Source organism: Ruegeria profundi, assembly GCF_020171505.1.
In the GTDB taxonomy this organism is placed as follows: domain Bacteria; phylum Pseudomonadota; class Alphaproteobacteria; order Rhodobacterales; family Rhodobacteraceae; genus Ruegeria; species Ruegeria profundi.
Window position 1 is genome coordinate 171,833 of the sequence record NZ_JAIUZS010000003.1, and the last position, 57,671, is coordinate 229,503.

46 protein-coding genes (2 of these 46 running past the window's edge) are annotated in these 57,671 nt (G+C 56.2%); 19 read left to right on the forward strand and 27 right to left on the reverse strand.

Features of this window, described 5'->3' with window-relative positions; all coding sequences use genetic code 11:
- Positions 1–377 carry the 5' portion of a CBS domain-containing protein gene (locus LCM21_RS07025; RefSeq protein WP_224889958.1) on the reverse strand. Its footprint begins 148 nt before the window's first position, so only the first 377 of its 525 coding nucleotides appear in the window; the start codon lies at positions 375–377; its stop codon lies beyond the left edge, outside the window.
- A gap of 373 nt (positions 378–750) precedes the next feature.
- Here LCM21_RS07025 and LCM21_RS07030 point away from each other — a divergent pair, with 373 nt between their 5' ends.
- The 6 genes from LCM21_RS07030 (at position 751) to LCM21_RS07055 (ending at position 7,867) form a co-directional block, all read left to right on the forward strand.
- Complete coding sequence (locus tag LCM21_RS07030) at positions 751–1,776, forward strand: FAD:protein FMN transferase (RefSeq protein ID WP_224889959.1); 1,026 nt, start codon at positions 751–753, stop codon at positions 1,774–1,776.
- Between the two features lie 15 nt (positions 1,777–1,791).
- Positions 1,792–2,028, forward strand: a complete 237-nt coding sequence (gene nqrM, locus LCM21_RS07035) for a (Na+)-NQR maturation NqrM (RefSeq protein WP_068333000.1) — start codon at positions 1,792–1,794, stop codon at positions 2,026–2,028.
- Between the two features lie 70 nt (positions 2,029–2,098).
- On the forward strand, positions 2,099–3,787 hold the full coding sequence (locus LCM21_RS07040) for a sulfatase-like hydrolase/transferase (protein ID WP_224889960.1): 1,689 nt from the start codon (positions 2,099–2,101) through the stop codon (positions 3,785–3,787).
- Positions 3,788–3,875: 88 nt separating this feature from the next.
- The gene (gpmI, locus tag LCM21_RS07045; protein ID WP_224889961.1) at positions 3,876–5,393 is read left to right on the forward strand and encodes a 2,3-bisphosphoglycerate-independent phosphoglycerate mutase; all 1,518 of its coding nucleotides are present in this window, start codon (positions 3,876–3,878) and stop codon (positions 5,391–5,393) included.
- Positions 5,390–6,520, forward strand: a complete 1,131-nt coding sequence (locus tag LCM21_RS07050; RefSeq protein WP_224889962.1) for a murein hydrolase activator EnvC family protein — start codon at positions 5,390–5,392, stop codon at positions 6,518–6,520. Before gpmI ends, LCM21_RS07050 begins: the two co-directional genes overlap by 4 nt.
- A 6-nt stretch (positions 6,521–6,526) precedes the next feature.
- The gene (locus LCM21_RS07055) at positions 6,527–7,867 is read left to right on the forward strand and encodes a S41 family peptidase (RefSeq protein WP_224889963.1); all 1,341 of its coding nucleotides are present in this window, start codon (positions 6,527–6,529) and stop codon (positions 7,865–7,867) included.
- 45 nt (positions 7,868–7,912) lie between these two features.
- Here the strand turns inward: LCM21_RS07055 and LCM21_RS07060 are convergent, their stop codons facing one another.
- The 3 genes from LCM21_RS07060 to LCM21_RS07070 all read right to left on the reverse strand — a co-directional run bounded on the left by LCM21_RS07060 (position 7,913) and on the right by LCM21_RS07070 (position 10,648).
- Positions 7,913–9,439, reverse strand: coding sequence for an MFS transporter (locus LCM21_RS07060; protein WP_224889964.1), 1,527 nt, complete (start codon positions 9,437–9,439; stop codon positions 7,913–7,915).
- Between the two features lie 77 nt (positions 9,440–9,516).
- The gene (locus tag LCM21_RS07065; RefSeq protein WP_224889965.1) at positions 9,517–9,876 is read right to left on the reverse strand and encodes a hypothetical protein; all 360 of its coding nucleotides are present in this window, start codon (positions 9,874–9,876) and stop codon (positions 9,517–9,519) included.
- Between the two features lie 10 nt (positions 9,877–9,886).
- The gene (locus LCM21_RS07070; RefSeq protein WP_224889966.1) at positions 9,887–10,648 is read right to left on the reverse strand and encodes a DUF6478 family protein; all 762 of its coding nucleotides are present in this window, start codon (positions 10,646–10,648) and stop codon (positions 9,887–9,889) included.
- 241 nt (positions 10,649–10,889) lie between these two features.
- On the opposite strand from LCM21_RS07070, the gene LCM21_RS07075 reads away from it, so the two are divergent.
- The 4 genes from LCM21_RS07075 to LCM21_RS07090 are packed head-to-tail and all read left to right on the forward strand — an operon-like array spanning position 10,890 to position 17,136.
- Positions 10,890–13,991 (forward strand): ABC transporter transmembrane domain-containing protein, encoded by a 3,102-nt coding sequence (locus tag LCM21_RS07075; RefSeq protein WP_224889967.1) that lies wholly within the window; start codon positions 10,890–10,892, stop codon positions 13,989–13,991.
- A complete protein-coding gene (locus LCM21_RS07080; protein ID WP_224889968.1) occupies positions 13,984–14,874 on the forward strand; it encodes a CPBP family intramembrane glutamic endopeptidase in 891 nt (296 codons plus the stop codon). Before LCM21_RS07075 ends, LCM21_RS07080 begins: the two co-directional genes overlap by 8 nt.
- A gap of 58 nt (positions 14,875–14,932) precedes the next feature.
- On the forward strand, positions 14,933–15,865 hold the full coding sequence (gene accD / locus LCM21_RS07085) for an acetyl-CoA carboxylase, carboxyltransferase subunit beta (protein WP_224889969.1): 933 nt from the start codon (positions 14,933–14,935) through the stop codon (positions 15,863–15,865).
- Positions 15,862–17,136, forward strand: a complete 1,275-nt coding sequence (locus tag LCM21_RS07090) for a bifunctional folylpolyglutamate synthase/dihydrofolate synthase (protein ID WP_224889970.1) — start codon at positions 15,862–15,864, stop codon at positions 17,134–17,136. Before accD ends, LCM21_RS07090 begins: the two co-directional genes overlap by 4 nt.
- A gap of 30 nt (positions 17,137–17,166) precedes the next feature.
- On the opposite strand, the gene zapE is transcribed toward LCM21_RS07090, so the two are convergent.
- A complete protein-coding gene (zapE, locus tag LCM21_RS07095) occupies positions 17,167–18,225 on the reverse strand; it encodes a cell division protein ZapE (protein WP_224889971.1) in 1,059 nt (352 codons plus the stop codon).
- Positions 18,226–18,374: 149 nt separating this feature from the next.
- Between zapE and LCM21_RS07100 the strand changes: the two genes are divergently transcribed.
- Positions 18,375–19,613, forward strand: a complete 1,239-nt coding sequence (locus LCM21_RS07100) for an MFS transporter (RefSeq protein ID WP_224889972.1) — start codon at positions 18,375–18,377, stop codon at positions 19,611–19,613.
- A gap of 1 nt (position 19,614) precedes the next feature.
- Here LCM21_RS07100 and LCM21_RS07105 read toward each other — a convergent pair whose 3' ends face one another.
- The 5 genes from LCM21_RS07105 to LCM21_RS07125 all read right to left on the reverse strand — a co-directional run bounded on the left by LCM21_RS07105 (position 19,615) and on the right by LCM21_RS07125 (position 24,157).
- Entirely contained in the window at positions 19,615–20,235 is a 621-nt protein-coding gene (locus LCM21_RS07105; RefSeq protein WP_224889973.1) for an HAD family hydrolase, read from the reverse strand.
- 143 nt (positions 20,236–20,378) lie between these two features.
- A complete protein-coding gene (locus LCM21_RS07110) occupies positions 20,379–20,834 on the reverse strand; it encodes a YaiI/YqxD family protein (RefSeq protein WP_224889974.1) in 456 nt (151 codons plus the stop codon).
- Positions 20,831–22,288, reverse strand: a complete 1,458-nt coding sequence (sthA, locus tag LCM21_RS07115; RefSeq protein ID WP_224889975.1) for a Si-specific NAD(P)(+) transhydrogenase — start codon at positions 22,286–22,288, stop codon at positions 20,831–20,833. Before sthA ends, LCM21_RS07110 begins: the two co-directional genes overlap by 4 nt.
- 3 nt (positions 22,289–22,291) lie before the next feature.
- Positions 22,292–23,125 (reverse strand): S-formylglutathione hydrolase, encoded by an 834-nt coding sequence (gene fghA / locus LCM21_RS07120; RefSeq protein ID WP_224889976.1) that lies wholly within the window; start codon positions 23,123–23,125, stop codon positions 22,292–22,294.
- Between the two features lie 102 nt (positions 23,126–23,227).
- Positions 23,228–24,157 carry an AEC family transporter gene (locus LCM21_RS07125; protein WP_224889977.1) on the reverse strand — a complete coding sequence of 310 codons (930 nt, stop codon included), beginning with the start codon at positions 24,155–24,157 and terminating at the stop codon, positions 23,228–23,230.
- A gap of 170 nt (positions 24,158–24,327) precedes the next feature.
- Between LCM21_RS07125 and LCM21_RS07130 the strand changes: the two genes are divergently transcribed.
- Entirely contained in the window at positions 24,328–24,945 is a 618-nt protein-coding gene (locus LCM21_RS07130; RefSeq protein ID WP_224889978.1) for a TetR/AcrR family transcriptional regulator, read from the forward strand.
- A 134-nt stretch (positions 24,946–25,079) separates the two neighbouring features.
- The gene (locus LCM21_RS07135; protein ID WP_263618936.1) at positions 25,080–26,825 is read left to right on the forward strand and encodes a sugar phosphorylase; all 1,746 of its coding nucleotides are present in this window, start codon (positions 25,080–25,082) and stop codon (positions 26,823–26,825) included.
- Here the strand turns inward: LCM21_RS07135 and LCM21_RS07140 are convergent.
- The 5 genes from LCM21_RS07140 to LCM21_RS07160 form a co-directional block, all read right to left on the reverse strand.
- Entirely contained in the window at positions 26,809–28,038 is a 1,230-nt protein-coding gene (locus tag LCM21_RS07140) for a glycosyltransferase family protein (protein WP_224889979.1), read from the reverse strand. The two genes, LCM21_RS07135 and LCM21_RS07140, sit on opposite strands and share 17 nt — an antisense overlap.
- 18 nt (positions 28,039–28,056) lie before the next feature.
- Complete coding sequence (locus LCM21_RS07145) at positions 28,057–28,830, reverse strand: HAD-IIB family hydrolase (RefSeq protein ID WP_224889980.1); 774 nt, start codon at positions 28,828–28,830, stop codon at positions 28,057–28,059.
- A 118-nt stretch (positions 28,831–28,948) separates the two neighbouring features.
- The gene (locus LCM21_RS07150) at positions 28,949–29,554 is read right to left on the reverse strand and encodes a DNA-3-methyladenine glycosylase I (protein WP_224889981.1); all 606 of its coding nucleotides are present in this window, start codon (positions 29,552–29,554) and stop codon (positions 28,949–28,951) included.
- Positions 29,551–29,847, reverse strand: a complete 297-nt coding sequence (locus tag LCM21_RS07155; protein WP_224889982.1) for a YciI family protein — start codon at positions 29,845–29,847, stop codon at positions 29,551–29,553. The genes LCM21_RS07150 and LCM21_RS07155 overlap by 4 nt, the downstream gene beginning before the upstream one ends.
- 11 nt (positions 29,848–29,858) lie before the next feature.
- A complete protein-coding gene (locus tag LCM21_RS07160) occupies positions 29,859–30,443 on the reverse strand; it encodes a TetR/AcrR family transcriptional regulator (protein ID WP_224889983.1) in 585 nt (194 codons plus the stop codon).
- Positions 30,444–30,622: 179 nt separating this feature from the next.
- On the opposite strand from LCM21_RS07160, the gene LCM21_RS07165 reads away from it, so the two are divergent.
- Positions 30,623–31,732: an alkene reductase gene (locus tag LCM21_RS07165; RefSeq protein WP_224889984.1), complete on the forward strand. Its 1,110-nt coding sequence runs from the start codon at positions 30,623–30,625 to the stop codon at positions 31,730–31,732.
- A 137-nt stretch (positions 31,733–31,869) separates the two neighbouring features.
- On the opposite strand, the gene LCM21_RS07170 is transcribed toward LCM21_RS07165, so the two are convergent.
- The 4 genes from LCM21_RS07170 to LCM21_RS07185 are packed head-to-tail and all read right to left on the reverse strand — an operon-like array spanning position 31,870 to position 35,768.
- Entirely contained in the window at positions 31,870–32,520 is a 651-nt protein-coding gene (locus tag LCM21_RS07170) for an ABC-type transport auxiliary lipoprotein family protein (protein ID WP_068333074.1), read from the reverse strand.
- The gene (locus LCM21_RS07175) at positions 32,517–33,833 is read right to left on the reverse strand and encodes an MlaD family protein (RefSeq protein WP_224889985.1); all 1,317 of its coding nucleotides are present in this window, start codon (positions 33,831–33,833) and stop codon (positions 32,517–32,519) included. The genes LCM21_RS07170 and LCM21_RS07175 overlap by 4 nt, the downstream gene beginning before the upstream one ends.
- Positions 33,834–33,838: 5 nt before the next feature.
- Positions 33,839–34,654: an ABC transporter ATP-binding protein gene (locus tag LCM21_RS07180; protein ID WP_068333080.1), complete on the reverse strand. Its 816-nt coding sequence runs from the start codon at positions 34,652–34,654 to the stop codon at positions 33,839–33,841.
- Position 34,655: 1 nt separating this feature from the next.
- Positions 34,656–35,768, reverse strand: coding sequence for an ABC transporter permease (locus LCM21_RS07185; RefSeq protein WP_224889986.1), 1,113 nt, complete (start codon positions 35,766–35,768; stop codon positions 34,656–34,658).
- A 271-nt stretch (positions 35,769–36,039) separates the two neighbouring features.
- Between LCM21_RS07185 and LCM21_RS07190 the strand changes: the two genes are divergently transcribed.
- From LCM21_RS07190 to LCM21_RS07205, 4 genes are all read left to right on the forward strand, one after another.
- Positions 36,040–37,572, forward strand: a complete 1,533-nt coding sequence (locus LCM21_RS07190; RefSeq protein WP_224889987.1) for an alkaline phosphatase family protein — start codon at positions 36,040–36,042, stop codon at positions 37,570–37,572.
- A 105-nt stretch (positions 37,573–37,677) separates the two neighbouring features.
- Complete coding sequence (locus LCM21_RS07195; RefSeq protein WP_224889988.1) at positions 37,678–39,546, forward strand: PAS-domain containing protein; 1,869 nt, start codon at positions 37,678–37,680, stop codon at positions 39,544–39,546.
- Complete coding sequence (locus tag LCM21_RS07200) at positions 39,543–40,244, forward strand: response regulator transcription factor (RefSeq protein WP_224889989.1); 702 nt, start codon at positions 39,543–39,545, stop codon at positions 40,242–40,244. The genes LCM21_RS07195 and LCM21_RS07200 overlap by 4 nt, the downstream gene beginning before the upstream one ends.
- 272 nt (positions 40,245–40,516) lie before the next feature.
- A complete protein-coding gene (locus LCM21_RS07205; protein ID WP_224889990.1) occupies positions 40,517–42,283 on the forward strand; it encodes an ABC transporter ATP-binding protein in 1,767 nt (588 codons plus the stop codon).
- A gap of 69 nt (positions 42,284–42,352) precedes the next feature.
- Here LCM21_RS07205 and LCM21_RS07210 read toward each other — a convergent pair whose 3' ends face one another.
- The 5 genes from LCM21_RS07210 to LCM21_RS07230 all read right to left on the reverse strand — a co-directional run bounded on the left by LCM21_RS07210 (position 42,353) and on the right by LCM21_RS07230 (position 51,854).
- Positions 42,353–43,663 carry an HlyD family type I secretion periplasmic adaptor subunit gene (locus LCM21_RS07210; RefSeq protein ID WP_224889991.1) on the reverse strand — a complete coding sequence of 437 codons (1,311 nt, stop codon included), beginning with the start codon at positions 43,661–43,663 and terminating at the stop codon, positions 42,353–42,355.
- The gene (locus LCM21_RS07215; protein ID WP_224889992.1) at positions 43,647–45,794 is read right to left on the reverse strand and encodes a type I secretion system permease/ATPase; all 2,148 of its coding nucleotides are present in this window, start codon (positions 45,792–45,794) and stop codon (positions 43,647–43,649) included. The genes LCM21_RS07210 and LCM21_RS07215 overlap by 17 nt, the downstream gene beginning before the upstream one ends.
- Positions 45,791–47,038, reverse strand: a complete 1,248-nt coding sequence (locus LCM21_RS07220) for a TolC family protein (RefSeq protein WP_224889993.1) — start codon at positions 47,036–47,038, stop codon at positions 45,791–45,793. The genes LCM21_RS07215 and LCM21_RS07220 overlap by 4 nt, the downstream gene beginning before the upstream one ends.
- A 106-nt stretch (positions 47,039–47,144) precedes the next feature.
- Positions 47,145–47,975, reverse strand: a complete 831-nt coding sequence (locus LCM21_RS07225) for a SapC family protein (RefSeq protein ID WP_319003906.1) — start codon at positions 47,973–47,975, stop codon at positions 47,145–47,147.
- Positions 47,976–48,023: 48 nt separating this feature from the next.
- Complete coding sequence (locus LCM21_RS07230) at positions 48,024–51,854, reverse strand: Ig-like domain-containing protein (RefSeq protein WP_224889995.1); 3,831 nt, start codon at positions 51,852–51,854, stop codon at positions 48,024–48,026.
- A gap of 208 nt (positions 51,855–52,062) precedes the next feature.
- Here LCM21_RS07230 and LCM21_RS07235 point away from each other — a divergent pair, with 208 nt between their 5' ends.
- Positions 52,063–54,102 (forward strand): dockerin type I domain-containing protein, encoded by a 2,040-nt coding sequence (locus LCM21_RS07235; RefSeq protein ID WP_224889996.1) that lies wholly within the window; start codon positions 52,063–52,065, stop codon positions 54,100–54,102.
- A gap of 14 nt (positions 54,103–54,116) precedes the next feature.
- Here the strand turns inward: LCM21_RS07235 and LCM21_RS07240 are convergent, their stop codons facing one another.
- The 3 genes from LCM21_RS07240 to LCM21_RS07250 all read right to left on the reverse strand — a co-directional run.
- Complete coding sequence (locus tag LCM21_RS07240; RefSeq protein ID WP_224889997.1) at positions 54,117–55,433, reverse strand: HlyD family type I secretion periplasmic adaptor subunit; 1,317 nt, start codon at positions 55,431–55,433, stop codon at positions 54,117–54,119.
- Positions 55,423–57,153, reverse strand: coding sequence for a type I secretion system permease/ATPase (locus LCM21_RS07245; protein ID WP_224889998.1), 1,731 nt, complete (start codon positions 57,151–57,153; stop codon positions 55,423–55,425). The genes LCM21_RS07240 and LCM21_RS07245 overlap by 11 nt, the downstream gene beginning before the upstream one ends.
- A 314-nt stretch (positions 57,154–57,467) precedes the next feature.
- Positions 57,468–57,671, reverse strand: the end of a protein-coding gene (locus LCM21_RS07250; protein ID WP_224889999.1) for an FAD-binding oxidoreductase. The gene runs 1,212 nt beyond the window's last position; only the last 204 of its 1,416 coding nucleotides appear in the window; its start codon lies beyond the right edge, outside the window; the stop codon is at positions 57,468–57,470.

Genomic DNA, 57,671 nt, shown 5'->3' on the forward strand with positions numbered 1-57,671 from the left:
TTCAGAACATCGTTCAACAGGTCGTCCGGCGTGCAGGTCTTTACCTCGCGTGTCATCAGGTCTTCGACCGCTTGCGGCAAGGTCTGGCCGGGCGTATCCGCCATCCGCCGGACGATGTCACGTTCGGACAGAATACCGTGCAGGGCACCGTTCTGATCAGTCACCAGAACTGCACCGATACGCTTTTCTTTAAGCGTGTTGACCACGGAATGGATCGTTTCGTTGGGCCGCACGGAAAACACTGCGTCGCCTTTGCCTTCCAGCAGTTTTGCCACGGTCGTTTGTGAGTGCGACAGGTTTGACTCCGTCGACTGGCTGTACGTGGTTTTGTCTTCCTTGTCGCCGCGCATCGGAGCCTGGTAAGAGCTTGGAGCCATAGGCAATCTCCTTTTGGTCTTGCAATGCCTTTCCCTTTCACCTTAGCGCAGCTAAACGACCTGTATAGGGTGCAATTGCGTTGATAGGCAGAATCCCGGACCTGGACAGGAGGCACAAGCCTTTGAACGATCTGTATCTCACCCCACCTGTGGCTGCCCTCATTTTTTTCCTAGTGGTTGTCTGTGGCCACAATTTCCGCATGCTGTGGAAACAACAGCCGGCAGGGTGGCGGAAACGGGCGTGGCTGTTCGGTCTTCCTGCCGGGATCGGCCTATTGGTGCTGGGCTTTTTGCCGCTGAAACTATGATGTCGGTTTGACTCTGGCCGGGGTGGCTGGCATATGCCGGACACCGTTTTTCAGGAGACCGCCCCATGCGTCTTGTGCCTGTTCTGGCCGTTTGCACAATTCTGTCTGGCTGCCTGTTCGACACGGAGCCAGAGGTGGTTCGACTGTCTGGCGAGACGATGGGAACAACCTTCAACATCACGGCAATCGGCGAGGATTTGGATCAGGACGCTTTGGCCACCGCTGTCGAAGAGACCTTGGCGGAGGTCAACGCCAAAATGTCCAACTGGGATCCGAATTCCGAAGTCTCAACCTTCTCAGCCGCGACCAGCACGGACCCTATGCCAGTCTCCGCCGAATTTGCTTATGTCATGGCCGCCGCGAATTTGGTGCATGAAAAGACCGGCGGCGCATTCGATGTTACGCTAGGCCCGCTGATCGAACTGTGGGGCTTTGGACCGCGCACGCCCGAAGACCCGGTGCCTTCGGATGCCGAAATCCGGGCAGCATTGAACAATGTGGGACAGAACCGTTTGCTGACCCTCGACACCGCCGCCGGGACGCTGGCGAAATCCGATCCCGATGTCGGCATCAACCTGTCTGCCATTGCCAAAGGCTATGGTATTGACGCGGTGGCTGAAACTCTGCGTACAGCAGGTATCGAGGACTATCTGGTCGAGATCGGCGGCGATCTGGTCACAAGCGGCCAGAATGATCAGGGTGAAGCTTGGCAGATCGGCATCGAAAAACCGCAGGTCGGTGCACAGTCGCCGCAATTGATCGTATCGGTAAGCGATCAGGGCATGGCAAGCTCCGGTGACTACAAGAATTTCTTTGAACAGGATGGTGTGCGCTATTCGCATATCATCGACCCGACAACCGGGCGTCCAATCACGCACCGTACAACCTCTGTCACTGTTTTGGCCGAAAACGCGATGATGGCAGATGCCTGGGCGACCGCGATGCTGGCCTTGGGGCAGGAAAAGGGTTTGGAACTGGCCGAGGAGCATAAACTTGCCGTGTACTTCATCTCTAGGGATGTGACAGGCGGCGAAGATGCGTATATCACAGTACAAAGCACCGCGTTCAAAGATGCGCTTGAACCCAACTGATCGGTAGGAATCACAATGAGTACCTTTATTCTGGCCTTTGTCTTGCTGGCCCTGGTGATGGTGGGCATGTCTCTGGGTGTCATGCTGATGGGCAAAACCATCAAAGGCAGTTGTGGCGGCCTCAATGCGATCTCGGGTGCGGACAAGTGTTTGGTGTGCCACAAGGACGTTGACCCCGACAGCCCACTGCGCGATCAGCTACAGTGCAAGCGCGCCAAAAAGATGCTGGAACAGATGGAGCGTCAGGCCTGAGCGCAGAATATGCTTCGCTGATCGCCCGGAATTGGCTAACTAGGTCCCTGACAATATCGGGGGCGTAACCTTGGCCAAAGCCAAAAACATCCTGTTTATCATGTTCGACCAGCTACGATGGGATTACCTGAGTTGCTATGGTCACCCACATCTGCACACCCCCAACATTGACCGCCTTGCCGCGCGCGGTGTGCGGTTTAACCGGGCTTATATCCAGTCCCCGATTTGCGGCAGTTCACGCATGTCGACCTATACCGGGCGCTACGTGCATTCGCATGGTGCATCCTGGAACGGTATCCCCCTGAAAGTGGGTGAGGTGACGATGGGCGATCACCTGCGCAAGGCCGGAATGGGATGTTGGTTGGTCGGTAAAACCCACATGCGCGCCGATGCCGAAGGGATGGCGCGGTTGGGTCTGGAGCCCGACAGTCTGATCGGCGCTCGTGTGGCGGAGTGCGGGTTTGACGTCTTTGAACGCGACGATGGTATGCGCCCAGAAGGTCCAGACGGATTTTATGACCCGGACGGAGCGAAGGAATACAACAAATACCTGACCGAGAAGGGGTATGAAAGTGACAATCCCTGGCACGACTTCGCCAATTCTGGATTGGACGCGGACGGGAACGTGCTATCCGGATGGTTTCTGAAAAACGCCCACGAAGCCGCAAATATTGCCGAAGAAGACAGCGAAACCCCGTATCTGACCGGTCGTGGTATTGAGTTCATGGAAAGGCATGAAGGCCCGTGGTGCTGCCACCTGAGCTTTATCAAGCCGCATTGGCCCTACATCGTGCCAGAACCTTATGCCTCAATGTATGGACCAGAGCATGTGTTGCCTGTCGTGCGATCCGAGGTTGAACGCCAGAATGCGCACCCGGTATTGCGTGCGTTTATGGAAACGAAAGTCGGGCAGGCATTTTCACGTCAGGATGTGCGCGAGGCGGTGATCCCCGCCTATATGGGTCTGATCAAACAGGCCGACGACCAAATGGGACGTCTGTTTGACTGGATGGAAGAAACCGGACGCATGAAAGATACGATGATCGTGCTGACCTCGGATCATGGTGATTTTCTTGGGGATCACTGGATGGGCGAGAAAACCTTTTTCCACGACGCCTCGACCAAGGTTCCGCTGATTATCTACGATCCTTCACCTGAAGCTGACGCGACCCGAGGTACAGTCAGTGACGCGCTGGTCGAATCCATCGACCTCGCTCCGACCTTCGTCGAGGTGGCCGGGGCTGAGGTGGCCTCGCACATTCTCGAAGGGCATTCCCTGTTGCCGATATTGCATGGGCAAAAGGATGAGACACCCCGCGAGGTGGTGATCTGCGAGTATGACTATTCCGCCTCACCCATTGCCGATGCGCTGAATGCGTCGGTACGGGATGCGGTGATGTTCATGGTTGCCGACACGCGTTGGAAGCTGATCCATTGTGAAGGCGACCACCGCCCCCTGCTGTTCGACCTGGAAAACGACCCGGACGAATTGCGTGATCTGGGGGAGAGTGACACGCATGCTAACGTCATCGCCCGAATGTACGACCACCTCTTTGCATGGGCCCGACGCCCGTCGCAGCGCACGACACGTTCGGAACAGCAATTGATCGAGATGCGGACCAAAAGCCGGGGTAGGGGTGTAGTAGTCGGTGTATATGACGAAAACGATGCACCTCTTGAGCTGACGGTTAAATACCGGGGACGGAAAGCCCGCCCTTTTGCCCACTACATAGGCAAGGATAAGCCTTCCCGTCATTAAATCTGGCATCACGAGGCCGAAAGGCGGTTCACCCGCCGTGGGTCAGGCGATAAAAGACCGTCCAAGAGCAGAAACCCGGAGTTCAAAAATGACCGTCCCGAAACCCGTCGTCCTTTGCATTCTTGATGGTTGGGGACTGTCAAACGAAACCAAGGCCAACGCGCCTTACCTGGCCAATACGCCCACTTTTGATGCAATGATGGCCAACGGGCCGCATGCCACTCTGATCACCCACGGACCAGATGTTGGCTTGCCCAGCGGACAGATGGGCAATTCCGAGGTCGGCCATACAAATATTGGCGCAGGGCGCGTTGTCGCAATGGATCTGGGTCAGATCGACCTGGCAATCGAAGACGGCACATTTTTTGAAAATGATGCTTTGCAGGATTTCATTGCCCGGGTGAAAGCCGCTGGCGGGACGGCCCATATGATGGGCTTGGTGTCGGATGGCGGCGTGCATGGACATCTGAACCACATCGTTGCTGCGGCCAAAGCGATTACCGATGCGGATGTGCCTGTCGCGCTTCATGCGGTGACCGATGGCCGCGATGTGGCCCCGAAGTCGGCCTTGAGCTTTGTCGCCGAGCTTGAAGACCGTCTGCCCTCAGGCGCGCAGATCGTGACGGTCAGTGGGCGATATTTCGCGATGGACCGTGACAATCGGTGGGAGCGTGTAGCTAAAGCCTACAAAGCGATGATCGACGGTAAGGGCCGGGTCGCTTCATCTGCAAAGGAGGCAATCGAACAGGCCTACAACAAGTCGGAAACCGATGAGTTTATCGAACCCACGGTTCTGGATGGCTTTGACGGTGTCGCGGATGGCGACGGGTTCTTCTGTCTCAACTTCCGGGCTGACCGCGCGCGCGAAATTCTGCGCGCGATTGGCGAGCCCAGTTTCGCCGAGTTTGATACTGGTCCCCGCCCACAGTTGTCGGCATTGATTGGAATGGTGGAATACTCGGACGGGCACAACGCGTATATGACCACCGTGTTTCCCAAACGGGACATCGTGAACACGCTGGGCGAATGGGTTGCCAAACAGGGACTGCGCCAGTTCCGTCTGGCCGAAACCGAAAAATACCCGCATGTCACGTTCTTCCTGAACGGCGGCAAGGAAACGCCCGAGGCGGGCGAAGATCGCTACATGCCGAAATCCCCGAACGTGGCAACTTACGATCTTCAGCCCGAGATGTCCTCGGCCGAGGTAACGGAGAAATTTGTTGAGGCGATTGAGGCCGGGTATGATTTGATCGTCACAAACTATGCCAACCCGGATATGGTTGGGCATACCGGAGATTTGCAAGCCGCAATCAAGGCTTGTGAGGCTGTGGATCAAGGGCTGGCGCAGGTTATGGCTGCGCTGAAAAAGGTCGGGGGCGCAATGATCGTCACTGCTGACCATGGCAATTGTGAGGTGATGGTAGACCCTGAAACCGGCGGGCCGCATACCGCGCATACACTGAACCCCGTACCTGTGGTTCTGGTCGGAGGGCCCGAGGGTGCCGTGCTGCGCGACGGCCGTTTGTCTGATCTTGCCCCTACCTTGTTACAATTGATGGGCTTGGAACAACCGCCTGAGATGACGGGCAAGAGCCTGCTCTCATGACCCTGCGCGCGTTTCTGTTTGCCGCGTTGTTCGCAATGCCCGCCGAGGCCCAGACTGACCCGTCCAAAGCCGCCCTTGATGCGGTGCAAATGCTGGAAGAGGCCTCGATCGCGCTAAACAACGCCGAAAACGCTCGCGACAGGGTGCGCGCTCTGACAGAAACAATCCAAGCCTACGAGGCCGGTCTGGCCGCCATGCGCGAGGGGTTGCGCCGCGCCGCCACGCGCGAGGCGCAGTTAAACGCAGAATTGCGCAGCAGCGAAGATGAAATCGCGCAGCTTCTGGGTGTGTTGCAAACCATCGAAACGACCGCGCCATCCGTTTTGATGTTGCACCCATCTGGTCCGCTTGGCACAGCCAGGGCCGGCATGATGCTATCCGAGGTCACGCCCGGCCTGAACGCCCATGCACAGGCTCTGGCCCATGACCTGCAAGAGGTTCAGACCCTCAGGCAGCTTCAGCAAAGCGCCGCGGAAACCCTGACCGAAGGCTTGACTGGCGTTCAATCCGCCCGCACTCAACTCAGCACCGCCATTGCTGATCGAACCGACCTGCCGGTGCGGTTTGTCGAAGACCCGGTGCGTACGGCGATCCTGATCTCGTCAACAGAAACGCTGGACGGGTTCGCGCGCGGTTTGACAGAAATTGCCAACGGGGAAATTGCGGCAACGAATGCGGATGTGTCCAGCCGCAAAGGCAAGATCGCCCTGCCTGTACAGGGTATCCTGCTTCATCGCGCCGGCGAAACCGATGCAGCGGGCGTCAAACGTCCCGGAATGGTGCTGGGTACCCGGCCACGCGCGATTGTTACATCGCCAACGGCAGCCACGATCCGGTATCGCGGTCCACTGCTGGATCTTGGGAATCTGGTCATCCTTGAACCTCAACCCGGGCTTTTATTCGTGTTTTCGGGCCTTCAAGAGGTGTATGGAAACATAGGACAAGTCATTCCCGAAGGTACGCCTGTTGGATTAATGCCGGGTGAAACTCCGGGAATCGGCGCTATTTTGTCAACAAGCGGTGATGGCACTGGAACTGATCGGTCAGAAACGCTCTATATAGAGGTAAGACAAGACAACAGCCCCGTGGACCCGGAATCTTGGTTTCGGACCGGCAAGGATGGATAAGAACATATGAAGAAATTTGTGATGGCCGCTTTGGCCGGAACCGTGGCAGGTGTAATAACAACGACTCAGATCGCAGGCCCATTGCTCGCCCAAGAGGCCGCGAACAAGGCCAGCGTATATGAACAACTTGATCTTTTTGGCGACATTTTCGAACGCATTCGCGCGCAATATGTCGAAGAGGTTGAGCCCGAAGAGCTGATCGAAGCTGCCATTGACGGCATGCTGACTTCGCTGGACCCGCATTCCAGCTATTTGTCACCCGACGATGCGGAACAAATGCGCGTGCAAACGCGGGGAGAGTTCGGTGGACTGGGCATCGAGGTGACACAGGAAGAGGGTTTTGTAAAAGTTGTTTCACCCATCGATGACACCCCGGCAGATGCTGCGGGTATCGAGGCTGGCGATTTTATTACCCACGTCGATGGTGAAAGCATTCTGGGCCTGACACTGGACAAGGCAGTCGAATTGATGCGCGGTCCGGTCGGGTCTGAGATTGTGATTACCGTCGTTCGTGAAGGTGAAGCAGACCCGTTCGATGTCACCATCATTCGTGACACGATCAAGCTGACGGCCGTGCGCGTCCGGACCGAAGGACCCAGCGTCGTGCTGCGTGTCACCACATTTAACGATCAGACCTTCCCCAACCTTCAAGAGGGGATGAGAGAACAGATTGAACAGGCTGGTGGCATCGACAAGATCAACGGATTTGTTCTGGACCTGCGCAACAATCCCGGTGGTCTGCTGACGCAAGCCATCAAAGTGTCCGACGCGTTTCTGAACGAAGGCGAGATCGTCTCGACCCGTGGCCGCAATCCGGGCGAGGGTGAGCGCTTTAACGCCACAGCCGGAGATCTGGCCGAAGGCAAGCCGATTGTGGTGTTGATCAATGGTGGTTCTGCCTCGGCGTCAGAAATCGTGGCGGGCGCTCTGCAAGATCACCGCCGGGCCATCGTGGTCGGCACCAAAAGCTTTGGCAAAGGCTCGGTGCAAACAGTGATGCCGCTGCGTGGGGATGGTGCGATGCGCCTGACCACATCGCGCTATTACACGCCGTCGGGCCGCTCGATTCAGGCGCTTGGCGTCAGTCCCGACATCATTGTGCAACAACCCCGTCCGACGCCCGCCGCAGATGATGAGGAAACGGACGCTCGGACTCGGTCAGAGGCTGACCTGCGCGGAAGTCTGAACAATGACAGCCTGAGCGAGGACGAAATCCGCCAGATCGAGGAAGACCGCGCACGTGCGGCAGCCACGGCCGAACTTCGCGAAGAGGATTATCAACTGGCTTATGCGATCGACATCCTCAAAGGTCTGTCCGCCTTCAATCCAAGCGGACCGTCGCAGTAAAATAAAAGGGCCGTCCCAATGGGCGGCCCTGTTTTTATGTCGCGATCAGTTCTCGACTTTGTGCAGTTTGTCTTCGTCCAGCAACATGGCCAGCACAATCCCTACTGAAACGGACAGGGTCGCAAAGATAAACGCCATGTTCATTCCTGTATCAAAGGCAGAGGCGATTGCGTCTTTGACCTTTTCAACCTCTGGCCCGGTCAGTTTTTGCATGACCTCATGGGCTGTCGCGGTGGTCAGAGTGCCGCCATTGATAGCCCGCTGATCAGCATCAGACATATCAATCCCTGCGGCGGTAAGCTGCTCACCCAGACTGCGCAGGCTGACCAGGAACATGATTGCCGTCGCGCAGGCAACCGAAACGGCACCGTAGACCAGATGGGTCATGAAACTAAGCCCGCCGACCAAGCCAGCACGCTCTGGCTTTACGGCGCAGACGGCAGCAGTGCCCGAGGGCCCAACTGTCAGCGTGGCCCCCAAGCCGATCATGGCCATACCGGGCAATATCTGCCAGTACCCTAATGTTGCCGGCATCGCGACGACGCTGGCCGCGCCAATGGTGGCGCAGAGATACCCCCAGAACAACAACCGCTTGGGGCCGAAATCATTGTATAGCTTGCCGGATACGATTGAGCCTACAGCCAGCAACACCGTCAAAGGCGCCAAACCAAAAGCTGATTGCAGGGTCGACCACCCTAGAACCTTTTGCATGTATTGGGGGAAATACATCAATCCCACAAAAGCGGCGGACACGTTGAACATGTTCAGGCCCAGCGTGATACGAAACTCTCGGTTTGCCATCATCTGCGGCAGAAGCAGGGGCTCTTTCACGCGTTTTTCCACCTTGGGGAACAGAAAGAAAAGCCCGGCGCTGAGCAAAAACAACATCAGCAATGGGGGTGAGCTCCAACCCCAGTCCGCGCCAACATCCAACGCATAGAGCAACAGCAAGACGGCAAAAGACAGAATGCCCATACCCGCGAAATCGATATGTTCACCCTGTTTGTGTTGGGTTTCACGTTGCATCAGCAGCAACGCCGTGACCATCGAGATGGTGGAGAACACGACGTTTGCAAGGAAGAACAACCGCCAATCCCCAAGGTTGACAACTGTACCGCTTATCAGCGGACCAAAGACATTGCCGCAGGTCACACCTGCCAGAATCAGACCCATGATCATGGCCCGATGTTCCGGGCGTGAAACCTTGGTTGCACCGAAGGCCAGCGTGCATGGCCAGACACACCCTGCGCCAATTCCTTGCAGCGCGCGGGCGACAATGAGGAAATCCAAAGTTGGCGATACGAAGCACATGATGGAAGAGAACAAGAAGATCGAAAGCCCGATCAGCATCATCTTGCGATGCCCATACATGTCGCCCAGACGACCTCCGGCGACCATGGTCATGGCGAAAAACAGGGCATAGATGTTAAGGACCCACTGTGTGCTGGTAATATCGGTGTCGAAACTGTTTTCGATTGCCGGAACAAGGATTAGTGCGCCGGTGAAGTCGATCCCGATCCCGAACCCTGTCACCATCAGCGCAATGATTTTGATGATACTGCTGCGGTCCATGAGCTTGTCCAGATTATTTTGGATCGCTCAATGATGCACGGAAACGGCGTAAAAGATAGGAATTTGCCGCGCGCAGATCATTCGCTTGCGTTCTGCGACCGTCGAAATGCCCGCTTTAGCATGTCCAGTTCGGCGCGCAGCAACTCGACCTCGGCGCGTAGATCATCCGCTGCTGGTAAGCCCGCGATAACCGTGAAATCCCCCAGTTTTTCTGATGTTTCGGCGTTCTTGATCACAAAGCAATGCACCCCATCGGACAGGGCCGCCTGTGGTACAGGAATTTCCACGGACCATCCGCCATCTGAGGGCGTAACGCGTACATCCGCGAGGGGTTTGCCCAGATACTGTACGTGAACCCTCGGCTCGGCTTCTGCCTCTATGTGCCCGAGCCAAAGGCCGTTTTCAAAGCGGACGGGTGTCAGTGTTGGTGACGTCATGCCAAAATTCTCACAAATCAGCGCGGTGGTGGCGGCAGAAGGTCAGATCACGTAACGAAACGCAGTTCATCTGTGGATTCTCAAAAATCAGGTCCAGCCATATCTTTTCAATCCGGGCCTCGTTCAGGGGTAAGTGCGCCAGGTCGAAATCGACCGAGTGGGACTGCGCAGAAGGATCCAGCGTGCGCAAAACCTGATCGGTGTTTGGGCCATGAAGAATGTTGAGGCGCGCAAACAGCTCAACCGGCAGTTCTGCGTCAATCAGAACGTCCACACGTATCAAATGCTGTTTGGTCAGGTCTTTCGCGGCTTCAGTGGGCAGATCGACTGACAAGGACAGGAATGAACCGGCAAAGCCGAACACCTCAACCTGCAGGCCAAAAGCGGCTAAATCCTGATCTTGGCTGTTTCGGGTTTGCCGCATGCCGATCTCAGTCAGAGAGCAGTCGTGGAACAATGTGACCTGCCGATCTATCTGCGCCCTGCGCGGGGCCGAGGCCACACCCGGGCGTGCCAATGGACCGCGCCACAAGTCGGGCCGCCAACACCAGTCCGCCCCCAAAGGCTTGGGGATTTGGTTAGAGCCTATCCTGGGGCGGGCAAGCCGTGTTTCGGCCTCATGTAGTAACATATCCAGATATAAGCGTAGCTTTCGCGCTTGGTCGCGTTGACGGCGTAGCAACGGTTCGGGCGAGTCTGACGCGCCGCGCACGGCCTTGCGCCAACGCTCAACGACCTTGCGGTGGATATAGCGATCCAGAAGCCTGCCCATGTCCCCATCACTTGGATTGTGCTTCTGTTTAGTCAAAAACCGCAGAGGTTTTAAAGACAAATAACCGAAACCTCGGGTCAAAAATCGCTAATTCGTGAAGGCAAATACGGATGGGCAAACCCGGCGAAACCTGCTAGCTGCGCCATTCTTGCAATCACGCGGGTCAGTGCGTACCGTCTGCACCTGGTCGCAAGGGGTTATTCGACAAACGCATCCACTTAATTTGAGACAAGGCCGGGGCATGGAACCCACTCTTTTTGCTTTCATCTGGAAATACTCAAAAAAACAACAGCTTGTGTTGTTGCTGTTGACGGTTTTGTCATTTCCGTTCCTATACGCTTCGCTTGAATTGCCTAAGCAGATCATCAACGGGGCCATCGGTGCCCCCAGTGATACGGTGACAACTTTTGGCGTTACTGTGACACAGGTGCAGTATCTTATGATCCTGTGTTTTGCGTTTCTGGCCACAGTTATTGCCAGCGGGCTGATGAAGATGCGCATCAACACGATGAAGGGCATTTTGGCCGAACGCATGCTGCGCCGTTTGCGGTTCACAATGATTGAACGCACCATGCGCTTTCCGAAATCTTATTTCGCCACAACCAGCCAAGGTGAGCTGGTGTCGATGATCACTTCTGAGGCTGAGCCAATGGGCGGGCTGATGGGCGATGCGATTGCGCAGCCTGTGTTCCAGTTCGGGCAGATGATGACCATCGTCACGTTCCTGTTTATGCAAAGCGTTTGGTTCGGCCTCGCCAGCATTGCGCTGATCCCGTTACAGGCCTGGCTGATCCCTAAACTGCAGCGCCAGATCAACCTGCTGAACAAAGAGCGTATTCAAGAAGTCCGCAACCTCAGTTCCGAGATTGGTGAAAGCGCGGCGGGCATTAGCGATCTGCGCACCAATGGCGGTTGGCGCTACAGGCTGGCGCAGTTCAGTCACCGGTTGGGGCTTTTGTTCGATATCCGGTTCAAGATTTACAACAAGAAATTCTTTATGAAGTTTCTGAACAACCTGATTACGCAGATGACACCGTTTCTTTTCTATTCGGTCGGTGGCTATCTGGCGATTACGGGTGAGGTGACGGTCGGTGCGCTTGTCGCGGCGCTTGGTGCCTATAAGGACCTGAGCGGCCCGTGGAAGGACCTGTTGACCTACTACAATCAGGTTCAGGATATGTCGCTGCGGTGGGAGGTGGTGACCGAACGCTTTGCGCCCTCGAACATGATCCCGGAAGAGTTGTTTGAAGGTGAACCCGAGGTGATCCCGCATCTGACCGGTGAGATCGAGCTGCGCAACGTGACGGTGCGCGACGATGACGGGAAGACCATACTTGAGGATATCGACTTAAAAATCCCCAAGGGCGCGCGGGTGGCGATCAAGTCCACCAATGCGTCGGAACGCAACGCATTGGCGCAAGTGTTGACCCGTGAAGTCTTGCCAGCCCAGGGCGAAGTGATAATGGCCGGGCACAACCTGAATGATCTGCATCAGGCGGTAATCGCTGCGCGGATCGGCTATGCCTATTCCCGGCCCTATCTGTTCAGCGGTACGTTGGGCAGCAATCTTATGATGCCGCTGCGCACCCACCCGCAGCAAGGGGCAGAGGCTGATCCAACCCGGTGGCAGATCGAAGCCGCCCGCGCGGGCAACTCGACTGATATGCTGAGCGAGGAGTGGATTGATCCAGGAATAGCCGGGCTTGAGGATATTGATGATATTCGCGCGTGGTGGTTCCAACTGGTCGAAGCGATGGGAATCGACGAATTCATGCTGCGGCGCACCTTGCGGACGCGCTTTGATCCTGATCTGCACCCCTCGCTGGCGGACGATATCGTCAAGCTGCGCGACACCGTTGCCGAGCGACTAAAGGAACGCGGGTTGGACCGGCATGTTTACCGCTTTGACCCTGAGCGTTTTAACCCGGCTGTTCCGCTTGGCGGCAACCTGCTGTTTGCTGCACCGTCGCGGGATATTAACCCGGAATCTTTGGCCGATGATGCCCGTTTTAAAAAAATGTTCGGGATGTATGATCTGGCCAACGACGCAATGGCGATGGCCAACGCGGTTGTGGAAACGCTGGATCAAGCCTTTGGCCGCGACGGGACCGATCACCCCCTGTTTCTGCGTTTGGGCATGTCGAAAGAGATGTTTCATCGCCTTTTGGACATCAAGGATCGCCGCAAGTCGAAGGGTGAGGGTGGGATAAGTGAGGCAGAACGCGCCTTATTGCTGACGATTCCGTTCTTGCTGACGGCCGAACAAATCGGACCGGATTTCCCGGAAGAATATAAGGAAAAGATCCTCACCATCCGTAAAGAGCAGGCTGAAAGGCTGCGCGGGGCGCTTGAGGGCATGTTTGTGCCCTTGTCGCAAGATAGCTATATTCCAAGACTCACGGTTATGGAGAACGCGCTTTATGGCCGGGTTTCGCTGATGGCGGGCGCCCACGCAGACGAGATCGAGGATGTTGTTGCCGAGGCGATGAACGAGGCCGGTCTGCGCCGCAGGGCTGCGTCCACCATGTTCGATCTGCCAACCGGGCTGGGCGGAAACAACTTACCGACTGTGTTTCAGGAACGTGCGGCGTTTTCCCGTGCTGGTATCAAGCGTCCGGATATTCTGATCCTCGACAAGGCGTTGGCCAGCCACGATTCCGAAAGCCGCCTGCGCACGCGTCTGCGGTTGCGAGAATTGTTGCCCGATTCAATAATGATTTTCATGGAAGATCATTTTGCACATCCAGAAGCTTATGATCTGTTTGTCGAAATCAAGGAAGGCCGCATTGATGGCGTTTCACGTACGCGGACCCAGCCGGAAGTCAGCACGACGGCTGACCTGAGCAACAAACTGCGGATCATCTCATCGACCGAGTTGTTTTCCGGTATCGACGCACGCAACCAGCGGCTTCTGGCGTTCTCGGCACAATGGTACGAAGTCGCGGAAGGCCAGATGATCTTTTCTCGTGGGCAGGCGCCAGATGCTGCCTACCTGTGTATAAAAGGGAATGCCAAGCTGGAGTGGTCGGATGAAGACGGACGAAATCGCGTAATCTCCACAATTGAACCCGGTCGTCTTATTGGCGACCTTTCGATTATCACGGGCGAGTTGCGTCAACTGGACCTTACTGCAACCACGGACTGTATCTTTCTGCGCATTGGCGCCGAAGAATTGCGCGCCGTGATCGAAAGCGATGTTTCGGTCGCGGTTCAATTGCTGCAAACTGTGGCCGGATATTTTTCAAAACTGTCCAACAGGATCAACACGGCCCAGAACCCTTCGGACCTTTTCCCAGAGGCACCGCAATCCATCCAAGGTGAGAGCACAGGCAATAATGCGTGACACCAGCGCCTACTCTGCCCACGAACAGCTTGTTCGCGACGCCCGCGCGCGGCCCGAACTGTGGCGCCTTGCGGTCGGATTGGCCGTAGTCGTTGTACTTTATGTGGCGCTCAATTCTATCCTGTTTGCGGTCATCGGCAACATGTTGCAACCGAGTCAGGCCGAGACCCTGCTGCGCGGCTCCTCAAGCCTTGCAACCCTGGTTCTGCTGCTGAGTTTCGGGTTCCTGACGCTGGGCGTCGGATTAGCGGCGCGCCAAATACAAAAAAGGTCATTGATCGGGATTTTAGGCCCGCGCGATCTGTGCCTTCAACAGTTCTGGCGCGTTCTCAGGGCCTTGGTGATTCTTGGGTTGGTGTTGATGGCCCTGCCACCCTATGGGATGGGTGAGCCGCTGACGCAAAACCTGTCCTTTTCAAAATGGCTCTTGTTGCTACCGCTATCGCTGTTTGCGGTGCTGATACAGACCAGTGCCGAAGAAATACTGTTTCGCGGCTATCTACAGCAATCCCTTGCGGCGCGGTTTAGGTCTCCGGTGATTTGGATAGGTATCCCTTCGGTTTTGTTTGCCGCGGGGCATTATGCGCCAGGTGTGAGTGGTGAAAATGCGCTGCTGGTCGCGCTCTGGGCGTGTGTTTTTGGCGTTCTGGCAGCAGACCTGACTGCAAGGGCAGGGACGCTCGGACCCGCTATCGCGATGCATTTCCTGAATAATACCGTCGCGCTGGTGTTTATCTCGTTGCCCGAAACCCTCAGTGGCCTGGCCCTGTACCTGTTGCCCTACGATATGTCCGGTTCCGGCATGCTACGCCAATGGCTGATGGTGGATTTTGTTGTGATGATTGTAAGTTGGCTGACTGCGCGTCTTGCGCTCAGGCGTTGATTGCAATTCCTTCCCCAGCGTTTTATTTGACGTCAATGCCGCATAACAAGGTTCCGACATGAACTGGATCACAAACTACGTCCGCCCCCGGATCAACTCGATCTTCTCGCGCCGCGAAGTGCCCGAAAACCTATGGCACAAGTGCGACGAGTGCGGCACGATGCTGTTCCACCGCGAGTTGGCGGAAAATCAGAATGTCTGCACGCAGTGCGGTCACCATATGGCGATCACACCGCGCGAGCGGTTCAGGCACCTGTTTGACGGCGGTATTTTCACCGAGGTCAACGTTCCTGCGCCGACGGCCGATCCGCTGCAGTTCCGGGATCAAAAGAAATACCCGGATCGCATGCGAGCCGCCCAGAAAAAGACCGGCGAGAAAGAAGCGATGCTTGTAGCCACTGGTGAAATCGGGCGCACCCCGATTGTAGCTGCTGCGCAGGATTTTTCGTTCATGGGCGGATCTATGGGCATGTATGTCGGCAACGCGATCATCGCCGCCGCGCAAGAGGCGGTAAAGCTCAAGCGCCCGCTGATCCTGTTCTCAGCCGCAGGTGGTGCGCGGATGCAGGAAGGTATCCTCAGCCTGATGCAGATGCCCCGCACGACTGTGGCCGTTGAGATGCTGAAAGAGGCGAATCTGCCCTACATCGTCGTCCTGACCCACCCAACCACAGGCGGCGTTACCGCGTCTTATGCGATGCTGGGCGACGTACATATCTCGGAACCCAACGCGCTGATTTGCTTCGCCGGACCCCGTGTGATCGAGCAGACCATTCGCGAAAAACTGCCTGAAGGATTCCAGCGCGCCGAATACCTTCTGGATCATGGCATGCTGGACCGCGTAACCAAACGGACCGAGATGCGCGATGAGTTGATCACAATCACGCGCATGCTGCTCAAACAACCGCCTGCAGTCAAAGGCGATTTGCCTGCCCCGGCACCCGAAGACACCAAGGTCGAGGCGCCGGCCGAAGACGCAGCCGAAAAATGACAAGCCAGACATCTGACCTCATCCTCGAAAGGATGATGGCGCTGCACCCAAAGATCATTGATCTGACCCTGGATCGTGTCTGGCGTTTGCTTACGGCCCTTCACAATCCGCAGGACAGTCTGCCGCCCGTGATTCACATTGCCGGGACCAACGGCAAGGGTTCGACCCTGGCAATGATCCGCGCCGGGATTGAGGGGGCAGGGCTGTCGGCTCATGCCTATACTTCGCCCCATCTTGCGCGGTTCCATGAACGCATCCGATTGGCGGGAAAGCTGATCTCAGAACCCGCTCTGACCGCCGTTCTGGATGAGTGCTACGCTGCCAATGATGGTGAGAAAATCACCTATTTTGAGATTACAACCTGTGCGGCCCTGCTGGCCTTTGCTCGGGAGCAGGCGGATTACACGTTGCTTGAGGTCGGTCTTGGCGGGCGCCTGGACGCAACCAACGTCGTTCCTCAACCTGCTGTGACGGTAATTACCCCGGTCTCGATCGATCACGAGCAGTTTCTTGGCAACTCTCTGGGAAAAATCGCAGCAGAAAAGGCGGGTATCATCAAACCCGGCGTTACCTGTATCGTTGGCCCTCAAGAAGATGAAGCACTTGAGGTTATCGAATATACAGCTGCGCGTCTGGGGGCACCGTTGTTGATCCACGGGCAGCATTGGCATGTGCATGAAGAAAACGGGCGCTTGATCTATCAGGATGAGACTGGTCTGCGCGATCTGCCTATGCCGAATCTTCTGGGCGCGCACCAGATTCAAAACGCAGGCGCCGCGCTTGCTGTTCTGCGCTACCTGGACCTCGGCGATGATGCTTATGAAGCCGCCGTTTCCAAGGCCGAATGGCCTGCGCGGATGCAACGCCTGAAAACCGGCCCGCTTGTCGAGGCCGCACCGCAAGCCGAGTTGTGGCTGGACGGTGGCCACAATGCCGCCGCCGGTCTTGCTTTGGCAGACGTGCTGGCAAAATTACCCGAACGTCCAACGCATATGATCTGCGGAATGCTCAACACCAAAGATGTGACCGGCTATCTGGCACCGCTAGCCAAACAGGCCGAAAGCCTGACTGCGGTCTCCATACCGGGTGAGGCAGCCACGCTGAGTGCGGAAGAGACCGCAGCTGCCGCTGCCAAGGTGAACTTGCCCGCAACAACCGCCGATAGCGTTTCGGATGCGCTCAAGTCGATTGTTGCACAAAACCCGCAAGCCCGCGTTCTGATCTGCGGTTCGCTGTACCTTGCGGGCAACATCCTTCGTGAAAACGGCTGAACCTATCGGTGGCGGAGCGGGGCAGATATCTTAATTTCCCCAATTCTGATCCTGCATTTCGCGCAAGCGCGAGGCGGTGCGCTCAAACTCGAACGTGCCTTCGCCTTCAACATAGAGCATTTCAGGCTGGGCAGCGGCAGAACAAATGAGGCGCACCTTTGCCTCGTACAGGGCATCTATCAGCGTCACGAACCGCCTTGCCTCGTTGAAATTGTTGCGTGACAGGCGCGGGATGTCCTCAAGAACCAGAACTTTTAGTACCTCTGCAATTGCCAGGTAATCTGCTGGCCCAAGCATCCTGCCGCACAGATCATAGAACGATGCGCGCGCAACACCGTTTCGAAATGCGGGCAGCTCAACCGTCCGGCCCTTGACCTGCAACATCAAAGGCTCTGCGACACCACCTGACAGATCGTTCCATACGCTGCGAATGGCCTGCCGCGCCTCAGGCCCGATCGGAGTAAAGTAAACAGGCGCGCCTTTTAACCGGTTTTGCCTGTAGTCAGTTGACGAAACCAGCTCCCAAACCTGAAGCTGTTCCTTGATATGGGCGATGAACGGCAAGAAAAGCTGGCGGTTCAGCCCGTCCTTGTACAGATCATCCGGGTGCCGGTTCGAGGTGGTTACAACAACCACGCCGCCCTCATGCAGCATGTCGAACAGACGTCCGACGATCATAGCATCGGTGATGTCGGTGATCTGCATTTCGTCAAAGGCCAGCAACTTGACCGATTTTACAACCGCTTGTGCGACCGGGGCTAAAGCATCCTCGACCCCGTCTTGACGTGCCTTGTGCATGCCTGCGTGAATTTCCTGCATGAAAGCATGGAAATGCACCCGCCGGACTGGAACGTCATCCATTGCGTCAACGAACATGTCCATCAACATGGATTTTCCGCGCCCCACACCCCCCCAAAGGTATAACCCCTTTGGCGGTGGCGGCGCCTTGCGAAAGAACCCTCGTTTGACCGGGGCCGACAGCTCTGCCCGGATACGCTCGAACTGGGGCAAGACCGCCTCTTGCGCATCATCCCGCGTTAGGGATCCTTCGGCAATGCGAGCGTCGTAAAGCGAAATCAAATCCGTCATGGGGCTGAGCCATACCGCCCGCGTTGCCCCTTGAAAAGCGGGCATTCTCACTGACACATCAAATTTCCTTATCCTTGACCTCAAATCTGTTGAATTGACCGGCAGTTCAATTTCGCTAACGTCCGTCGAAGCATAACTCCGGGGGCCCAATGCCGCATACAGCACGCCTGCTGAACCCGATCCTGATCGTTGGATGCATCATCATCACGGTCAGCTTTGCCGTGCGCGCTTCATTCGGGGTGTTCCAGATTCCGATTGCCAGCGAATTTGGCTGGCTTCGCACCGATTTCTCGTTGGCAATTGCAATTCAGAACCTGGCCTGGGGGATCGGTCAGCCAATCTTTGCCGCGATCGCCGAGAAAATCGGTGACCGGAAAGCGATTATTCTGGGAGCTTTGACTTATGCTGCCGGCATGGTCTTGTCGGCCTGGTCGATCACACCGTTCGGGCATCAGATGTATGCGTGGCTGGTAGGGTTCGGTATCGCGGGCACCGGCTTTGGCGTTGTGCTGGCCGTGGTCGGGCGCGCCTCGTCCGACAAGAACCGTTCAATGTCTTTGGCTATTGTTACGGCGGCGGGAAGCTTTGGGCAGGTAATCGGTGCACCGACAGCCGAGTGGTTGTTGACCTTCCTGCCCTGGCAACAGGTTTTTATTGTCTTTGCAATTGCGGTTCTGGCTCTGGTCCTGACGCTACCCTTCATGCGTGCGCCGCAACCGGTCAGCAAGGCCGAGCTGGAAGAGAGCATGGGCCAGATCATAGGACGTGCCTTCCGCGACCCGTCTTATGCCATGATATTCCTCGGGTTCTTCAGCTGCGGATACCAATTGGCCTTCATAACCGCCCATTTTCCTGCCTTCGTGACCGAAATGTGCGGACCCATCCAGCCGGGGGGTGTCCTGCATTCGCTGGGCATTACCACCACCTCTGCATTGGGTGCCGTTGCAATATCCTTGGTCGGATTGGCAAATATTGGCGGCACCCTTTTGGCCGGCTGGGCCGGAAACAACTTCCCGAAGAAATACCTGTTGGCGGGGATCTACACGTGCCGAACCTTTGCGGCAGCGATCTTCATCATCCTGCCAATCACGCCGATGTCGGTTATCGTATTTTCGATCGTGATGGGGTCGCTCTGGCTGGCGACGGTGCCGCTGACCTCAGGCCTCGTCGCGCATCTTTATGGCCTGCGATACATGGGAACGCTTTATGGGTTCATCTTCCTCAGCCATCAGATCGGAGGATTCCTTGGTGTTTGGCTTGGCGGGCGGATGTACGATATCTACGGCGATTACACGATGGTTTGGTGGATTGGTGTGGCCGTGGGTGCCTTTAGCGCCATTGTTCACCTTCCCATTCGGGAAAATCGGACCGCTGCAGTTCCCGCCTGACCTATCTGGCCTCTTCCGAAGTCAACAACCCCTCGGCCACCAGCCGGTCTGCCCAGCCTTGCGGCCCCGTGAAGTGATGCGTTTGCCACCCCCGCTTGCGTGCGGACTCGATGTTGTCGATCCGATCATCTGCAAATAGCAACGCCTCGGGTGGCAGACCGCAATCGGCCTCAACCATCTCGTAAATCGGTGGATGCGGCTTCACCGTTTTCATTCGCCCCGAGACGTAGTGCCGGTCAAACTCGTTCAGGAACGGATAGATCGTGGTGGCGTAGTCAAAATTCTGTACACCGAAATTGGTCAGCGCGAAAACGGGAATTTTCTTAGCACGCAAAGCGCGTTGGAGACGGACGGAGTGTGGGATGTCCGGTGCGGCCAACTCGATCCACTTATCATGCCACATCCTGATCTCGTCGCGCCAGTCGGGGTATTTCTCGGCCCAGTTATAGATTGTGTCGGTGAAGTGATGGCCCTGATCGACCAAATCGTTCATCCCGTGCAGATTAACCTCTGCGAACATGGCGCGGCGACGCTCCACGCCGATTACCTTGTCATAATAGCGTTCAGGCTGCCATTCGATCAGAACATTTCCGACATCGAAAATTACGGCTTCAATTGGCATGTAGCGCCCCTGTTCATTTACCTTTGCTCGCGCCGACTGAACCAATCCGGGACTGGATTTACAAGACGGAACCGCAGCGCGCAGCGCTGCCTCGCCCAACGGGAGGCGATGCATCTTTGATGCGTCACCGACGGGCGGGAGTACTACCCGCGCCGCGCCGCACGCAACTCGCGTTCCAGGGCGTCCAGAAAGCGCGAGCGGTCGGCCTTGCCAAAAGGTTTGCCGCCGCCACCGGTCCCCAAGGGGTTGGCTGCGCGCAGGTCTGCCATCAGATCACGCATCGCCAGTTGTTGTCCGATATTGGCGGCTGTAAAGACCTCACCATTCGGGCGCAGGACCCGCGCGCCTGCCTCAACACATTTCGCAGCCAATGGAATGTCCGAAGTGATCACCACATCGCCTTCCCCGCACCGTTCCGCGATCCATTTGTCCGCCTCGTCGGCACCCTCGGATACGACCACGACCTGCACCAGAGGGTTCGGTGATGGCCGCAACCCGCCGTTCGACACCAGCGCCATCGGCACCTTGTGTCGTGTTGCCACTCGTTCGGCCTCGGCCTTGACGGGGCAGGCATCACCATCGACATACAGCGTGGTCACGCCTTCTTTGCCTCTTTCTTTTCAGGTTCAGCGGGTTTCTTGCGCACCTTGAACTCCTCGGGGATTGGCATTCGGTTGAACGCGTCCAAACCGGCGATCTTGTAGGCTTCGGCCAAGGTTGGATAGTTGAACGTATTCTGGACGAAATAATCCACGGTGCCTTTGAGGTTCAGCACGGCCTGCGCAATGTGGATAAGCTCTGTCGCGCCTTCACCAACAATTTGCACGCCCAGCACCCGGCGGGTTTTCAATGAGAACAGCATTTTCAGCATGCCGTGCTCCAACCCCATAATGTGACCGCGCGATGTCTCGCGGAAGCGCGCTACGCCAACCTCGTACGGGATGCCGCGCTCTTGCAGCTCTTCCTCTGACATGCCGCAGGTCGAAATCTCGGGCACCGAGTAAATGCCATAGGGGTACCACGGGCTTTCTGGCAGCGTCGGCGTTTCCAAGGCGTGACAGGCAGCCACGCGCCCCTGTTGCAGCGACGTTGAGGCGAGCGAGGGATGCCCGATTACGTCCCCCGTCGCATAGATATGCGGCACAGAGGTCTGATAGGTCTTGCGATCCACCTTGATCCGATTGCGGTGGTCCGTCTCAAGCCCGACCGCATCCAGATTAAGCGCCGAGGTTGCACCCATGCGTCCGGCTGCAAACAACAGCATTTCCGCCCGAACATGCCGTCCGTTGTCCAGGGTTACTTCGACATGATCGCCCGCATCGTCGATTTTTTCCACCGCCGATCCCAACCGCAGATCGACGCCGTTTTCACGAATTTGATGGGTAAAGTCGTGGATGAGCCGTTTGTCGATGAAATCCAGGAACGTTTCGCGCGGCTCGATCAGCGTCACCCGCACGTCCAGTGCCGAGAACATGGTCGCGTATTCCACCCCGATCACACCGGCCCCAATCACAACCAGTGATCGCGGAATCTCTGCCATCTCAAGAAAATCGTCGCCGTCGACCACGGTCTTGCCGTTGAAAGGCACATAATCTGGCCGATAGGTTTTGGTGCCCGTCGCGATCAGAAACTTGGCCGCCGTCAAGCGGGTTTTGTCCCCGGCATCGGTGGCCACCTCAACCTCATGCGGGCCAACAAATTTTGCTAGACCATTGAGGGTTTCCACGTGATTTCGGTTGAACTGATGCTCCAGCACGTCGACCTCGTGGTCCAAAGTCATATGCAGACGCGCCTTGAGGTCTTCTGCCCGGATCTGATCTTTGACGCGATATGAGCGCCCATAAAAGCTGCGCTCGCGCCAGCCGGACAGGTTGAGAACGGTTTCCCGCAGGGTCTTCGAAGGAATAGTGCCCGTGTGAACAGACACGCCGCCGAATCTGTCCTTGCGGTCGATGACCAGAACGCGCCGTTTTAGCTTGCCCGCCTGTATCGCTGCGGAACGTCCCGACGGGCCCGACCCGATGATGATCAGGTCAAAGTCGTATTTGCTCATCCGTTAATCCCCATACAGCGCTTCGGCGTGAAAGGTGATGTGGTCTTCCATGAAGGTCGACACGAAGAAATAGGAATGATCATACCCCGGCTGCAAACGGTAAGTGGCCTGTTGGCGGCGTTCAGCGATAGCAGAAGCGAGCGCCTCGGGGCGCAGAAGGTCGATGAATTGATCATTCGCGCCAGTGTCGATCAGGATCGGGCCATCAAACCCCTTTTCTTTCATAAGTAGCGCGGCGTCATGCTTGGCCCATGCGGCCTCGTCATCACCCAGATAGGCGCTTAGCTGCTTGCGGCCCCAATCCGATCCGGTCGGGTTCGAGATTGGGGCAAAGGCTGAAACGGATCGGAAACGCCCGGGCAGGTTCATCGCCAGCGTCAAGGCGCCATGGCCACCCATAGAATGCCCGGTGATCGCCTGTCGATCCCCGTCGATGGGGAAGTTTGCAGTCAGAAAGCCGGGCAGTTCCTCGGCCACGTAATCCCACATTTTGAAATGCGGTGCCCACGGCGTCTGCGTCGCGTTGACATAGAACCCTGCACCCTGACCCAGATCGTAGTCTTCGTGATCCGCGACACCCTCACCCCGTGGCGAGGTATCGGGAAACACAACGGCGATGCCTTGTTCTGCCGCCCAGGCCTGCGCACCTGCTTTGGTCATGGCGTTTTCATGGGTGCAGGTCAGACCGGACAGATACCACAGCAGAGGCACAGGGCCGTCCTTGGCCTCTGCGGGCAGAAACAGACCAAAGGTCATATCGCATTGGCAGGCTGAGGAGGCATGGCGGTAGACGCCCTGCACACCCCCGAAACAGGCATTTTCCGAAAGGGTTTCCATCTGGCAGAGTCCTTCACTTGGGGTTGCGACATGGCTAACGACCCACGCGCGCGGCGTAAAGACCGCCGGCCGCGGACGCGCGCATTTTTTGAAAGTCAGTTTTCAGAGTGTTGCGAGCCAGGCTATTACAACGGGCACGCTCAGGATGCTGGCCGCGGTCGACAATAGAATTGCCGCTGATGCGCGGTGCGGGGCCACGCGGTAATGGGCCGCTAGCATATAGACATTGCCCGCAACCGGTAACGCGGCTGCAGCAATAGCGACCGAGGCTGGAAAAGTTGCAACCGGGATCAGCCAAATCAAGGCAATGGCCACACAGGCCGGATGAATGACCAGCTTGCAAAAACTCAGCCAGGCCGCGATCTGGACCCGCTCGGCGGATTTAGACGCCAGCGATGCTCCGATCGCGAACAATGCACCGGGCGTTGCAGCCCCGCCCAGAAGGGTCAGAAAATCGTTGAGCGGGTCAGGGACCGGCATCTGAAAGGCCGACCACAGCATGCCCGCAGAAATTGACACGATCATCGGATTCTTCGCCAACCCCAAACCGATAAGACGCAGAGTCGCCAGGCCGAGGCGACCGTCGCGGCCGGCATTGATCAGGATCACGATCAGAGAGGAAAACACCACCAAGTCCACCGCCAATACCAGCATAACGGGTCCGATGGCCGCTTCGGACAACAGCAGGGCCAGCATTGGCAGACCTAAAAAGCCAACATTTCCAATCGCCGCGCATTGCGCCTCGACCGCCGCAGTGGGGATATCAAGCCCCCGTATCCACGCCACAAATGTGGCAAACAGGTAGACTGCCATGGTGCCCAGCAGATAGCCCAAAACCAGCCGGCCGTTGAAGATTTCGGCAAAAGGCAACGTTGCGGCAAAGCGGAACAGCATCGCTGAAAGCGCAAAATAGAAAACAAACTTGGTCAGATAAGCCGTCGCGTCTTCGGTAAAGAAGCGGCTGCGCCCGGCCCAGTACCCCAGGCCGATGATCGCAAAGAACGGAAGGGTGCGCAGAAAAATCTCGACCATGGGCAGAGTGTTAGCATTGTTTTGCCGCGCAGCAAATCACCTGAAATCAAAGCGCCCTATCGTAAAAACAATGAGTGATTATTAGCCATTTCCAAACAAAACTGCGCGAATCGTTGTATCTGAACTGATCGGTTTATAGTTTGTTGGGATCAGCAACCCAAGGAGAGCCCATGACTCAGACAGCCGCCATCCTTCGGACGGGCCGCAAATTCGATCAGGTGCTGCGCGGCGCCCGAGAGGTTTTCATGGCGGATGGGTTCGAGGGCGCAAGCGTCGATGACATCGCGCGGGCGGCTGGCGTTTCGAAGGCAACGTTGTACAGCTATTTCCCAGACAAGCGTTTGTTGTTCACCGAGGTCGCTCAGACCGAGTGCAAAAGACTGGCTGAAAACGTCATTTCGATGATCGACGATTCCAAACCCGCGCGCGAGGTCCTGACAATCGCGGCGACACAGCTGGCCGCGTTCTTGGTGTCCGATTTCTCGCAGCAGGTGTTCCGGGTATGCGTCGCTGAACGGGATCGGTTCCCGGAACTTGGCATGGCTTTTTTTGAGGCCGGGCCGCAGAACGGTCAGCGCCACATGGTAGAGTACCTTGAGAAGGCCGTCGCAAAGGGTGAACTCGCCATCGAAGATGTGCAGATCGCGGCGGAACAGTTTTCAGAACTGTGCAAGGTCCGCATCTGGACCAAGGCAGCATTGGGCATTCAGACAAGTTTCAGCAAATCGGAAATCGACGAGATCGCGCTACAGGCCGTGGATATGTTCATGGCCCGATACGGTGTCTGACAAAGAGGGCACGACCAAGATTTGAGCAGCCGCGAAAGCGTTCGCTGAAACAAAGGCCAACGGCGAAATTGATGTTTGACAGGTGGCGCATTCTGGAAAACCATCAGCCGGATAAAGCGAAGGCCCTGTGATCCTTGACCCGTGTGACTGCCAGTTTTTCCCGCCGTCTGAGCGACTTGCTTGTTCAGATCTATCCTGAACACGATCAGGCTATTCTGGCGCAGCAGATCACTGATGCTTTCTGGCCCGCAGGCACGCATCGGCGGAAACAAGGCCGCAAGCCCGGCAACAAGCTTTGGTCGGAAAAAGACAGCGTCCTTATCACCTATGGAAACTCGATCGAAGATCAGGCCCACAAACCGCTGGACCTATTGCACGACTTTCTGATCCGGCATCTCAGGGGTGTCGTGAACGGTGTTCATATCCTGCCGTTTTTTCCTTTTACCTCGGATGACGGGTTTGCGGTCTCTGACTACTATAGCGTCAGTACTCAGCTGGGCGATTGGTCCGACATCACGCGGATCGCCAACGACTTTCATCTGATGTCCGATCTCGTGCTGAACCATGTGTCCAGTCAAGGCGCGTGGTTTACCAATTACCTGCAGGGAAAATCTCCGCACGACCGTTTCTTTGTAGAAGCCTCGCCCGAGGATGATCTGTCTCAGGTCGTGCGCCCCCGCACCACGCCGCTGTTGCGGCAGGTCGAAACCAACAGGGGCGAGAAATACGTTTGGTGTACCTTCAGTCACGATCAGGTCGATCTGGATTTTTCAAACCCCGAGGTATTGCTGGAGATGTTGCGGATCATCCGCCTCCACATAGACAAAGGGGTGCGGATTCTGCGGTTGGATGCGGTGGCTTTTGTCTGGAAAGAGATCGGCACCAACTGCATCCACCTGCCGCAGACCCACGCCATCGTTCAGTTGTTGCGGCTGCTCTGCGACTTTACGACGGAAACACTGGTCCTGTTGACCGAAACCAATGTTCCCCGAACTGAGAACCTCAGCTATTTCGGCAACCGGAATGAGGCGCATGCCGTTTACAACTTCCCTCTGCCGCCGCTGATCCTGCATGCGATGCAGTCGGGGACAGCACAATATCTGCGTGAATGGCAAGCTGCGATGCCTCCCGCACAGTTGGGATGCGCCTATCTGAACTTTACGGCCAGTCATGATGGGATTGGCATGCGCCCTGCCGAAGGGGTTCTGCCGCCTGATGAAAAAACACGCATGATCGACACTGTCCGACGTATTGGCGGGTTGGTTTCAATGCGGGCACTGCCGGACGGGCGCGAGGAACCCTATGAGTTGAACTGCGGGTATTTCGAGGCGATGCGCGAAACGTTTGACGGAGAGGATCAGTACCATCTGGCGCGATTCATCTGCTCTCAGACGATTGTCATGTCGCTGGAGGGGATACCGGCGTTCTACATCCATTCCTTGCTGGCAACGCCCAACGATCATGAAGGGGTCGCTCGGCGCGGCATGAATCGGGCAATCAACCGACATCGCTGGCATTACCCAGAGCTGCTGGCGCGATTAGCTGATCCGGGATCAAATCAGGCCTTGGTGTTGTCGGAACTGTCGCGACGCCTCCGATTACGCGCACAGCAACCCGCCTTTCATCCCAACGCGACGCAATTTACATTGCGGTTGGACAATCGTGTCTTTGGCATCTGGCGGCAGAGCCTGGATCGCAGCCAGTCGATTTTTGCTTTACACAATGTCTCGTCAGAGCCAGTGAATGTCAGCCCGACCGAGTTTAACATGATTGCCGAAGAAACCTGGACCGATGCCCTGACTGAGGAAATCCTTGCAACCAACGGCCCGGATATCGTGCTGGCCCCGTATCAATGCCGCTGGATCACGAATGCGGGGTGAATTGTGCAAGATCGTCGGACACCGCCGCCTTGAGCCGCAGCAGGAATTCAGGGTCCGCTGAATGGACACGGTTCCAGGTCGGAATGAACGGGGTCTCGTGCGGGTTGTCCAGAAAAACCTGACCGGCGCGGATGATGTTTTCGGCAAACAGCTCGATTGATTTTTCTTCCTTGTGGCGATCCAGCTCTAACCCGTTCATCCGTGCATCGGTGTAGTAGCTTTCAAGCAAATCCAGCGCTGAGCGGTAGTATGTTGCCTTCAGAGTGCGGAACGTGTTCGGGGTAAAGACTGTCCCATCTGCGGCAAGCTTGCGGAAGATTGCCTTGCAGATGTCGGTGGACATGCGGCTCAGACCCTGATTGGCGTCTTCGGGCGAAAGGTCCTGATGCTTATGATCGTAATTATCGGCGATTTCGACTTGGCAGACGGATTTTGGCGCCAGATTGCGCCACGCCTCGGACAGTACGCCAATCTCCAACCCCCAGTCTGACGGGATACGCAGATCGGGCAGGGTAGGGGTGCGGATCGCGAACTCGCCCGACAAAGGATAACGAAAGCTGCGCAGGTAATCGAGGTAGTCCCGATCTCCGACCACCTTCTTCAATGCAATCAACAGCGGGCTAACCAAAAGACGCGTGACACGGCCATTCAGCTTGCCATCACCAATGCGCGGGTAAAAGCCCTTGGCCATTTGGAACGGAAAGGTAGGGTTCACGACCGGATAGACCAAACGGTCCAGCATCTGTCGGTTATAGGTCACGATATCGCAGTCGTGAATCGCCATAACCGAACTGTCTGCACACGCCAGCAAATAGCCAATGCAAGACCAGACATTCTTGCCTTTGCCGGGTTCCTGCGGGGCAAGACCCAAATCGTTCAGATGCGATTGCAATAGGCTCAGGCGCGGGCTGTCATTCCAGATCACGGCATGGTTTTGCGGTAGTTTTGCAAAAAACGCGCGTGCATGTCGGTACTGCGTCTCGTCGGCCTGATCCAGCCCGACGACAATACGGTGAAGATAGCTCACCTGCGCCAACTCATCCAAGATACCCGCCAGCGCCGGGCCTTCCAGCTCGGAGTAAAGGCACGGCAATATCAGAGTAATTTTGCGGGTCTCCGCATAAACCGAAATCTCATGCGCCAGATGTCCCGCTGGTCGACTGCGCAGATTGTGCAGGGTGGTTATATTGCCGTTCTGATGAAAATCCGCCATGCCGAATGCCTTTTGTGATCAGAGGTCCGAAGTCAGGGTCAGGATCGCCTCTGACCAGCCCTGCGGCCCGCTATGTGTTGTTCTCAGTATCTGTGTTTCTATTTCTGGTGGAAAAGGGGGAATTGACGGTCCATCAGGATTGGCGACAACAACGCCCTGATCAGCAGTTTGGATCATTTCAGCATCGTTTGGTGCATCCCCCAACGCAATAGTGCGGATAGGCTTCAGGCGCCGGATCACTTCGGCCATCGCGTCGGCCTTGGTTCTGCCAAAAGACAGGGTCAGAAAGCGACCACCTTGCCGAGCCGTCACTCCGTTACGTGCCGCTTCTTTCAAAAATGCCTGCAAGCCTGCTTGAGACCCCGTCCAGAGACCGGGTTCACTGAACCTGCGTCGGCGTGCAAGTGTCGCTTGCGCCGGACTGAGGCCCGTTTCCCGCGCGACGTCGAGATCTGTCATGTCTCCGAACCCAAGAAACCCCTTAGGCAGCGTTTCAAGCACGGCGCGCAGGCGGTTATAATCGTCGTCATTAGAATCGGGTTTGCCGGGCCAAAGGATGCCTGCACCGTTTTCGACGATGGCCGGCATGTCGGTCACGCCCATCTCTTGCTGAAGGACTCGAATTTCTTCCGCCGTCTTGCTGCTGGCCAGAATAAGGCCGGCCCCCAGGCCTCTCAACCGTTCAAGGCCGGGTTTGGCCGCGTCCCAGCCATAGTCGTGATGATCCAATAGCGTCCCATCCAAATCAGAAAACACCAATAGGGGCAGGGCATGTGCGGCAGAGTCGTTCATTTGCCTGAAAGTAAAGGATCGTGGATGCACATTGTAAATGCGGGCTGACGAATTTCCGGTCAACTCCGGCGTGAACGCCTAATTATTGGGCGCATTTGTTGCTAGGCGACATCCGGTGCTATGGCCGTTTGAATACGCGCCGCGCCGCCTCAACTTTGGCGCGCACAAAGCAATCCTCAGCGTGATCATTGATCAACCCCATGGCTTGCATGAATGCATAGACCGTTGTTGGTCCTAGGAATTTCCAACCCCTGCGTTTTAACTCTCGTGCAATTGCCTCGGATTCCGGGCTGGTTGACCGGGACTGCGGCGGCGCGAGATTTTCAGGTCGCGGTTCGTAGCGCCAGAAAAAGCTGGCCAGTGATCCTTCGGCCTCAACCATTTCAACAGCACGCCCGGCGTTGTTGATCACTGCGGCGATCTTGCCCTTGTGTCTCACGATGGAGTCATCACTGAGCAAACGATCTACGTCCGCTTGCCCATATGTTGCTATCTTCCGAAAATCGAACCTGTCAAAGGCGGCGCGAAAGCCCTCGCGCTTGTTCAGAATCGTCCGCCAGCTCAACCCCGATTGGAAGCTTTCTAGGCAAAGTTTTTCAAAGAGACGGGTATCGTCTGCAACGGGAAAACCCCATTCTTTATCATGATAGTCCAAGAATTCGGGTGCGGCGCCAGCCCATTTACATCTTGTGCGCCCATCAGGCCCAACAAAAAGCGCGCTCATGCTGCGGCGCCTTTCAGAAACGCCAACCGCGCGTCAGTTCGCCCGGGTGCGACCTCTTGAATGTGGGGCGTCGCAATGCCTTCCGCAACAAACGGGTCAGCGGCCAACCGTTCTTCAAGTTGGGCCCGGTTATTCGCCACGGCAAGTATTGCACCGCCACCCTGAGGTTTCAGGCTGCCGACAACAAGGAAAGCCCCGTCGTCGAATCCTCTTGCAATCCACGCGTTATGCGCAGCCATGTACTCTGCCGCTTTGCTTTTCTTTTCTGTCAGGTTGAGGGTGATGATATACATGATATTTCCGTCTAGGTTTTGATAATTGCGCCATCGGCCACCGCATCAAGCCAGGCCAGCATTTGTTGCGCTTCTTGTTCAAGGAACGGCTCGTCGGGATAGGCGTTGGCAAGGGTTGCCGCACCTTGGCTTCGCGCCAGAATATGCATGGCCAGCGCATCGGCATCCTCTTCTCTGCCCATTTCCTTGAACCTCCGAGCCAGCCAGACTCGGAACAGATCGAACAGATCGCGTGCACCGGACTCGCCGGGATGGTTCAGCTTTGACAATTCAAGAAACAACGTCCCGACGGGGCACCCGTAGGAGCGGATCTTTTGGTTGTTCATCAACAAGATTCGAATGAAGTTGGCGACGCATTTCTTCGGGGAATGGCCTGCTTCGACCCATCCTCCTAGCATTTCCGACCTGTCGCGAATTCGACGCTCGATAACAGCATCCAGAATCTCATCCTTGGTCTTGAAGTGGTAATAGAAGTTGCCACGCGAGATTCCCACGACGCTTGCAATATCTGCGAAAGACGTAAAATCGAACCCGCGTTCATAGATCAGCTTGTCCGCAGCAGTTACAATCTTTTCGCGCCTATCCGATGCTTTCATGCCCGCGTCCTTCCAAGCTTGACCATATTACCATCTGAACCGAGCTTAGCTCTTGTAGTGGAAATTAGGTCTAATGTCCTAAAGAGTCAATCTGTAAAAGTTATGCAAAATAGAACTTTACAATCTTAGGGCGCTTGACCTACTTAAAAAATAGGACAACTGACCTAAGAAAGATAACTATGAAACCCAACTTGTTCTCACCCATCCAAATCGGCGATCTGAAACTTCGCAATCGAATGGTAATGGCACCGTTGTCGCGTAGCCGCGCAACCCCCGAGGGCGTCCCCACCCCCCTTATGATCGAGCACTATCGGCAGCGCGCATCAGCCGGTCTGATCATCACAGAGTCTGCACCCGTGTCGCACCAAGGGGTTGGGTACCCATGCACACCCGGCCTGTACACGCCCGAGCAAACCGCAGGATGGTTGCGTGTCGTGAATGCCGTCCATGCGCAAGGCGGCCGAATTTTTGCGCAGCTGCAGCACTGCGGCCGAATTTCGCACAATAGTCATCAACCCAACGGCCGCGTGCCCGTCGCACCATCTGCCGTCTTGCCGGATGGCGTTGCGTTTACCGCGACGGGATATCAACCCTTTGAAACACCACGGGCTTTAGAAGCCGGGGAAATAAAGGACGTTATCGCGCAGTATCGGCAAGCAGCCGAGAATTGCTTGGCGGCTGGCTTCGATGGTGTCGAGGTTCATGCCGGAAACGGCTATTTGATTGATCAATTCCTGCGCGATGGCACGAACAAACGCGAAGATGCCTATGGGGGAAGCACCAAAAACAGGATGCGTTTTTTGAACGAAGTTCTTGATGCTGTGACTGACGTCTTACCGGTAGGTCGGATCGGTGTGCGGCTATCTCCGGAAAACACCTTCAACAGCATGTCGGATTCTGATCCGCAACGGCATTTCGAGGAAATTGTCGACAACCTCTCTGGAAGAGGTCTTGGGTATCTTCACGTACTGGAAACCAGCATGGATTTTGGTGGGCATGTTGCTGACGCATCCAGGACTGTTGATTACGGCAAACTGCGCAAGCTTTTCTCTGGCCCCTATATCGCCAACAACGGCTACACCAAAGAACGTGCGGAAAAGGCCATTCAGAGCGGTCATGCCGACCTGATCTCGTTCGGAGCCGCGTTCCTTTCAAACCCGGACTTGGTACGGCGCTTTAAGAAGGGGTTGCCGCTCAACAAAGTTGATAAGTCGACTTTCTATACGGGCGGGGCGACCGGATACACCGACTATCCACAGTTTTCTGCGGAATTCACAGACGCAGCTTAGCCGTTCAAAACACCAAGAATCTGAGCCGGGACACCGGCTCAGTATCCGACTGCAACATAAGTTCCGTCTGGTTCATGATGTGCGTTTCACGCTGCGGACGGCCAGGCCTTCTGGCAAGAGGGTGGGCGCTGGTGGCTTCAGCTTTGCCGAGGGTTGTTGGCGGCATGGGCGCTGATCCTGCGCACGCTCCATTCGACGGCATCCCGCATGGTTCTACCCAGAGCGTCGTCAAACGCCTTGACCAGATCCGGGGTTTGGTCGCTGGCCGAAACCACATACTCGCGGAACGAGTTGGATGCGATGATCTTGTCGTCAAACTCGTCAATGATCTTGATATTGATGCGAACTTCGACCCGAATGGTCTTGGTGCCTTCGGTCTCATTAACCACCAGCCCCTGGAATTCTCGAATATCAGGCGCGATGACGTAGTCGGGGCGTAAACCGACCGTTGACCGGCCCACGGCTGCCACCTTGCCACTGTTTTCATAGCTTTCGACCAGCAACGCCTGAACGATCAGCGGTGCGCGATCCACCCAGCGGGCGCGCGGAAGGTATTGCACCTGAAACGGCGTCGGCTGGATTGCGATCTGGTCCGTGTTGACCGCAGCCGTCGCCGTCGGTTCCTGTACCACGATCTGCTTTTGAACACGCGGCAACGCCGAAGAAAATGTGCTTTTGGGCGTCAGCAGATACAGGTCGTTCGGCTTGGACGCCTGCCGCAGTGTTCCCAGACCTGCGCATCCCCCAAGCGACACAAGGGCAAGGACCACAAGAAAATGCCTTATCATTGGCCAAACTCCGATGCTTGTGTGCCCAGAAGGAAACGCGCGGGATCACGTTCAACTCTGTCGACCAGGCGATCCATATTAATGACCAGCCGTTGCGACTCTTCGATAAAGCGGGTGAATTGCGGCAGGCCGACCCGCAAAAAAGTCGATAGCTGGCGTCGATTGTCCTGCACTATGCCATCTATCGTTCCCAACAGTTCTGAGGCAGATTGTGAGGCGCTGAGTACATCGGCCGAGATGTCATCCAGCCGTTCGGTGACATTCTTCACGGTCGCTGAAACCTCGTTGGCCGCTGTTCGGATATCGTCCATCACGACGCCGACATCTTCGTCAAGAATCCTGTTGGCCGAGTCAAATGCGCGCTCGGCGGCGCTGAGCGTGCCTTTCGTCGAGTCCATCGCAACCGTTATTGATCCGAGGGTGCTGTTTGCATTCTCGAATGTCTCGGTAATGACGGCCAGCGACATCTCGGCCTCGTCCGTCAGCACGTTCAGGTTTTCAGCCAGGGTTGAGGCCCGGTCGATGAACGGTTTTACATCGTCTTCTATCACCTCACCCGCGCTTTCAATGACAGTTTTTGCACTGTCCAATGCCGCTGTGGCGGAGTCAGACGCTGCTTTGACGCTTTCGAGTGTGTCGTTGCCTGTGTTTAGTGTTGTTTCAGCGGTCTGGACCAGATTATCCAAACCATCCGTGAAATCCCCGATCTTCTTGGCAGCGCCGCTTAGATCCCCGGATAGGCTCTCAAAATCAGAAAGTGTCCTGTCCAACCGCCCCGAGGCTGCGCCGAGATTGTCCAGAATGTTATTGACCCTCTGGCGGTTTTCTTCGTCGACGACGGCATTCAGGTTTTCCAACAAGGTTACAGCCTCATCCAGCACCTTCGGCGCGCCTTCGAACAACGACTGGATGGCGCTGCGTCTGCTTTGGATGACACTGTTCTGGGGCAATCGTTCACCGCTGGCCGACCCGCCGGTCAATTCCACATAACTGACGCCCGTCACACCAAGGGATTGCAGCTGTGCAATCGTGTCCTCGGTCACCGGGATTTCCGCGTCAACCTCAAGTCTGACCCGCACTTTGGATGGGTCGTCATCGTCGAGGGTCAACGAAATGACTTGCCCAACCGGCAGGCCGTTAAAACTGACGCCGCCTGCTGCTGAAAGCCCCGAAACGTTGTCGAACAAAACGTCATAGTAAGCGTATTGACGCGAGACCTCGAATTTTGCGAGCCATAGGAAAAATCCGAATGCCCCGAGGATACCCGCAAGGGTGAAAGCGCCGATCAGGATGTAATTCGCTCGGGTTTCCATGATCTCTACCTATCGTGCCCCTTCTCTTGCGCCGCGCGCGCCCGGGGGCCGGTAAAATATTCTTGCACCCAAGGATGATCGACTTTGGTCATTTCTTCAATCCGTCCCTCAACCAGCACGCGTTTTTCTGCTAGCACCGCAACGCGGTTGCAAATGGCATACAGGCTGTCCAGATCATGTGTCACCATGAAAACCGTCAATCCCAATGCGTGCTGCAATTCACCGATCAACTCGTCATAAGCAGCGGCTCCAATGGGGTCCAGTCCGGCGGTGGGTTCGTCCAGAAATACGATTTCGGGATCCAGCGCCAGCGCGCGCGCCAGCGCAGCACGCTTGCGCATGCCACCGGACAACTCAGATGGAAATTTCTCGCAGCTGAGTTGCGGCAAGCCGACCAGGCTGATCTTCAGGCTTCCCAAAGCCTGCATCAACTTTTCGCTCAGCCCGGTATGTTCGCGTAACGGGGCCATGACGTTCTGCAATACCGTCAGAGAGGAAAACAGCGCCCCGTCCTGAAACGCCACACCCCAGCGTTTTTCTATCCTGCGCCGCTCCTGTTCGGGGCCATTCAGGACGTCGACACCCAGCACCTCGATACTTCCAGCGGCGGGTTTGTTCAGCCCGACAATCGTGCGCAATAAAACCGACTTGCCTGTGCCCGAACCGCCCACGATGCCGAGCACCTCGCCCCGCCAGACATCCAAGTTCAGGTTCTGGTGAACAACCTGCGACCCGAACTGGTTGGTCAGGTTGCGCACACGGATCACTGCCTCGCGCTGAGCGTCGGTGTCCGAGGTTTGCTGCAGCACGGTCCCGTCCATGTCAGATTTCCAAGGTCGCGAAAAAGATCGAGAACAGGGCATCCAAGGCGATGACCATAAAGATTGATTGTACCACCGAGGCTGTTGTCCTTTGACCAACGCTCTGGGCCGAACCTTTGACCTGCATCGCCTGCCAGCAAGCGATTACCCCGATGACGACAGCGAAGAACGGTGCCTTGATCATGCCGATGGCGAAATGCCAGATGCCTGTGCCTTCCTTCAAACGGGTCACAAACATGCCGGGGCTGATGTCAAGGTCGATCCAACTCATCAAACCGCCACCGATCAGGGCGGCCATATCAGCAACAAAACCAAGGATCGGTAGCATGATCAGCAAGGCCACAACACGCGGGATCACCAGCACTTCGATTGGGTCCAGACCCAGCGTGCGCATGGCGTCAATCTCTTCCTGCACTTTCATCGAGCCGATGGATGCGGTGAATGCAGACCCAGAGCGGCCCGCGACAATAATGGCGGTCAGCAGGATACCCAATTCCCGCAACACCGAGATCGAGATCAGCTCAACCACAAAAATTTCGGCTCCGAACTGCTTTAGCTGCGTCGCGCCCTGAAACGCCAGCACAACGCCGATCAGAAACCCCATAAGGGCAACAATAGGGATGGCTTTTAATCCGACCTCTTCCATCTGCGACACCAACGCAGCCTGACGCAGTCGCCATGGCATCACGATCGTGCGGGCCAACCGATGCAATGTCAGACCCAAAAAGCCCAGCATGGACAGGGTGTCCTTCCATGCTCCGGCCGTGCGTTCACCGACGGCAGCTACCCAATCGACAAAGCTGCGGGGTTGGACCTCGGTACCCGGTTCGTCCGGAATATTCTCGGCCACCGTGTCGAGAAGGGCGGATTGCGCAGGGCTTAACCCTTCAAACCGGATCTCAGCGCCCAGTTTCCGCGAGCGTCGCGCCAGATCGGCAATCAGCCATGCGCCGCCAGTATCCAACGTCTCGACCTTGGACAGATCAAACGTAATTTTGCCCCCTTGCGGCTGAACTGCGGCAAAAGCCTGTTCGACGGTGCCCAGCGATTGGGTCAGCATCTCACCCGAAATACGCAGGCAGACGCCATCTGCGTCACTGTCCGAATGTATCATGGGTTGCGTCATGGGTGTATGTGATGTGAAACAGCGCCTTGCTGCAACGCATTTTTAGAATGTTTGAGGATTCGTCGCCGCGCATAGGCAGTGGTGTAACAATTTGTGCCCGGTCCATGCCTGTTTAAACACCCGTTTCGACGGGGCTGTTTTCCGAAGGGCGCAGAGTTTAGGGTCACCCAAAACTCAGCACACCGAAACGCTTGTCGGGACCAAATAACCAAGACAGGGTTTGCGGCAGGAGCACAGTGTTAGAATCAGAGTTGGCAGAATGCAGAAACCGGGAAATATTCTGTTCATTATCATTGATCAATTGAGGGCGGATTGCCTGCACGGTGCTTTGGCTGATCATGTAGATCTGCCAAACCTGCGCGCGCTTCGGGGCGAAGCCGTCAGTTTTGACCGCCACTATTCCGTCACAAACCCTTGCGGGCCGTCGCGGGCCTCGATCCTGACCGGGCAGTACGCGATGAACCATCGGTCCGTCCGCAATGGCACGCCGCTGCGGCACGACACGCCCAATCTTGCAACTGAAATGCGCAAGGCCGGGTATCTGCCCATGCTGTTCGGTTATACCGACACCTCTGCCGATCCCCGCGTGCATGATCCGAACGATCCGGTTCTGAAATCGTATGAACAACCCATGGCAGGATTCGATGAAATTATCGAAATGCGGTTGGAGGAATCCTATCCTTGGCGATCGCATCTGATGAAGCGGGGCTACCGCTTTGACACCTATTGGGATGTGCACAAACCGACCTCTCCCAATGGAGGCACGCCGCGCCTGAATGATCCGGCACTCTACAAGGCCGAAGACAGTGATACGGCCTTTTTGACGGACGCGTTCCTCAGCAGTATTGCAGCCTACAAAGGTCAGAACTGGTTCGCTCACCTAACTTATATCCGGCCACACCCGCCGCTTGTCGCGCCCGCGCCTTACAACGATATGTACGATCCAGCCACGCTGCCTGAACCGGCCGGGTTTGCCGACGCGTCCAAGGAACGGGCCATGCATCCCTTCTTTGGCCCGGCAATAGACAGGCAAACGGCTGCGGATGTCGTCTTGGGTTTTGAAAGCGTTGATCCCAAGGTTGAGAATATTCAGATTCTGCGATCCGTTTATCTGGGGCTCGCGACCGAAGTGGATCACCATATCGGGCGCATCATCCAGTTCCTCAAGGAAAGCGGTCAATACGACGACACGCTGCTGGTGGTCACGTCAGATCACGGAGAGATGCTGGGTGATCGCCACAGCTGGGGCAAAATGACGGTTTATGACGCGGCTTATCATACGCCCTTGATCATCCGGTTGCCAGGTAACGAAGCGCAGTCAGGATCGGTGGTAACTGCGCCAACCGAGTCGATCGACATAACTCCGACCATTCTGGAATGGGTCGGTCAACCTGCCCCGAACGCAATGGACGGGCGGTCATTGATGCCCTTTTTACAAGGTGAAGAACCCGAATACTGGCGCGGCTATACTTTCAGTGAATTGGATTTCGCCGATCCTGAAACCCCGTCGGTGTGGCAACAGAAGCTGGGAACAGGCGACAGCGAGTCGTGCTTGGGCATTCTGCGTAACGAACGCTTTACGCTGGTCGAGTTCGCCGCTGACCTACCGCCACTATTGTTCGATCATGAAGGCGAAGGAGAATTGCAGAATGTTGCGGACGACCCAGCCTATGCCGCGGAATTGGCGCGTTTAGGGCGGCAGATGCTGCGACATCGGATGCGCAATATGGATCACACGTTGTCGCTGCATTCGCTAACGCCAGACGGCGCAAAATTCAAACCGCGTTACTAATGCAACCTGCGGTGTTCTTGCCCCCTACACCCGCGATTAATCCAATGCTACGCATAACTTGTCGGGAGGGCGAAGTTGGACATTACAGATCAACAGATAAAGTCTATGACAAGCGCGGGCCTGAACCTGATCGGACAGGCGCTGTCGATCTATGACAGCCAGCTGCGTCTGGTGGTCAGTAATCGCCGCTTTCAGGATATGTTTGATCTGCCGGATGAACTGGTTCAGCCCGGAGCGTTGTTCGCAGAAACGATCCGCTATCTTGCGTCACAAGGTGAATACGGCACGGATATCGACGTAGAAGAAGCTGTTAATCAGCGCGTTCAGCAGGCGCTGACTTTTGAGCCGCATTACTTGGAGCGCGTCCGGGCAAATGGCTGCGTGATCTCAGTCGAAGGTGCGCCGCTACCCAAAGGTGGATGGGTGTCCGTGTATACCGATATTACAAGCACCAAAAAGGCGGAGGCACTGCTGCGCGCACGTTCAGAGGTGTTGTCAGGGCAGTTGCTTGTTCGGGCCGAGGAACTTGCCGCCGCCAACCGAAAGCTTGCCGCAACAAACACAGCCCTCGAGGAAGCAAAACGCCAACTGATCGAGATCGAAGCCCGGACTCGTATGACGACCGAGATGATGCCGGCCCATATCGCCCATCTGGATGCCGACGGGCGGTATGATTATTCGAACCGCCGTCTCAGCTCGGTCATGCCGGGGCGCCCGTCCGAAATTCTCGGCATGCACATCTCAGAAGCACTGGGCGCTTCGGCCTTTGCCCGCGTCGAACCCCACTTGCAAAAAGCCTATGGCGGCGAAACGTCGGTGTTTGAGTTTACCGAGGACCAGGATTCGCGCCGTATCCGCGTATCGTTTTCTCCGGATGAAGAGGGCGGCGTTTATGTCATGTCGGTCGACATCACCGAGGAAACGCAAGCACGTGTGGCCCTGCAACAGACGCGGCGCCGGGCAATGGCGGCGCAAATGACCAGCGGACTGGCGCATGATTTCTCGAACCTTCTGACTATCATTTTGGGCATGCAGTCCCGACTGGAAAAAATGGACCTGCCCTCAGAGGCGCATGAACTGGTTGCCGCGACCCAAAAAACCGCCCGAAGGGGTGGACAATTGCTAAACCGGATCGCGGATATGACCGGAAACCGAACGTTTCAGCCCAAAGCAACCGATATGCGCAGCCTGTTGGAAGATTTGCGTGTTCTCGCCTCACCTTCTTTGCCGCGCGGTGTCGGCCTTTCGATGGTGAACACCCTGCCGGACGAGGCACTATTGTTGGATCCGGGCATGGTTCAGGACGCGCTATTGAACCTTGTTCTGAATGCACGCGATGCGTGTGGCGGGTTCGGACAAGTCACAATCAGTGCGCATAAGATTGGTGACATCTGGATCGAAATCTCGGTCTCGGACACGGGGCCGGGGTTTTCGAAGGAAGCGTTGGAAAAAGCGCTGAACCCATTTTTTACGACCAAGGGCAGCAAGGGCTCGGGGCTGGGTCTGCCGATGGTGTACGACACAGTAAAACTGGCGGGCGGCGACCTGAGTCTACGTAACACGCCCTCGGGTGCGATGGTATCGATGCGTTTGCCGTATCGCCCTGCTCCGCCAATTCAGGACGGGCTGGTTCTGCTGGTCGAAGATAATGACGATCTGCGCGGGCAGTTCCGTGATATGCTTGTGGAGCTGGGGTTTTCCGTGATCGAGGCCACATCCGTCGACGAAGCACTGGCCCTGACAGCCGATATACAGGATATCGCCTTGGTGTTGTCGGACATTCGGCTGGAAGGGCAGGGAACCGGCCTTGAGTTGCTGGCACAGCTTAAACCGGGTTTGCCGTGTGTTTTAATGACGTCTTTGCCGTTTTCTGACCCGTTGCACCAGCAGGCGCTGACTCTGGCCCCGGTCCTGAGTAAACCGTTCACCCGTGCGCAACTGTCTGCACTCATCCGTACCGAGGCCCCCTCATGACGCAACCGTTGATCACAATTGTCGATGACGAACCAGAAATTCGTCGCGTTCTGACCGATGCTTTGGAAGAGGCAGGATTTCGTACCCAAAGTTTTGCCCGGGCACGGGAGTTTGAGGCCGCGCTGAAACGTGTCACGCCGGATGTGTGCCTGGTTGATCTGTCTTTGCCCGATACGGACGGGCTGGCGCTTGTGCACCGGCTGGCATTGGAACGGGGGGCCGCCGTGATTATCATCTCTGGCCGGGCGCAGGTGCAAGACCGCGTAACAGGACTGGAGCTTGGGGCGGATGACTACATCACCAAGCCGTTTGACCCGGCTGAGGTCGTGGCCCGCATCCGTGCCAGGTTGCGATCCCCCAGAATACAGAACTCTCAGTCGGACGTGGCCGGTTTCAATGGCTGGACTGCGCATTTTGATCGATATGTTCTGATCGATGGCGACGGCAAAGAAACACCGTTTAGTCATGCCGAGGGCGAAGTTCTGCGCCTGTTTTTAGACAGCCCCAAACGTCTGATCAGCCGTGCACAGATGCAAGAAGCCCTTGGCGGTGCAGCTGGAGACAGCTTTGATCGCGCGATGGATGTTCGCATCTCTCGGTTGCGGACCAAGCTGGGGGAGAATCCCAAAAACCCACGCCTGATCAAGACAATCTACGGGGCCGGGTATATTTTCCTGGGTGATGTCGAATGGCGATAAAGCGCCTATAAACTTTCGTAGAACAGCTAAACATAGAAGTCAAAAAGATGAGTTTTATATTAAAAGACAATATATTAGTGTGAAACAGGATAAAGCCGCCCATACCGGATGTTTGCGGAGATACCGCGCAGAGACTATCTGGGTTCGGGCTATGGATTCTTGGCGCGCTGGGGCGTAACAAGCGGCAACTTGTCCATCCGCCGCAGGTTGGCAACGGAAAAAGGCCATTTCTGTGCTTGGGAAAAAGCGTTCAAAGGGTTTTGGAGAATAAAATGATCAAAAAAACCTGGGCCAAATGGCAATCAGGCCATATTGGACGCCTGCTGGGGGAAAGCTTCCGCAATCAGGGTTGGCTGTACGGGATCGCGATGGTGGCCATGGTTGTGGTCGCCGCGACCACGGCGGGCACCGCATGGATGATGGAGAACATCGTCAACGCGATGACCGAGCCCGAGATGCGGGGTCAAGTCTATCTGATTGCCGCAGCCGTGCTTGCTTTGTTTTTTGGCAAGGCCGCCGCGTCCTATGTTCAGGCCGTTTTCTTGGCACGGGCCGGCAACCGGATAATTGCCGTTCAGCAGGAACGCCTGTATGCGAAACTGATCAAACGCGGTGTCGGCTTTTTCTCAAAGAACGAGTCCTCCAGCCTATTGATGCGCGTCACCCAAGGTGCGCAGGCAGCGCGACGGTTGGTCGATGTGATCGTCACCAGCTTTGTGCGCGATTTGCTGACATTGATCGGCCTGGTTTTTGTAATGATCTATCAGCAACCGCTGCTTTCGGTGTTGTTTTTCATTGTAGGCCCAGTGGCATTGATCAGCGTACGTTTCCTGCTCAAACAGGTTCGGTCGATCATGAAGTCCGAGATGAAGTCACTGTCCGAGATCTACAAGGTCCTGCAAGAAACCTCTGGGGGCATCACGATCATCAAGGTCTTCTCTTTGGAAGACCACATGGCCGGACGTATGAACAACGCTGTCCGGTCAGTTGAAAAGCGCGCAAATTCAATTGCGAAACTCCAGTCAATCGCAAGCCCGCTAATGGAGTTCCTTGCGGGTCTTGCAATTGCCGCCATACTAATAATCAGCACAATTGGCTTCGCAGGCAGCGAACCTACGACCGCTGGCCAGTTGATGTCCTTTATCACCGCGCTCTTGATGGCGTATGAACCAGCAAAACGTCTTTCCAAGATGCGCGTTGTCATAGAAACGACTTTGGTTCCCATCGACATGATGTTCTCATTGCTGGACGAAGAAGAACCGATGCGGGAAAGACCTGACGCGAAGCCTCTGGCCCCTGGCCCCGGGGAAATCCGCCTTCGGGATCTGAACTTTGGATATGCGGGAAAACCTAACGTCATCTCGGATATGAACCTCACGTTCCAAGCTGGGAAAACCACGGCACTGGTCGGTCAGTCCGGTGGCGGTAAGTCGACAATCTTTGGCCTGATCATGCGGTTTTACGATCCAGATAGCGGGGCGGTCGAAATAGATGGCCAGGATCTGCAAGGCGCAACTTTTGAGTCGTTGCGCCAAAAAATTTCCTATGTTGGGCAAGAGACGTTCCTGTTCTCAGCCTCGATCATGGAGAACTTGAGGTTCGCACGCCCAGATGCGACAGACGACGAAGTGGTGGAAGCGGCGCGTGCGGCCCATGCGCACGAATTCATCTGTAAGATGGAATATGGTTACGACACGCAGGTTGGCGAAAACGGGGCATTTTTGTCCGGTGGGCAAAAACAGCGGCTCGCCATTGCCCGCGCGATCTTGCGCAAATCTGAAATCCTGTTGCTGGACGAAGCCACCAGTGCACTTGATGCGGAATCCGAGACGCTAGTGAAAACGGCGCTGGAAAAGCTGACCGAGAATGTAACAACGATTGTTATCGCTCATCGGCTGTCGACGGTGCTTGAGGCGGACAAGATCGTTGTCATTCAAGAGGGTGCCGTCATCGAAGAAGGCAATCTGGACACCCTGATCGAGAATGATGGTGTGTTCCGGCAATTGTTCGACAAACAGTTCAGGCAACCAGCCTCTTAGGGGAGCAATCGTTCGGAGCACAAGGCCCCGTTCATTTGCCGCGCTAGAACGGGTTCCAACCGCTTCTCTCTATTCACGCAGGGCCCTGTCTTTGATTTTGACAACCGGTTGAAGCAGATAGTCCATAACCGTTTTCCGGCCTGCCAGGATGTCGACTTCTGCAATCATTCCGGGGATTATTTCTACGGCCAGTCCATCGGCGTCCAACATCGAATTGCTAGTCTCAATCTCAACAACGAAAACCTCTTCATCATTGCGCTCGGATCGTGTGATTGTGTCGGCGCCGATACGTGTGATCTGACCATCCAACGCACCGTAACGTGCAAAGTCATAAGCGGTTATTTTGACCTTGACCGACTGTCCGGCATGCAGAAAAGCGATGTCATCCGGTCGCACATAGGCTTCGACAAGCAGAGTGTCGTTCAAAGGAACAATTTCCAGTAACTCCTCACCGCTGCGTGCCAACCCCCCGATCGTGCTGCGATGAATGCGGTTAACGATGCCGCGGACCGGAGATCTTATCTGCGCCCGTTCAGCCCGATCGCGCAGGGCGGGCAAAGCTGGCTGCAAGGCAGCAAGTTCCGTGGTTGCCAGTGCCAGATCGGTCAAAGCCGCGCTCCGAAACCGGCTACGGGTTGCTCGGATGCGATCATCGATTTCCTCAAGCCCGGTTTTCAACCTGTTGGTTGCGGCGATGGCCCGGGTACGGCGACCCTCCCATTCGGCCTCACCACGGCGAAGGGTCAGAAGCGTCGTGGCTGGCTCCATGCGCTTTTGGACCAACGGCTCCATCATAGCGCGTTCTTCGGCTAGCAAGCTGAGCGTTTGATCAGCGGTGACACGGTCCACAAGGCCTTCTTCGTATTCCTGTTGTCTTTGCTGCCGTTGACGTTGCAGAATGGCGATTTCTGCTCTCAGCTCGGCTTGTCGCCCCTGATAGAGTGCGGTTTCTGATCGCACGACCGCAGGAGCGCCTTGGACCAGGGCCGCCGTAAACTGAAGGTCAGTACCATCAATCTCGGCCTGCAAGCGTTGAGTGCGCGCCATCAAGCCAAATGCGCGCTGCTGCTCCTGGCCCAGTTGGCTGTCGATTTGGGTTGTCTCAAACTCCATCAGCAATGCGCCTTTTTCAACCACTTGCCCCTCACGTATCTTCAATGATTGCAGAACGCCGGGTTCAGTGGCTTCAATCACCTGAATGTCTGCCGAGGGGACAATTCGGCCGTCAACGCGGGTCACGTCGTCCAGCTCGGTGAGATGCGCCCAGAGCCCCAGTGCGCCCAGGCAAGAAGTGATGACCAACAAAAGCAAGGATCCACGTATGGGTGAGCGACCGCGCATTTCACGGGCGAGCGCGGCAAGGTCAGGATGCCGCGACATTCAGGTGCCTCCGTGATTTGCGGGCATGTTGGGCAAGCATGCTTTTCGGTCCGTCAGCGCTAATGCGCCCGTTCTCGACCACAATGACACGGTCGACCAGTTCCAACAGGGTGGTGCGGTGTGTCACTATTACCATTGTTGTGTCTTGCGTCGCGCGTTTAAGGCGTTGGATCACGTTTGCTTCGGTTTTTACGTCCATCGCGCTGGTCGGTTCATCCAGTAGCAAAACCCGAGGACGCCCGACTAACGCCCTGGCTAATGCAATGGCTTGTCGCTGCCCCCCTGAAAGGCCTTCACCCCGCTCTGTTATTTTCTGGTCATATCCACTGGGTGTATTGGCTAGAAAGTCTTCGACCCCTGCCACCTTACCTGCATGGATCAGGTCCTGATCACGCGCTCTGACAGCACCGCTGTTTATGTTTTCGCGTACAGTGCCGGAAAACAGCCAGATATCCTGTAGCACGGATCCAATATTCCTACGCAAATCGCCGGGATCAATCTGACGTATATCTGCCCCATCCAACATGACCGACCCCGCGCGCGCTTCGTACAGCCCAAGCAACAGGCGACCAATAGTGCTTTTCCCGGAGCCTATTGGTCCCAAGATCGCGACTTTCTCCCCCGGTTCGATCGAGAATGAAACTCCGGCCAATGTGTCGTGGGGCTGATCCGGGTAAGCAAAATGCACATCCTTAAAGGTGATACGACCTTCGCAACCGTCCCGACTGACCCAGGTGCGCCCCGGCGGTCTTTCGCTTTCGGCCTGCATCAGTGCATTGAGGCTACGGTAGGCACTTCGCGCCTGATTGACGCGTGTCAACGTCTGGGCAAGTTGGCCCAATGGGGCCAGGGCGCGCCCCGTCAGCATCACCGAAGCGACCAATGCCCCCATACTGGCCTGACCGTCTGTTATCAGAAAAACGCCAAAGAAGACGATCAGCACCTGCGCAGCCTGTTGGGTGAAACCAGTCAAATTCAATGCGAACTGCGTCACCGTCCGGCTGCGAATGCCGTGAGAAGATTGGCGTTCTATCGCGTTTTCCCAGCGTGTCCTCATTTGCCGGGCGGCTGAGGTGGTTTTGATAGTCTCAAGCCCTGATACGGTCTCTACAAGGACGGATTGTTTGGATTGACCGTCTGAGAAACTCTTTTCTGCTAGGCGCGACAACAGGGGCTGTATTGCGACACCGGTCAGAAGGACAAACGGAACAGCGAGCGCCGGGACAAGCGCCAATTGTCCGCCAACCAGGTAAATGACAAAGACGAAAAGGGCGATGAATGGTAGATCAACTAATGCAACGAGTGTTGCCGAAGTGAAGAATTCTCGCAGCGTTTCGAACTCACGAACGGTACTTGCCATGGCGCCGGTGGATCCGGTTCGGGATTTCATGCGAATGTTCAAAATTTGATCGAACACGCGCCGTCCCATCAGCAGATCGGCCTTTTGCCCGGCGCGATCAATGAATCCTGCACGCAAAAGTTTTAAAACGAAATCAAACCCAAGCGCGAGGCCGACCCCGGCCGTCAGAGCGATAAGGGACTCGGTGGCCTCGTTTGGCAACACACGGTCATAAACAACCATGATGAAGATCGAGGTCGACAGGCCCAGCAAGTTGGCAAGCGCTGCGGCAAGGCCCACCTGTGTATAGGACCATCGGTTCGCTGCCATTGCCGACCAAAACCAGTGGCCAGAAACAGGGGCGTCGCCAGTTGCCACGTCTTCTTGGTGATTGCGACGAAACAATATGGCATATCCGGTGTATATTTGCCTCAGCGTGTCTTCCGAAACTTCACCGATTCCATCACCAAGAGCCGGATCAAATACTAAGAGGTACCCATCTTTTGTGCGGCCATGGTAGACAATGGCCTTTTCATCTTCCAAAACCAATAACGCAGGTGCCAAGTTTGCATCAAAGTCCCCCAACTTGCGTTTGCCATATCCGGCCTGCAAACCCGCTCTCTGAGATACCTCGATGGCGTCGCGAAGGGTAAGCTCTCCTGTCGGTCCAGATTGCGCGGCATACAAAGTTGCAAGTGTTATCGGGCGGTCAAGTTGGGCCGCGACGTGTAAAAGGCAGGCTTCAAGAGGCGAAAGCTCAGCGCCGTGCGAAATGGTTGCTGGCTTTGTCATGGGCCGTCCTCACGCCATTCGATTGTTGAAATGCCCAGCAAATCCAGAATATCGCCCGTCAGGCTAAGCGCAGCGTAATTGGTAAGAAAAAAGCTCTGCTCGGCCAGGATCAGTCTTTCCTGCGCGTTTACGTAGTCTTTTTGGGCATCAAGGATTTCGATTAGGCTACGCCGTCCAATTGTGAATTGAGCCCGCACCGCAGCCACACTGTCGGCGTTGGCTTGAACCGCAACCCGAGCGGTCTGCAAACGAACCGCGCCTGCCTGTTGATCTGACCGAACGAGTTCGAGTTCGCGGCGGATACTCCGAATGACCGAGTCACGGGCGAATTCAGCCTCTTTGACCTGCGCTTCGGCGGCAGCGATGGTGGCGCGACGCTGGCCTGTGCTGTCGATTTCGTAGTTAAGCGATAGATCGACACCGAAATTTGCATCACTGCTGTTGTCCATATCGGCAAAGGCTGCCAGCTGAACCTCAGGTTGGCGTCGCGCAAGGGCAGCCGCTTGCGCCGCCTTCGCAGATAGCAACGCCGCGTCTGCCCGGCGAACCTGCGGGCTGTCTAAGACTATCTGCGCATCGGTTCTGAGCAATGTGGGTGCGGCGACAGGCGGCGGTAGCGTTGTCGGGGTGGAGCCAAAAAGCTCACGAAACTGGGCATCCGCGCGATCCAGACGCGATTGGGCATCTGCCAGCCTTGTCCGTGCGTCAGCCATACGCGAACGGGCTGTCAGAACATCTGCGCTGGACCCAACACCCTGTTCTGTCCGCTCCGTAATCTGCTGCTCTAACTCTTCGTGGACCGTGACATTTCGGGCAGATCTTTCCAAGATTTTTCGCCTGTCCAGAACCAAGACATACGCTTCGATCGCCGAAAGCGCGAGTGCTGCAGCGGTTTGCAATTGATCGCCACGGCTTTTCAGAACACCTGCTTTCGCCGCAGCCAGATCATTCGATGCAGCACCGCCGTCATAGACAAGCTGCGAAATACGCAGGTACGGAGTAACGTCGGCTGTGTTTGTGTCGATTCGCTCGGACCTGGCATTTACGCCTACGGAAAATTGCGGCAGGAAAGCGCCTTTGGCGGCGTCTTCATTGGCTGCAGCTACCTCAAGTCGCGTGGCCCTCTGTGCCAATTCGGGACTCGACTCAACAGCGGCCCGAACAAGCTGCCCAAATGCGCTTTGCGCAAGCTGAGGCGACGGAACGCTTGCCCCAACGCCGACAGATCCACGGGACAGTGACATTTCAACCCCGGTCGGGTCCGGCGTGGATGTGCACGCCGAACACAGAGTGGCGAAGCCGATAAAGAGTGCAAAACTAGCATTGCGGTTGCTTATTAGCATCGGTGCTTCACACCCCATTGGTTCCGAGAAAATCGTCAGTCGGCGCGTTGGCCATGGCGTGAAGGAAACTGGAAATTTCTAAATTTTTAGTATATTTGCCCTGCGATTTTTCCTGCCTTAGTTGTTGCTGCGCCTGTGCTATCCACCTGCAATGCGCAAGGGAAACCTGATGCGCGTGGATCAATTGCAACGCGCCAGACTCGACCAGCCTAAGTTTTTCAGCTTGTTTCAAAGTGCTTAGTCGCTGCGCCGACACTGCAAACGTTCCGGGGGCTAAGTCGATCCCGTCATATGCAGCAAGTGGTTCAAACAGCCCAAGCTTGTCCACCATTTGACAAAGGGCTTGGGTTGCCTCTCGCGCAGCTGCGCGAGCACCCAAAAAGGCTTGTACTTCTTGTAGGGCGGGTGACAAGGCACCGGTCTTGTCAAAGAACGTTTCGTCGTTTGGATCGTTGCTGACTAGGCCTGATGCTTCATCTACACATAACCTAAACATCGATTTACTGTCTGACGAATCTCGCCCAACCGGTTCAGCCCGAAATGGATAGCAGCGCAAGTCTGATGGAACATAGGCTGCCATCCATCGTCCATCTCGGGATACGAAAGGGGTGGGCATGTTCGCCAAGAACGACAATATAACGTGCGGCTCGAAACCCGCTTGGTCTTTTTTAAAAAAAATTGGAAAAGCCGACGCTGCCTGCAAGACTTCTTGAAGGACAATTGCGCAATCAGTGCGGTCCATCGCGAATTCGTAAGAGGTGAAACGTCTCCAGTACATAAGCCCATGTCGGGTGAAAGTAACTGGAACGTGGCCATTCTGCGCCATGTTGTTCCCCATAAAAATGATTGGCTGCCGTTCAGGTTGAACGGCAGCCGATTGAAATGGTTAAGAAGTTGCGCCGGTGGGGTCTGTATGAAGGATGTTGTCCGCACTTAGACCATTCAGGTCATCAAGCCCGCTGAAATGTGCATTCGTTTCGACCGACGCAGAATCCGCGGTAGTGTAATCGACCTTGAACAGGGCACTGTCCGACCCGTCTGTAGCCATCACAAAAAGCTCATCACCGGCCTGAATTCCAGCGAAGTTTTCAACGGCGGTTTCGATCGTGTTTTCGGACAGATCGCTCAGGACCGTTGTCAGGCCAACAAATCCGGTATCCGCACCAACTGCGTCTCCATCGGCCAGGCTTTCAAATCCGGTTCCGTTACCACGCAGGTCCTCTGCGTTCAGCCCACTAAACATCAGCCCATCAGTCACATCGCTTGCGTTGCCGATTGTGAATCCCGTGATGGTATCAACACCGTTTGCAGCCGGATCAGCTTCGAACACAACAAGGTCGCGCCCGACTTCCGAGAGGTCAATCATATCATCCCCGTCTTGTCCGCGAATGACGTTGTCGACGGCGGTTGCAACCAACGTATCGTCCCCATTTGTACCGATCTGGAAGACGGATGGCCCGCCTTCGGGGGTGGTGATCGACAGCACAATAGGCTGACTGGGGTCGACTACGGTCATGTCGAACGTCACCAGAGGCTGACTGAGGTCTGTGAAAGTCGTTGCAGCGGCACCGAAGCTGATCATCGAGCCACAAATAGGGTTGGATGTAAACAAGTCGAACGACGCATTGCCTGTGTCCGATCCGGTGTTAAAGGTCACAACGGATGGGTCAAAGCCGAGGTCAACCGAAAAGTCTAAGCCGGTTGATATATCACGGTCAGCATCGGCGTAGATTGCGAATGTCAGGGTGTTTCCGCTCATCCCTGTCTGGGCAATCACATAGGCCGCCGATTCATGCGCCGTATTTTGATCTGACGCAGGCAATGGATCCGGGCCACCGGACACCGCGGCGTTCGCGGTGAAGTTCAAATCATCGCCAGCATTGATGTTGGTAAACTCCGTGTCCGGGACCGCCAGAGACCAGGTTCCATCGGCGCCAACAGTCGCGGGGCCGACCGAATTTCCGTTCAGCGTAACATCCACTATCTGACCTGCACTTAGCCCAAGCGAGGTACCGGAAACCATAACACCCGAGGCCTGTGCGTCGGTCAGCGAAACCGCATTGTTCGTTCCAACAGCGTTGATCGTCAAGATCGGGCGAAAATCCGTGGTGAACGCGGTCGCGGCCAGTATCGCCGGATTCCCTGCGAGATCAGACACGTTGGCCGAGATCGGATAGCTTGTACCGTTTGAGAGCGTGGTCAAATCAGCTGATGGCACAGTTGTGGACCAGACTCCGCCGGAAGCGGTTCCGGTATAGCTTTGACCGTTCAAAGTAACAGTAACAGTTTGCCCGTCTTCCGCGCTGGTTGTCCCCGTGATCACGAGGTCACTTGCTTGCTCAACCAAGTCCAGTTCTGATCCAACGGGTAGGGGATCGATCGTAACGGTTGGCGCGGAAAAATCCGTGCTGAAACTCGCAGTACCGACCGCGCTGTTGCCTGCTGCATCAGACACCGAAGCCGCGACTTCATAAGCAACGCCATCCTGCAAAGCGCTCAGATCTGCGGCCGAGGCGGTATAGGCCCAGCCGCCGCTGCTAACTGTTGCGGTGCCGCTGACGTCAACTGTCCCGTCGGGTCGGGTGATTTCGAATGTGATGACAGTGCCATCCGGGGCATCGGAAAGACCAGTGACAATCAGGTCTGTCCCTTGTTGCGCAGCATTCATGACAGCGCCATCCGGCACGCTTGTGATGCTAATCGACGGTGCGGTGAAATCAGTGTCAAAGTCGCCTGTGGCCTGAACCGCAGGATTCCCTGCCGCATCTGACACGTCTGCGGTAACTGACACAGTCGCCCCATCGGACAAAGCAGCCAGGTCAGCCGCAGGTACGGTGACTGACCAAGCCCCGCCGGACACCGTGGCTGTATAGGTGCTACCGTTCATCGAAATGGTCACTGTCTGACGGTTTTCTGCAGTGGTAGACCCTGTGATGGTGAGATCGGTACCCTGCTCAGTCGCGTTCAAAAAGGCACCCCCTGAGAAACTGTCGATCGACAGGGTCGGAGCGGTGGCATCTTTGGAAAGAGGCACACTGGCTTGAGGTGCCACTAGCCCGTCAGCGTCTGAGACGTCCGCGGTGATGGAAAAGCTTCCACCGTCCGCAAGCGCCCCTAGGTCCGCAGCGGGTACAATCACGCTCCAGCTGCCGCTTGTGACTGAGCCGGTATAGGTTTGACCGTTCAGGGTGACAGTAACTTGCTGTCCGTCTCCTACTTTGTCGGTGGTTCCTGAGATTGTCAGATCCGATCCAATCTCGACAGCATTCAGAACTTCGCCGACAGAAAGGGGGGAGATCGCGACGGACGGTCCCGTCAGGTCCACCGGCACCGAGGCTGAAACAGGAACTGATATGTTCCCGGCCGCATCGCTTACCGAAACACTGATCGCCGCAGGGACACCGGTTGACAAACCTCCAAGATCGGCGGTTGGGATTGTTACGCTCCAGGCACCGCCAGATGCCATTGCGGAATAACTTTGCCCGTCGAAGACAACCGTCACCGGCTGACCGTCAACCGCATTGGTCGATCCGGTAAGGATTAGATCGCTGCCAACGTCGATTAGTTCAATGGACCCGCCCGCAACCGGGTCGAGTGAGATGGTGGGGGCTGTGAAATCTGTATCAAAGCTGCCATTGGCCTGCATTGCGGAGTTGCCGGCTTGATCCTCGACGTCAGCAGTGACAGCAACGGTTGCGCCGTCTGACAGGCTAGCCAGATCGGCGGCGGGAACGGTCACGCTCCACGCTCCTCCGGAAACGGTGGCCGAATAGGTCTGCCCATTGATCGTAACCGTAACGTTCTGTCCGTCTTCGGCATCTGTTGTACCGGTTACCGCTAGGTCGGTAGACTGCTCTGAGGCGTTCACCACCGGCCCGTCGGAAAACCCTGTGATGGTCAGGGTCGGAGGAATTGTATCGACGTCGAATGTAAACATCTCGGTCGCCAGTTCCATGCCTTCGGAGTCGAGATTGCGAACCGTCACGGACTGAACGCCTTGCGGCAGGCTGGCAGCTTCGGATGGGCTCAGCGAAATGGTCCACATGCCGTCACTGTCGGGTGTCACAGTCTTGGTGATTGTGCCGATGGTGATCTCGACAGTGTCGGTATCGGTTGGCGCAACCAAGCTCGTACTCGCGCTGCTTAGAGTACTGCCTTGCGCGCCTGCAAGGTTGAGAACCGGATAGGTCGGTGCGGTGACTGTTGTGTCATCGCCGCCTCCGCCACCGCCACCGCCACCTGCGGCAGCAGCTGCGGCTCCGGCAAGGCCAAGACCACCCAGAGCCACCGTTGCAGCACTGACGCCCCCGGCGGCAGCAGCGGCTGCGCCACCAGCTTCCGCCAGGCTCAACTGCGCAATCTCGGAGACTGCCCCTTCGGCAATCATGATTGCGCCGCTGTCCAGCACTTGCACATTTTCGGCCGCAACGACCATCTTGCGTCCGTCCGCCAATTTCAAAACGACATCTCCGTTGTCCAACAGCTTGACCGATCGCACGCCTGGAATGGTCTCTGCGAATTGAAATGCATACAGCTCCTCAATCGTGGCCTGTGCCAATGCCGGTAGCGCCAGAATCGTCGAGCCAAGCCCACCTGCAATGCTGCGCCCGGCCCATCGACGCATCTTGCCGTCGATCCACTGACGGATTTTTTGCTTACGCTCGAAATCAGGCTGAACGTCATTCGGGGTGATCTGGGTTTCAGGTGCTTTGGTCATCTTGCCCTCACGTGTGGCGTCCGCATTTGCCGGATGGAGTCTGGATTCTTCATCTGTCCTTGCCTTTGCAGGCTCATGCGGTCGGAGTAGAAAAATTGAAACAAACTGAAGCCGAACTTCTCGTTTTTTCCACAATCCAGCTTTGGTTTCGCGCTGCGCATCAGATCATCCTTGAGTCGGTGTCAGGTGTGGTGTGGAGAAATTGGACATGATGCTTCAGTTCGAAGGTGTGGTTGCAACGGGGAGCGCAGCGCTCGATTCAGGTATCGGTGATACGGCTTTAAAAACGTTTAATGGCGAAACTTACCTGTATGGGGTGACCGGCCCAGGGGGCGGTGTTGCGGTTTGGAAGTTGGTCGAAGGTGCTCTGCCGCAGCTGCAGGATACCGAGTTTTTCAGCGGTACGATCACGTTTCAGGTTGGTGACATTGGTGTGCCTGTCTCATTGGCGGGGCGTGATCTGCTTGCACTGGATATACGCTTGGCGACCGGGTTGGTCGGGTATGAAATGAACCCTGACGGAACTTTGGGTGACTTGTCAGAAATTGCTTCGTTGCCCGGCGGTGGGGATATCGCGGCGGTTGCTCAGTTCGGAGACGTGCTGACCGTTGCACATGAGAAAACAGGGCAGGTCGCAACATATACAATTGGCGCCGACGGCAGTTTGACCCTGGCAGCATCTGTAACGGCAATGGCGGATTCAGTGCAGGTGCTTGGGGCAGGGGCGGATCACTTTGTGGTCGCCGCAGATGGCGTTAGTAACGTGATCAATACGTTCAGTGTTGATCAGACGACCGGGGCCATGACAGTGGTGGACAATAGCGATGCCCTCTCGACCTTGGGGATTGCAACGCCCACAGCGGTCGAAGTGGTTCAGGCCTATGACCGGTCATGGGTCGTGGTGGCGGGGGCGGGTAGCAACTCGCTTAGCGTAATGGAGCTTCGCAGTGACGGGCGTCTGATTCCCACGGACCACGTACTGGACTCGCTGCATACACGTTTTGAGTCGGTGCAGGACCTTGCGGTCGTCGAAGTAGACGGGCATGTGTTTGTTTTCGCCGGTGGCGGAGATGACGGCGTATCCCTGTTTACAATGACGCCTGCTGGCCAGCTTGTACATTTGCACAGTTTCGAAGACACGGTGCATAGCGGACTGCAAAATGTCGAAACGCTGAGCGTCGCCCGAGTTGGGAACGAGCTGCAAATTCTTGCAAGCTCTCAGCAAGATGCAGGGTTGACGCAGCTTAGTGTTTCAATCGCAGACCTTGGTATCGTCCGCGAAGGGTTTGGTACGATAACCGGAACGGCGCAGAACGATATGCTAAGCGGCAGTTTCCTCGACACCACCCTTTTTGGCGGCGCAGGAGATGACATTCTGATCGCTGGCATTGGTGCAACCACCATGAACGGGGGTGCTGGCGCAGACATTTTCGTAATGAAATATGGAAGCGATCCAACAACGATCAACGGGTTTGAAGCTGGCATTGATCGGTTGGATTTGTTCGACTATCCGCTGCTGCGCACACCGGGTCAATTGTCATTCACGGCCACGGCCAAGGGTGCGCGGATCGAGTTTTTCGACGACGTTATCATACTCAATTCATCATCTGGCCGCCCGTTGACCAGTGCCGAAGTGTTTGGTGCCGGGTTCGGAGGGCCGGATCACGTCCCTGTCGACTTCGGGGATTTTGGCGGGTTGGACCCTGGCAGTTCGAACGGGGTGCTCGGCGACGTATCAATCAACTCTGAGACCGGAAACACCGGGTTGTCAGACGCTGAGATCAGGTTTACCCCAGATGGTGGCGGCACGATCAGCGTTCGAGCTGACGAAGATGGCCGGTTTGATCTTGGCCTGCCCTCAGGGACATTCGAGGGCGAGTTGGATATCGTCAAAACCTACTCAACAGCCAGTTCGAAAATCACAGCGTTGGATGCTCTGCAGGTTCTGCGAATCTCGGTCGGACTGGATCCGACTTGGGGGCCAGCGACGCCCGAAAATCTGATTGCAGCAGACATTACGCAGGACGGAAGAGTCACAGCCCTTGATGCTTTGGTGATTCTGCAGACCGTAGTTCAACTTCCCACTGCATATGATGCGAAATGGGTGTTTCTCGACGATGATGCAGATCTGTCAGGCATAACCGCAAGAAACGTGCGCTATGAAACCGGAACTGATGTCACCGTTATGGACAATATCCTGACCACGGACATGACCTCAATCCTACTCGGGAACCTGGAACCCGGGTGAAACCGCGATCAAGACTACTCGCGGAAGGCCCGATTGAAGTAATCAGTCATCGGTTTGACCAGATAGGACAACGGTGTTCTTTCGTCTGTCTTGATCATGGTCTCAACTGGCATGCCCGGCAGCAAGGCCTGGCCTTTCAGGCGATCAATCTGATTTTCCTCGGGCGCGACCTCGGCACGATAATAGGTCTGCCCCGAGATTTCATCGGTAAAAGTGTCTGCCGAGACAGTGACGACGCGGCCATCAATCTCGGGCGTTTCCCGTTGATTAAAAGCAGGAAAGCGCAGGGAAACGGGCTGACCTATGTGCAACTGATCCACATGGATTGCATCCACGCGCGCGGCAACCAGCAAAGGGGTGTCCTGCGGTACGACATACATCATTGGCTCGGCAGGCTGAATTACGGATTGCAGCGCAAAAACCTGGCTGCCATAGACCGTGCCCGAGACCGGCGCGCGAATATCCAGCCGCGACAGCCGCACGTCCAGGGACAAGCGACGTTCAGCCAGTTCCGAGATTTGTGTCTGAACGTCCCTCAACGCGGTGATGGCCTGCTCGCGACGGGTGGCTGTCAACTCGACAATCTCGATCTCGGTCGCCGCAATCTGGCCCGCCAAACGCGCAACTGCAGCTTCAAGGCGCCCGATTTCACCTGTGAGGCTGGCTTCTTCCCGCTGCAGGGCCGATACGCGGCTGGCTGGGGTCAAGCCTCGGTCAAACAGGCTTTGTTGGTCTTTGAGTTCGTTCTGGATCAGGTCAACTTGACGGCGAAGCGAGACAAGTTGCGCCTCGGTACCCTCAATCTCACTTTCAATTTGAATCAATTGCTTGCCAAGCTGTTCCGTTTGCTGGTTCAAAGTGTCCAACCGGGCTTCGAACAGACGTTGTTGGCCTGCAATCAGGTCAGGGTCCACGTTTTCCTGCTGCTGAATTTCTGCCAGACGAGCCGCCAATGCCTTGGGGTCGACGCCATCGCGCTCCGCCTCCAATCGGGCCCTGCGGGCTAGTAACTCGAACAACTGTGTTTCAACGATGGTTTTTTCCGACGACAAAAACGTATCGTCCAGGCGCACCAGCAAATCGCCTTCGGAAACCACATCCCCGTCGCGCACATAGATTTCACCAACAACGCCGCCGTCAGGGTGTTCAACCACCTGCCGGTTGCTCTGAACCTCGATGACGCCTTGCGAGATGATCGCACCGGCCAACCGGGTCTGCACAGCCCAGATGCCCAACCCACCGACCAAGATCACCAGCGCCACAAATCCTATAATGGCTGGGACCGTAATGCGCCAAACCGGTCGTGTATCTAACGCCGCACTATCCTGCATTTTTGTTCACCTGGCTGAAGCCTCGTTTTATGGCACCGGCGTTTTGTACCATGGCGGCTAATACTTCATCCCGGCTGCCGGATTTCACGACTTGCCCGTTTTCGACAACTGCAAGGTTGTCGCATTCCGAGATCGCCTGAGGTCGATGGGTCATAATGATAGCAGATTTACCGGCGGATTTCAGGTCACGTATCGCGGCGTTCAAGGCCTCGGTCCCATCGGCATCAAGGGCTGAGTTCGGCTCGTCAAGGATCAGCAGAACCGGGTCCCCGTATAAGGCCCGGGCCAGCGCGATGCGCTGTTTCTGACCCCCCGAAAGCTGGCTGTCATTGCCCTCCAAAAACGTGTCATAGCCTTTGCTAAGGGACAGGATCAACTCGTGTGCGTTTGCTTTCTTGGCCGCAGCAACTACGGCCTCTGGATCAGGATTTTCCGACATGCGGGCGATGTTTTCAGCCACCGATCCGTTGAACAGGGTGACCTCTTGCGGCAGGTATCCGATATGCTGGCCCAGATCGATGGGGTCGTATTGATCCAGCGTGGCACCCCCCAACCGGATTTCTCCTGCCGCTGGCTTCCACAGACCTAACAAAGCCTTGGCCATTGTCGATTTACCCGATCCGCTTTTGCCGATAACACCAAGCGCCTTGCCGGGTTCAACGCGCAGCGTGACATTGCGCAACGTCGGTTTGTCTACACCGGGCGGGATAACCGTCAGGCCCTTGGCCGTTAAACTGGCTGCAGGAACTGGCAGCTTGGTGCGCGGCTGTTCGGGCGGTGTCGCATCCAAAAAACGGTTAAGTGAGAACCAGGCTGTCCGGGCGCGCTCGACCATTCCCCATTGCCCGATGACCTGTTCAACTGGTGCCAGTGCCCGCCCCAGCAAGATTGACCCGGCAATCATCGCGCCGGGCGTCAGTTCATTGCGCAGCACCAGCCAAGCGCCAAGCGCCAGCATCGCCGATTGCAGGAACAATCGCAGGGATTTGGTCAAAGAGGTAAAACTGCCAGTCCAGTCGCTGGCGGCAATGCTCTGTCGCAAGGCACTGATGCGCCGACGTTGCCAGCGTTGGGTAATATCGCCCTGCATGCCTTGAGACCGGACCACTTCGGCTGCTTGCCTTGCATGTTCGGAGAATGCATTGGCCTGCGCTGCAGCCTTTTGCGCCTCGGCCACCTTTCGGTGCGTCAGCCACTGGTTCAAAAGGGCGATCAGGATCAACAAAGTTCCACCTGCGACGGCTAACCAGCCAAGCAGCGGATGGAAAAGGAATATGGCCGCCAAAAAGACCGGGGTCCATGGGATATCCATCACGGCAAGCAGAACGGGCGAGGAACACAGGTTTTGAATGGACTCCAGATCCCGAAGTGCCGTTGCCGGGGCCGACCGCACCTGCGGATATAATGACCGTCGCATGGTGGCATCGAACACACGTTCATCCAGTTGCGATTGGAACCGTGCCCCGAACCGAGCCACGATTCTGCCGCGGGCAAAATCCAGCATTGCCATAAGGGCGTACAGGAGTGCGACAAGCAAGAACAGCGCCGTCAGCGTCTCAACCGCACGCGAGCTAAGAACCCGGTCATAGACCTGCAACATGAATAAGGGCCCGGTCAGCATCAGAAGGTTCACGAAGATGCTGAACAGAAACGCCAGCGCCAAAGACGTAATTCCCTTACTGCCTACAGCGCGTAGCTCGTGGCGGCGCGGTATCATCATGCGGTTTTCGTTAGTCACGTTAAGTGCCTTTGGTGTCCAATTTTGAGCGCAGCAAGAATCCTTGCACTTAGCTGTATTCTAAAGTTTTGGAGATACTCATAAAATGCAAGATTTATTGGATCAGCTACAAGCCTCTGGCTGTCAACGACCAAAGCACGGCTGCGCCAGTAGTGCGCTCAAAAATATAGGCTCCTAACTTGTTTGACAGCAGTATCCCATAAGGGCCGTACCCGTCTTGACCCGGAACGACCCATTGACGGGCTGGGGTGGGTTGCTGGAAAACACCACCTTGGGCGACGCATCAGTCAGACGGTTCAGCCGGGCTGGATATTATGATTAATCCTGAACAGGTTATCCGGATCGTATTGCCCCTTGATCTGCGCCAGTTTCTTGCCGTTAGCGCCATAAGCACCGGACATATGGTCGGCCTCATCCGCCGGCATGAAATTGACATACGCGCTTCCCGTTGAATGCGGCGTCATACGGTCATAAAGTGCGCGTGCCCACGCGATACAGGC

Bases quoted from the DNA above. Each gene is read 5' to 3' on its own strand.
- LCM21_RS07175 (WP_224889985.1), bottom strand. From the start codon at position 33,833: ATGGAAACCCGAGCGAATTACATCCTGATCGGCGCTTTCACCCTTGCG.
- LCM21_RS07170 (WP_068333074.1), bottom strand. From the start codon at position 32,520: ATGATAAGGCATTTTCTTGTGGTCCTTGCCCTTGTGTCGCTTGGGGGA.
- LCM21_RS07190 (WP_224889987.1), top strand. From the start codon at position 36,040: ATGCAGAAACCGGGAAATATTCTGTTCATTATCATTGATCAATTGAGG.
- LCM21_RS07075 (WP_224889967.1), top strand. From the start codon at position 10,890: ATGGAACCCACTCTTTTTGCTTTCATCTGGAAATACTCAAAAAAACAA.
- LCM21_RS07090 (WP_224889970.1), top strand. From the start codon at position 15,862: ATGACAAGCCAGACATCTGACCTCATCCTCGAAAGGATGATGGCGCTG.
- LCM21_RS07215 (WP_224889992.1), bottom strand. From the start codon at position 45,794: ATGACAAAGCCAGCAACCATTTCGCACGGCGCTGAGCTTTCGCCTCTT.
- LCM21_RS07240 (WP_224889997.1), bottom strand. From the start codon at position 55,433: ATGCAGGATAGTGCGGCGTTAGATACACGACCGGTTTGGCGCATTACG.
- zapE (WP_224889971.1), bottom strand. From the start codon at position 18,225: ATGACGGATTTGATTTCGCTTTACGACGCTCGCATTGCCGAAGGATCC.
- LCM21_RS07125 (WP_224889977.1), bottom strand. From the start codon at position 24,157: ATGGTCGAGATTTTTCTGCGCACCCTTCCGTTCTTTGCGATCATCGGC.
- LCM21_RS07235 (WP_224889996.1), top strand. From the start codon at position 52,063: ATGATGCTTCAGTTCGAAGGTGTGGTTGCAACGGGGAGCGCAGCGCTC.
- gpmI (WP_224889961.1), top strand. From the start codon at position 3,876: ATGACCGTCCCGAAACCCGTCGTCCTTTGCATTCTTGATGGTTGGGGA.
- LCM21_RS07080 (WP_224889968.1), top strand. From the start codon at position 13,984: ATGCGTGACACCAGCGCCTACTCTGCCCACGAACAGCTTGTTCGCGAC.
- LCM21_RS07050 (WP_224889962.1), top strand. From the start codon at position 5,390: ATGACCCTGCGCGCGTTTCTGTTTGCCGCGTTGTTCGCAATGCCCGCC.
- LCM21_RS07210 (WP_224889991.1), bottom strand. From the start codon at position 43,663: ATGTCGCGGCATCCTGACCTTGCCGCGCTCGCCCGTGAAATGCGCGGT.
- LCM21_RS07220 (WP_224889993.1), bottom strand. From the start codon at position 47,038: ATGTCACTGTCCCGTGGATCTGTCGGCGTTGGGGCAAGCGTTCCGTCG.
- LCM21_RS07130 (WP_224889978.1), top strand. From the start codon at position 24,328: ATGACTCAGACAGCCGCCATCCTTCGGACGGGCCGCAAATTCGATCAG.
- LCM21_RS07185 (WP_224889986.1), bottom strand. From the start codon at position 35,768: ATGATACATTCGGACAGTGACGCAGATGGCGTCTGCCTGCGTATTTCG.
- LCM21_RS07030 (WP_224889959.1), top strand. From the start codon at position 751: ATGCGTCTTGTGCCTGTTCTGGCCGTTTGCACAATTCTGTCTGGCTGC.
- sthA (WP_224889975.1), bottom strand. From the start codon at position 22,288: ATGAGCAAATACGACTTTGACCTGATCATCATCGGGTCGGGCCCGTCG.
- accD (WP_224889969.1), top strand. From the start codon at position 14,933: ATGAACTGGATCACAAACTACGTCCGCCCCCGGATCAACTCGATCTTC.
- LCM21_RS07060 (WP_224889964.1), bottom strand. From the start codon at position 9,439: ATGGACCGCAGCAGTATCATCAAAATCATTGCGCTGATGGTGACAGGG.
- LCM21_RS07100 (WP_224889972.1), top strand. From the start codon at position 18,375: ATGCCGCATACAGCACGCCTGCTGAACCCGATCCTGATCGTTGGATGC.
- LCM21_RS07225 (WP_319003906.1), bottom strand. From the start codon at position 47,975: ATGGGGAACAACATGGCGCAGAATGGCCACGTTCCAGTTACTTTCACC.
- LCM21_RS07230 (WP_224889995.1), bottom strand. From the start codon at position 51,854: ATGACCAAAGCACCTGAAACCCAGATCACCCCGAATGACGTTCAGCCT.
- LCM21_RS07150 (WP_224889981.1), bottom strand. From the start codon at position 29,554: ATGAGCGCGCTTTTTGTTGGGCCTGATGGGCGCACAAGATGTAAATGG.
- LCM21_RS07165 (WP_224889984.1), top strand. From the start codon at position 30,623: ATGAAACCCAACTTGTTCTCACCCATCCAAATCGGCGATCTGAAACTT.
- LCM21_RS07070 (WP_224889966.1), bottom strand. From the start codon at position 10,648: ATGGGCAGGCTTCTGGATCGCTATATCCACCGCAAGGTCGTTGAGCGT.
- LCM21_RS07200 (WP_224889989.1), top strand. From the start codon at position 39,543: ATGACGCAACCGTTGATCACAATTGTCGATGACGAACCAGAAATTCGT.
- nqrM (WP_068333000.1), top strand. From the start codon at position 1,792: ATGAGTACCTTTATTCTGGCCTTTGTCTTGCTGGCCCTGGTGATGGTG.
- LCM21_RS07205 (WP_224889990.1), top strand. From the start codon at position 40,517: ATGATCAAAAAAACCTGGGCCAAATGGCAATCAGGCCATATTGGACGC.
- LCM21_RS07145 (WP_224889980.1), bottom strand. From the start codon at position 28,830: ATGAACGACTCTGCCGCACATGCCCTGCCCCTATTGGTGTTTTCTGAT.
- LCM21_RS07105 (WP_224889973.1), bottom strand. From the start codon at position 20,235: ATGCCAATTGAAGCCGTAATTTTCGATGTCGGAAATGTTCTGATCGAA.
- LCM21_RS07065 (WP_224889965.1), bottom strand. From the start codon at position 9,876: ATGACGTCACCAACACTGACACCCGTCCGCTTTGAAAACGGCCTTTGG.
- LCM21_RS07195 (WP_224889988.1), top strand. From the start codon at position 37,678: ATGACAAGCGCGGGCCTGAACCTGATCGGACAGGCGCTGTCGATCTAT.
- LCM21_RS07155 (WP_224889982.1), bottom strand. From the start codon at position 29,847: ATGTATATCATCACCCTCAACCTGACAGAAAAGAAAAGCAAAGCGGCA.
- LCM21_RS07245 (WP_224889998.1), bottom strand. From the start codon at position 57,153: ATGATGATACCGCGCCGCCACGAGCTACGCGCTGTAGGCAGTAAGGGA.
- LCM21_RS07180 (WP_068333080.1), bottom strand. From the start codon at position 34,654: ATGGACGGGACCGTGCTGCAGCAAACCTCGGACACCGACGCTCAGCGC.
- LCM21_RS07055 (WP_224889963.1), top strand. From the start codon at position 6,527: ATGAAGAAATTTGTGATGGCCGCTTTGGCCGGAACCGTGGCAGGTGTA.
- LCM21_RS07140 (WP_224889979.1), bottom strand. From the start codon at position 28,038: ATGGCGGATTTTCATCAGAACGGCAATATAACCACCCTGCACAATCTG.
- fghA (WP_224889976.1), bottom strand. From the start codon at position 23,125: ATGGAAACCCTTTCGGAAAATGCCTGTTTCGGGGGTGTGCAGGGCGTC.
- LCM21_RS07160 (WP_224889983.1), bottom strand. From the start codon at position 30,443: ATGAAAGCATCGGATAGGCGCGAAAAGATTGTAACTGCTGCGGACAAG.